At 56.1% G+C, this 54,703-nt stretch carries 55 protein-coding genes and 2 tRNA genes (1 of these 57 cut by a window edge); 31 read left to right on the forward strand and 26 right to left on the reverse strand.

The window, feature by feature from the left end; all coding sequences use genetic code 11:
- Positions 1-958: the 5' portion of a bifunctional diguanylate cyclase/phosphodiesterase gene (locus K9U38_RS01645; RefSeq protein WP_224492589.1), read on the reverse strand. Its footprint begins 1,259 nt before the window's first position; the window shows 958 of its 2,217 coding nt (coding positions 1-958); its start codon is at positions 956-958; the stop codon falls past the left edge of the window.
- Between the two features lie 271 nt (positions 959-1,229).
- Between K9U38_RS01645 and K9U38_RS01650 the strand changes: the two genes are divergently transcribed.
- From K9U38_RS01650 to K9U38_RS01675, 6 genes are all read left to right on the forward strand, one after another.
- Positions 1,230-1,616 carry a DUF6152 family protein gene (locus K9U38_RS01650; RefSeq protein ID WP_224492590.1) on the forward strand — a complete coding sequence of 129 codons (387 nt, stop codon included), beginning with the start codon at positions 1,230-1,232 and terminating at the stop codon, positions 1,614-1,616.
- A complete protein-coding gene (locus K9U38_RS01655) occupies positions 1,613-2,098 on the forward strand; it encodes a DUF2214 domain-containing protein (protein ID WP_224492591.1) in 486 nt (161 codons plus the stop codon). The genes K9U38_RS01650 and K9U38_RS01655 overlap by 4 nt, the downstream gene beginning before the upstream one ends.
- Positions 2,099-2,219: 121 nt before the next feature.
- Complete coding sequence (locus K9U38_RS01660) at positions 2,220-2,609, forward strand: nuclear transport factor 2 family protein (protein WP_224492592.1); 390 nt, start codon at positions 2,220-2,222, stop codon at positions 2,607-2,609.
- A gap of 183 nt (positions 2,610-2,792) precedes the next feature.
- Positions 2,793-3,224 carry a CAP domain-containing protein gene (locus K9U38_RS01665; protein WP_224492593.1) on the forward strand — a complete coding sequence of 144 codons (432 nt, stop codon included), beginning with the start codon at positions 2,793-2,795 and terminating at the stop codon, positions 3,222-3,224.
- A gap of 42 nt (positions 3,225-3,266) precedes the next feature.
- On the forward strand, positions 3,267-4,046 hold the full coding sequence (locus K9U38_RS01670) for an SDR family NAD(P)-dependent oxidoreductase (RefSeq protein ID WP_224492594.1): 780 nt from the start codon (positions 3,267-3,269) through the stop codon (positions 4,044-4,046).
- 152 nt (positions 4,047-4,198) lie between these two features.
- Positions 4,199-5,125 (forward strand): Gfo/Idh/MocA family protein, encoded by a 927-nt coding sequence (locus K9U38_RS01675; RefSeq protein ID WP_224492595.1) that lies wholly within the window; start codon positions 4,199-4,201, stop codon positions 5,123-5,125.
- Positions 5,126-5,284: 159 nt separating this feature from the next.
- Here K9U38_RS01675 and K9U38_RS01680 read toward each other — a convergent pair whose 3' ends face one another.
- From K9U38_RS01680 to K9U38_RS01705, 6 genes are all read right to left on the reverse strand, one after another.
- Complete coding sequence (locus K9U38_RS01680; RefSeq protein WP_224492596.1) at positions 5,285-6,307, reverse strand: bestrophin family protein; 1,023 nt, start codon at positions 6,305-6,307, stop codon at positions 5,285-5,287.
- Positions 6,308-6,550: 243 nt separating this feature from the next.
- Positions 6,551-7,447, reverse strand: coding sequence for an intradiol ring-cleavage dioxygenase (locus K9U38_RS01685; protein WP_224492597.1), 897 nt, complete (start codon positions 7,445-7,447; stop codon positions 6,551-6,553).
- Entirely contained in the window at positions 7,428-8,534 is a 1,107-nt protein-coding gene (locus tag K9U38_RS01690) for a maleylacetate reductase (RefSeq protein ID WP_224492598.1), read from the reverse strand. Before K9U38_RS01690 ends, K9U38_RS01685 begins: the two co-directional genes overlap by 20 nt.
- A 62-nt stretch (positions 8,535-8,596) precedes the next feature.
- The gene (locus K9U38_RS01695) at positions 8,597-10,198 is read right to left on the reverse strand and encodes a 4-hydroxyphenylacetate 3-hydroxylase N-terminal domain-containing protein (RefSeq protein WP_224492599.1); all 1,602 of its coding nucleotides are present in this window, start codon (positions 10,196-10,198) and stop codon (positions 8,597-8,599) included.
- Positions 10,195-10,629 (reverse strand): nuclear transport factor 2 family protein, encoded by a 435-nt coding sequence (locus tag K9U38_RS01700; RefSeq protein ID WP_224492600.1) that lies wholly within the window; start codon positions 10,627-10,629, stop codon positions 10,195-10,197. Before K9U38_RS01700 ends, K9U38_RS01695 begins: the two co-directional genes overlap by 4 nt.
- On the reverse strand, positions 10,626-11,213 hold the full coding sequence (locus K9U38_RS01705) for a flavin reductase family protein (RefSeq protein WP_224492601.1): 588 nt from the start codon (positions 11,211-11,213) through the stop codon (positions 10,626-10,628). Before K9U38_RS01705 ends, K9U38_RS01700 begins: the two co-directional genes overlap by 4 nt.
- Positions 11,214-11,433: 220 nt before the next feature.
- Here K9U38_RS01705 and K9U38_RS01710 point away from each other — a divergent pair, with 220 nt between their 5' ends.
- Entirely contained in the window at positions 11,434-12,351 is a 918-nt protein-coding gene (locus tag K9U38_RS01710) for a LysR family transcriptional regulator (RefSeq protein WP_224492602.1), read from the forward strand.
- A gap of 242 nt (positions 12,352-12,593) precedes the next feature.
- Here K9U38_RS01710 and K9U38_RS01715 read toward each other — a convergent pair whose 3' ends face one another.
- Both K9U38_RS01715 and K9U38_RS01720 read right to left on the reverse strand, forming a co-directional pair.
- Positions 12,594-16,394: a vitamin B12-dependent ribonucleotide reductase gene (locus K9U38_RS01715; RefSeq protein WP_224492603.1), complete on the reverse strand. Its 3,801-nt coding sequence runs from the start codon at positions 16,392-16,394 to the stop codon at positions 12,594-12,596.
- A 635-nt stretch (positions 16,395-17,029) separates the two neighbouring features.
- Positions 17,030-17,470 (reverse strand): NUDIX hydrolase, encoded by a 441-nt coding sequence (locus K9U38_RS01720; protein WP_370631812.1) that lies wholly within the window; start codon positions 17,468-17,470, stop codon positions 17,030-17,032.
- A 298-nt stretch (positions 17,471-17,768) separates the two neighbouring features.
- On the opposite strand from K9U38_RS01720, the gene K9U38_RS01725 reads away from it, so the two are divergent.
- Positions 17,769-18,812 (forward strand): magnesium and cobalt transport protein CorA, encoded by a 1,044-nt coding sequence (locus K9U38_RS01725; RefSeq protein ID WP_224492605.1) that lies wholly within the window; start codon positions 17,769-17,771, stop codon positions 18,810-18,812.
- Between the two features lie 28 nt (positions 18,813-18,840).
- Here the strand turns inward: K9U38_RS01725 and gpt are convergent, their stop codons facing one another.
- The 3 genes from gpt to K9U38_RS01740 all read right to left on the reverse strand — a co-directional run bounded on the left by gpt (position 18,841) and on the right by K9U38_RS01740 (position 21,219).
- Entirely contained in the window at positions 18,841-19,338 is a 498-nt protein-coding gene (gene gpt, locus K9U38_RS01730; RefSeq protein WP_224492606.1) for a xanthine phosphoribosyltransferase, read from the reverse strand.
- Between the two features lie 178 nt (positions 19,339-19,516).
- On the reverse strand, positions 19,517-20,359 hold the full coding sequence (locus tag K9U38_RS01735; protein WP_224492607.1) for a universal stress protein: 843 nt from the start codon (positions 20,357-20,359) through the stop codon (positions 19,517-19,519).
- 107 nt (positions 20,360-20,466) lie between these two features.
- Positions 20,467-21,219: a competence/damage-inducible protein A gene (locus K9U38_RS01740; RefSeq protein WP_224492608.1), complete on the reverse strand. Its 753-nt coding sequence runs from the start codon at positions 21,217-21,219 to the stop codon at positions 20,467-20,469.
- Positions 21,220-21,524: 305 nt separating this feature from the next.
- Here K9U38_RS01740 and K9U38_RS01745 point away from each other — a divergent pair.
- Both K9U38_RS01745 and K9U38_RS01750 read left to right on the forward strand, forming a co-directional pair.
- Positions 21,525-21,610 (forward strand) — tRNA-Leu (locus tag K9U38_RS01745).
- Between the two features lie 110 nt (positions 21,611-21,720).
- Positions 21,721-23,220, forward strand: coding sequence for an ArnT family glycosyltransferase (locus K9U38_RS01750; protein ID WP_224492609.1), 1,500 nt, complete (start codon positions 21,721-21,723; stop codon positions 23,218-23,220).
- Positions 23,221-23,246: 26 nt separating this feature from the next.
- On the opposite strand, the gene K9U38_RS01755 is transcribed toward K9U38_RS01750, so the two are convergent.
- The 3 genes from K9U38_RS01755 to K9U38_RS01765 form a co-directional block, all read right to left on the reverse strand.
- A complete protein-coding gene (locus tag K9U38_RS01755) occupies positions 23,247-24,749 on the reverse strand; it encodes a tripartite tricarboxylate transporter permease (protein WP_224492610.1) in 1,503 nt (500 codons plus the stop codon).
- Between the two features lie 9 nt (positions 24,750-24,758).
- Positions 24,759-25,220, reverse strand: a complete 462-nt coding sequence (locus K9U38_RS01760; protein WP_224492611.1) for a tripartite tricarboxylate transporter TctB family protein — start codon at positions 25,218-25,220, stop codon at positions 24,759-24,761.
- Positions 25,221-25,293: 73 nt separating this feature from the next.
- The gene (locus K9U38_RS01765) at positions 25,294-26,268 is read right to left on the reverse strand and encodes a tripartite tricarboxylate transporter substrate binding protein BugD (protein ID WP_224492612.1); all 975 of its coding nucleotides are present in this window, start codon (positions 26,266-26,268) and stop codon (positions 25,294-25,296) included.
- Positions 26,269-26,513: 245 nt separating this feature from the next.
- Between K9U38_RS01765 and ade the strand changes: the two genes are divergently transcribed.
- Genes ade through K9U38_RS01790 form a run of 5 tightly spaced genes read left to right on the forward strand, consistent with a single transcriptional unit; the run spans position 26,514 to position 30,974 of the window.
- Positions 26,514-28,328 carry an adenine deaminase gene (gene ade / locus K9U38_RS01770; protein WP_224492613.1) on the forward strand — a complete coding sequence of 605 codons (1,815 nt, stop codon included), beginning with the start codon at positions 26,514-26,516 and terminating at the stop codon, positions 28,326-28,328.
- Complete coding sequence (gene ilvA / locus K9U38_RS01775; protein WP_224492614.1) at positions 28,325-29,584, forward strand: threonine ammonia-lyase IlvA; 1,260 nt, start codon at positions 28,325-28,327, stop codon at positions 29,582-29,584. Before ade ends, ilvA begins: the two co-directional genes overlap by 4 nt.
- Positions 29,585-29,631: 47 nt before the next feature.
- Positions 29,632-29,877, forward strand: coding sequence for a hypothetical protein (locus K9U38_RS01780; RefSeq protein WP_224492615.1), 246 nt, complete (start codon positions 29,632-29,634; stop codon positions 29,875-29,877).
- A 6-nt stretch (positions 29,878-29,883) separates the two neighbouring features.
- Positions 29,884-30,441 carry a DUF1697 domain-containing protein gene (locus tag K9U38_RS01785; protein WP_224492616.1) on the forward strand — a complete coding sequence of 186 codons (558 nt, stop codon included), beginning with the start codon at positions 29,884-29,886 and terminating at the stop codon, positions 30,439-30,441.
- Positions 30,438-30,974, forward strand: coding sequence for a DUF1697 domain-containing protein (locus tag K9U38_RS01790; protein ID WP_224492617.1), 537 nt, complete (start codon positions 30,438-30,440; stop codon positions 30,972-30,974). The genes K9U38_RS01785 and K9U38_RS01790 overlap by 4 nt, the downstream gene beginning before the upstream one ends.
- On the opposite strand, the gene K9U38_RS01795 is transcribed toward K9U38_RS01790, so the two are convergent.
- Entirely contained in the window at positions 30,971-32,377 is a 1,407-nt protein-coding gene (locus tag K9U38_RS01795; protein WP_224492618.1) for an aminotransferase-like domain-containing protein, read from the reverse strand. The two genes, K9U38_RS01790 and K9U38_RS01795, sit on opposite strands and share 4 nt — an antisense overlap.
- 115 nt (positions 32,378-32,492) lie before the next feature.
- Here K9U38_RS01795 and K9U38_RS01800 point away from each other — a divergent pair, with 115 nt between their 5' ends.
- The 8 genes from K9U38_RS01800 (at position 32,493) to K9U38_RS01835 (ending at position 39,477) form a co-directional block, all read left to right on the forward strand.
- Positions 32,493-33,356, forward strand: coding sequence for a DMT family transporter (locus K9U38_RS01800; RefSeq protein WP_224492619.1), 864 nt, complete (start codon positions 32,493-32,495; stop codon positions 33,354-33,356).
- Between the two features lie 328 nt (positions 33,357-33,684).
- Entirely contained in the window at positions 33,685-35,013 is a 1,329-nt protein-coding gene (locus K9U38_RS01805) for a DEAD/DEAH box helicase (RefSeq protein WP_224492857.1), read from the forward strand.
- Between the two features lie 192 nt (positions 35,014-35,205).
- The gene (locus tag K9U38_RS01810) at positions 35,206-36,240 is read left to right on the forward strand and encodes a cysteine synthase A (protein WP_224492620.1); all 1,035 of its coding nucleotides are present in this window, start codon (positions 35,206-35,208) and stop codon (positions 36,238-36,240) included.
- Complete coding sequence (locus tag K9U38_RS01815; protein WP_224492621.1) at positions 36,240-36,986, forward strand: alanyl-tRNA editing protein; 747 nt, start codon at positions 36,240-36,242, stop codon at positions 36,984-36,986. The genes K9U38_RS01810 and K9U38_RS01815 overlap by 1 nt, the downstream gene beginning before the upstream one ends.
- Positions 36,987-36,988: 2 nt before the next feature.
- Entirely contained in the window at positions 36,989-37,840 is an 852-nt protein-coding gene (gene sseA / locus K9U38_RS01820) for a 3-mercaptopyruvate sulfurtransferase (protein ID WP_224492622.1), read from the forward strand.
- A gap of 3 nt (positions 37,841-37,843) precedes the next feature.
- Positions 37,844-38,380, forward strand: coding sequence for a GNAT family N-acetyltransferase (locus K9U38_RS01825; RefSeq protein ID WP_224492623.1), 537 nt, complete (start codon positions 37,844-37,846; stop codon positions 38,378-38,380).
- Between the two features lie 240 nt (positions 38,381-38,620).
- A complete protein-coding gene (locus K9U38_RS01830) occupies positions 38,621-38,911 on the forward strand; it encodes a hypothetical protein (RefSeq protein WP_224492624.1) in 291 nt (96 codons plus the stop codon).
- A gap of 92 nt (positions 38,912-39,003) precedes the next feature.
- On the forward strand, positions 39,004-39,477 hold the full coding sequence (locus tag K9U38_RS01835; protein WP_224492625.1) for a DUF1203 domain-containing protein: 474 nt from the start codon (positions 39,004-39,006) through the stop codon (positions 39,475-39,477).
- 46 nt (positions 39,478-39,523) lie between these two features.
- On the opposite strand, the gene ald is transcribed toward K9U38_RS01835, so the two are convergent.
- The gene (gene ald / locus K9U38_RS01840) at positions 39,524-40,639 is read right to left on the reverse strand and encodes an alanine dehydrogenase (RefSeq protein WP_224492626.1); all 1,116 of its coding nucleotides are present in this window, start codon (positions 40,637-40,639) and stop codon (positions 39,524-39,526) included.
- 152 nt (positions 40,640-40,791) lie between these two features.
- Here ald and K9U38_RS01845 point away from each other — a divergent pair, with 152 nt between their 5' ends.
- Complete coding sequence (locus tag K9U38_RS01845; protein ID WP_224492627.1) at positions 40,792-41,277, forward strand: Lrp/AsnC family transcriptional regulator; 486 nt, start codon at positions 40,792-40,794, stop codon at positions 41,275-41,277.
- 162 nt (positions 41,278-41,439) lie between these two features.
- On the opposite strand, the gene K9U38_RS01850 is transcribed toward K9U38_RS01845, so the two are convergent.
- On the reverse strand, positions 41,440-41,799 hold the full coding sequence (locus K9U38_RS01850; RefSeq protein WP_224492628.1) for an MmcQ/YjbR family DNA-binding protein: 360 nt from the start codon (positions 41,797-41,799) through the stop codon (positions 41,440-41,442).
- On the reverse strand, positions 41,796-43,058 hold the full coding sequence (locus tag K9U38_RS01855) for an SAM-dependent methyltransferase (protein ID WP_224492629.1): 1,263 nt from the start codon (positions 43,056-43,058) through the stop codon (positions 41,796-41,798). The genes K9U38_RS01850 and K9U38_RS01855 overlap by 4 nt, the downstream gene beginning before the upstream one ends.
- Positions 43,059-43,626: 568 nt before the next feature.
- Between K9U38_RS01855 and K9U38_RS01860 the strand changes: the two genes are divergently transcribed.
- From K9U38_RS01860 to K9U38_RS01875, 4 genes are read left to right on the forward strand one after another with little or no spacing between them, the layout of a single operon-like run.
- A complete protein-coding gene (locus K9U38_RS01860; protein ID WP_224492630.1) occupies positions 43,627-44,163 on the forward strand; it encodes a Csu type fimbrial protein in 537 nt (178 codons plus the stop codon).
- Positions 44,164-44,190: 27 nt separating this feature from the next.
- Entirely contained in the window at positions 44,191-44,907 is a 717-nt protein-coding gene (locus tag K9U38_RS01865) for a fimbrial biogenesis chaperone (RefSeq protein WP_224492631.1), read from the forward strand.
- A complete protein-coding gene (locus K9U38_RS01870; RefSeq protein ID WP_224492632.1) occupies positions 44,888-47,320 on the forward strand; it encodes a fimbria/pilus outer membrane usher protein in 2,433 nt (810 codons plus the stop codon). Before K9U38_RS01865 ends, K9U38_RS01870 begins: the two co-directional genes overlap by 20 nt.
- Before the next feature lie 20 nt (positions 47,321-47,340).
- Complete coding sequence (locus tag K9U38_RS01875; RefSeq protein ID WP_224492858.1) at positions 47,341-48,306, forward strand: Csu type fimbrial protein; 966 nt, start codon at positions 47,341-47,343, stop codon at positions 48,304-48,306.
- Positions 48,307-48,328: 22 nt separating this feature from the next.
- Here K9U38_RS01875 and K9U38_RS01880 read toward each other — a convergent pair whose 3' ends face one another.
- The 3 genes from K9U38_RS01880 to K9U38_RS01890 all read right to left on the reverse strand — a co-directional run bounded on the left by K9U38_RS01880 (position 48,329) and on the right by K9U38_RS01890 (position 51,946).
- Positions 48,329-49,570: a GGDEF domain-containing protein gene (locus K9U38_RS01880; protein ID WP_224492633.1), complete on the reverse strand. Its 1,242-nt coding sequence runs from the start codon at positions 49,568-49,570 to the stop codon at positions 48,329-48,331.
- A 372-nt stretch (positions 49,571-49,942) separates the two neighbouring features.
- On the reverse strand, positions 49,943-50,356 hold the full coding sequence (locus tag K9U38_RS01885) for a hypothetical protein (protein ID WP_224492634.1): 414 nt from the start codon (positions 50,354-50,356) through the stop codon (positions 49,943-49,945).
- Between the two features lie 84 nt (positions 50,357-50,440).
- On the reverse strand, positions 50,441-51,946 hold the full coding sequence (locus tag K9U38_RS01890) for an NAD(P)H-hydrate dehydratase (protein WP_224492635.1): 1,506 nt from the start codon (positions 51,944-51,946) through the stop codon (positions 50,441-50,443).
- Positions 51,947-52,081: 135 nt separating this feature from the next.
- On the opposite strand from K9U38_RS01890, the gene K9U38_RS01895 reads away from it, so the two are divergent.
- A complete protein-coding gene (locus K9U38_RS01895; protein WP_224492636.1) occupies positions 52,082-52,339 on the forward strand; it encodes a DUF2171 domain-containing protein in 258 nt (85 codons plus the stop codon).
- On the opposite strand, the gene K9U38_RS01900 is transcribed toward K9U38_RS01895, so the two are convergent.
- On the reverse strand, positions 52,336-52,644 hold the full coding sequence (locus K9U38_RS01900) for a DUF6665 family protein (RefSeq protein WP_224492637.1): 309 nt from the start codon (positions 52,642-52,644) through the stop codon (positions 52,336-52,338). The genes K9U38_RS01895 and K9U38_RS01900 overlap by 4 nt on opposite strands.
- 131 nt (positions 52,645-52,775) lie before the next feature.
- On the opposite strand from K9U38_RS01900, the gene K9U38_RS01905 reads away from it, so the two are divergent.
- Positions 52,776-52,985: a hypothetical protein gene (locus K9U38_RS01905; RefSeq protein WP_370631802.1), complete on the forward strand. Its 210-nt coding sequence runs from the start codon at positions 52,776-52,778 to the stop codon at positions 52,983-52,985.
- 91 nt (positions 52,986-53,076) lie between these two features.
- On the opposite strand, the gene K9U38_RS01910 is transcribed toward K9U38_RS01905, so the two are convergent.
- The 3 genes from K9U38_RS01910 to K9U38_RS01920 all read right to left on the reverse strand — a co-directional run bounded on the left by K9U38_RS01910 (position 53,077) and on the right by K9U38_RS01920 (position 54,149).
- The gene (locus K9U38_RS01910) at positions 53,077-53,223 is read right to left on the reverse strand and encodes a hypothetical protein (RefSeq protein WP_224492638.1); all 147 of its coding nucleotides are present in this window, start codon (positions 53,221-53,223) and stop codon (positions 53,077-53,079) included.
- Positions 53,224-53,314: 91 nt separating this feature from the next.
- Complete coding sequence (locus tag K9U38_RS01915) at positions 53,315-53,452, reverse strand: hypothetical protein (RefSeq protein ID WP_224492639.1); 138 nt, start codon at positions 53,450-53,452, stop codon at positions 53,315-53,317.
- A gap of 622 nt (positions 53,453-54,074) precedes the next feature.
- Positions 54,075-54,149 (reverse strand) — tRNA-Asn (locus K9U38_RS01920).
- 246 nt (positions 54,150-54,395) lie between these two features.
- Between K9U38_RS01920 and K9U38_RS01925 the strand changes: the two genes are divergently transcribed.
- Entirely contained in the window at positions 54,396-54,650 is a 255-nt protein-coding gene (locus tag K9U38_RS01925) for a hypothetical protein (RefSeq protein WP_224492860.1), read from the forward strand.
- Positions 54,651-54,703: the final 53 nt, after the last annotated feature.

The following is a 54,703-nucleotide window of genomic DNA, read 5'->3' on the forward strand; positions in this document are numbered from 1 at the left end:
GGTTGGGCAGGCCGGTCAGCGAATCGTGCAGGGCAAGAAAGTTCATGCGCTCTTCGCTGGAGTGCAGTTTCTGCGATCTGAAGCGCAGCACGACGAGCAGCGCCGCCATTATTCCCGTCATCAGTGCCACAATCCCGGCAAAGGCTGGGGCAATCTGCGATATGACAGTGGAACCCGGGCGATAGGGTTGCCAGATGTAATAGCCGATTGTTTGACCCAGTGATGACTGGAGGGGAAAGCCATGTTCACCTGTTTCCAAATTGCTCTGAGGTGAGAACCGCAAACCTGTGAACAGATAATCCCGCTCCAAATCTGTCTTGAAACTCTCGTCCAGATAGCGCACCGCCACGTGCAGGTAGGTTTCTTCCGCCGTCTGTTCCAAAGCGCCGGTGTCGGACACGATGGGCTTGACACTGACAATCGCCGGACGTCCACCGAGGGTCAGGACTTCTGATGCTCCCGGGCTCAAGACACGATCGCCATAACCGTTCGGATCGGGATTTCGCAGCATTGCGCGAAGTTTCGCGGCAAGTGGTTCTACGGCCGGTCGCAATGTTTCATAGACGGAGTTTTCTGCAATTTTGCCGTCGGAAAATGCAAAAATCGGATCGTCTTTCGTATCGAGGACATAAGCGCCGTCGTGGCCGAAATAAGTGCTCATCCAAGCGCCTAGATTATTGTTCAGCCAATCCACGTTGTCAGGCATCTTGACGTGCTGGACGGCATCATCCCAGACGGTCGAACTTTCCTGATCATGTGCGATCAGAAACTGCGCTTGCGATACCACCAGAGCGAGCAGGCTTTCCTGTCGCGAGACGGCGACCTTGTCGGTTTCACGACTTGACCAGACCACCAGTACCGATACGGCGATGCAAATTGCCAGGACCGCTGCCAGAACTGGCAAGGCAGTCCTCAGCAAGAACCTTTGGGTTGTGAACGACGGTCTGATATCAGACATGCGGCAGCCTCGCTTTTGGCCGTTATAGACCGAAACAGTTAAAGATAGACGTTGGTACCCTGAAAGTTCCGCTGGCGTGATCCTAGGGAAAGCCGCCTCGGCGGTAAACCTGGCATTCATTTTGGCCACAACTACTACTCGTGGCTAGGTTGTGCATTCTTGCAACAAGCGCATCGGCTGCCGCTCGCGGATCAAGATAGTTTGACTGGTCGGCAATTGACGGGGAAGTGCGACGTTTCTACCTTGGGATGCATAGCCACGGGAGGCGAACATGACGAGGATTTTGTTCAAGCGATTCCTGAGCTCTGCCTTTTTGATCCTGTTGATTGCATCGGGAGCTGCGGCGCATCACGGCTGGTCCTGGGCCGAGGCCGATCAGATAGAATTGAAAGGTGTGATCCGCGATATCTTTATTGGTCCGCCACATCCCACTCTCGATGTGGAAACGGCCAATGACGGGATGTGGCACATAGAACTTGCCAATCCGAGCCAGACCAGGCGCGCTGGCTTTGTTGAAGGTTCGGCAAAGGTTGGCGATGAAATTGTGGCTCTGGGCAATCGATCCACCGATCCGAAGGAGAAGCGTATGAAGGCTGTGCGGATATCGGTGAGTGGAAAGACCTTTGATCTTTATCCTGAACGTATAAAGACAAATTGATCGACACCTTGACGCAGCTCTTGCAGGCGCTGTCTGAATGGCCGGGCGCTATCGCGCTCAGGCGGTCTGAGGTTGCATACTTGCTCATCAATGCGGCGCATATCGTATCCATCGGTCTCATCATCGGCGCGATTTTGACCCTGGACTTCACAATCCTCGGCCTGTTGCGTCAAGCGCCCCTTCAACCCCTCGGGCGCCCGCTCTCGCGAGTCGCCGCGTTGGGTGTTACCTGTGCCATTCTTACCGGTGCGGTTCTATTCACCGTGCGGCCTTTGGCCTATGTCCAGAATACCGCATTCCTTGTCAAAGTCGCCCTGATTGGACTGGCCGTTGCCAACGCATTGATCCTGCGACGCAATCGCCATTGGCACAGTGCTTTGACAGGCGGGAGGGTACATCCTTCCGTGCGCGTAGCGGCCCTCTTTTCCGCGCTGCTTTGGATCGCAGCAATTGTCGCCGGACGCTGGATCGGGTTTCTCTGAACGTTGTGACCATAACTGGCGGCCGCTTTTATCAGGACCGCGTCGCGGCTGCCATGCCAGTTTTCTGGGAACTGAGGCGGATATAGAGCGTTTTGCGACGATACAACATTCGGAGGACGTCATGAACGCTCGAGCCAAGCCAACAAAGGATGACATCGTCAATCTGGAAAAATCCTACTGGGATGCACTCAAAGCGAAGGACGGCACCCGAACATCAGAGCTCTCCGGTGCGCCAGCTCTCGTGACCGGCGCTCGGGGTATTATGAGAATCGACAAAGACAAAATGGGCAAGATGACCGAGGAGGGAGACTGGAGCCTCGATTCCTATGCCTTCGAAGATGTGGAAGTGTCTACACCTACGCCGGACGTCGCACTCATTGCCTATACCGTTCGGCAAAGCGTTACCATGGATGGCAAATCGCAAGAAATGCGAGCGGCTGACAGTTCGGTATGGATTCGCGGCTCGAAAGGATGGGAGTGTCACGCCCACAGCGAGACGTTCCTGAAGTAACGGTAAGTCGTGTGTCAGGATTTTCCGCTCAATGATTTATGTGTGACCGGCGAAGGTCACCGGCCGCGAATTGTGCTATTCAAGGACGATGATCATCCTTGTTACGAGTTAAACTGATGGAACGCACGAGCATTGGTGCATCCGCTTGCGAGCGCAATGAGGGGAACTGGGAGGGGCACGGTAATGAAAATTCTGCACACCATCAGCATTGCCGTGCTGATTTCGGCCTGTGGTTCGACACAGCCGGTAGCGAGGACCGCCGATTTTGGACCCGAGACATTAAAGCTCATCAATTCCTACAGGGCCAGTCGCGGCCTGTCTCCTTTGATTGCAAATGAAATGCTGACGGCCTTGGCACGGCAACACAGCCGTTACCAGGCAGTCCGGGGAAACATAAACCACGATGGCTTCCGCCAGCGATCGGCCAAAGCAAAAGCTGCTGGATTCAGTGGTGTATGTACGGAGAACGTCGGAGTCAGGTATAAGAGTGCGCAGCAACTTTTTTCCGGATGGAGAAATTCCGCGGGCCATAATACGAACTTGCTTCGACCAAACATGCGATACGCCGGGGTTGCTGTCGTTGGGGCCTACTCGACATTTTTCGCGTGTGGATGATCAAGCTGGCGCCGCGGGTTCGACGATTGGTGGAGGATTGTCGTGGAAAAGCAGCGAAAACATGCACCCGATTTTGGACTTGGCGGAAAGGTGACGCTTGTGACAGGCGCGTCGCGTGGGATAGGTCGTGCTTGCGCCCTCGCATGCGCAGCGGCGGGGTCTGATATCATCCTTGGTGTGCGAGACGTTGCGGTGTCTGCGGACGTAATCAAGGAAATAAGGGGAATGGGAAGAAAAGTCCTTCCCGTCAAACTGGATATATCGAAGCGTGCCGAGATCGAATCTGCCGTCGCCGAAGCAGTCGAGACATTTGGGAGGATCGATATCCTGGTGAACAATGTCGGTGTCGCTCCCGGCGATCTTGCCGAGCTTGTCGCAGAAGCGGACGTAGACGAGATATTGCAAGTCAATATCAAGGGCACGTTTCTGGTTACCCAGACCGTGGCCCGGCATATGATTGCGCAAAGGGCAGGCCGCATCATCAGCATCAGCTCCCAGGCCGGCACGGTGACGCTGAGGGGCGAGGCGATCTATTGCATGAGCAAGGCAGCCATCAATCATCTCATGCGCTGTCTTGCCGCCGAGTGGGCGCAATACGGCATCACCGTCAATACTGTTGCCCCGACTTTCATATGGACTGACGGAACGAGACCCGCGCTGGCGGATCAAGACTTTCACGACTGGACACTCGGACACATACCGTTGGGCCGGATAGGGGAGACTGACGATGTCGTCGGTGCTGTCGTGTTTCTCGCTTCGCCTGCAGCATCCCTCGTTACCGGACTGAATTTACTGGTCGATGGCGGATGGTCGTTGTCTTAACGCCACTGAAAACGCGAACGCGACCTTCCGCAAGAAAGTGCTCTTGCAACTTTGCATTGCGCAGAAGATACAAACACTGCACCAATAGCATGCTTCATAGACGGGCTGAGACTGGTCCAGCTTCCAGCCGAACATCAAAGTGAGTTTACAACATGTTTCCTATCAACCTCGGCATAGTCGGTGTCGGCAAAATCGTTCGCGACCAACACCTGCCGTCAATCGCCAAAAGTGCCGAATTCAATCTTGTCGCCACTGCCAGCCGTCAAGGCACCGTCGAAGGCGTACCGGCCTACAAAACCATTGAGGAAATGCTGGATGCAGTGCCATCGCTCCAGGCCGTTTCCCTGTGCATGCCGCCACAGTATCGCTATGACGCTGCGCATAAGGCACTGTCGGCCGGCAAGCATGTCTTCTTGGAAAAGCCGCCAGGAGCGACGCTTTCCGAAGTAGCGGATCTGGAAGCGACGGCTGCGGCCAAGAGCGTCTCCCTCTTTGCCAGCTGGCATTCGCGCTATGCGCCGGCCGTAGAGCCGGCAAGGGCCTTCCTGGCTTCAACAAGCATCAAGAGTGTAGAGGTCATCTGGAAGGAAGACGTGCGTCACTGGCACCCGAATCAGGCCTGGATTTGGCAGGCTGGAGGGCTCGGTGTTTTTGATCCGGGCATCAACGCGCTTTCGATCGTCACGCACATATTGCCGAGAGCCGCTTTCATCACGTCGGCAACACTTGAATTTCCGGAGAACTGCGACGCACCCATTGCGGCTGAGTTGCACTTCAAGGATGCCAACGATCTATCGGTCCACGCCGTTTTCGACTGGCGGCAAACCGGAAAGCAGACCTGGGACATCATTGCCGAGACAGAGGCAGGGACCATGATTCTCTCGGAAGGCGGCGCGAAACTGTCGATTAATGGCGAACTCAAATTCTCCGAGCCGGAGCAGGAATACGCTTCGCTCTACAGCCGGTTCGCGCAGGTCATAGCGGCGGGCAGGTCCGATGTCGACCTGGCACCGCTTCGTCATGTTGCCGACGCGTTCTTGCTTGGCAAGCGGAAGGTCGTGGCCGCGTTTTTCGATTGACGACACGCTGATCACTCGTGGGCGGCTTTCGCCCGAACGACACCGCAAGGATCGCGGGCGCATCGAGATTGGTCATAATCGCTAAAAGAAAAGGCCCGGCACTGCGCGCCGGGCCTTTTTCACAAATGGTCAACTCCGACCGATCCTGAATCTTTCAATTCAGAAGAGGATGTTGTTCTTTGCCTCTATGGGTTTCAGGTCGTTTGAATTGCCTATCATCCCCCGCATCAAGATCTCAATTTTCCGGGTGATGGATGAGATAGGGACATCATTCGCGTTTCCTTCAAAGGGGTTTGACGAATTCTCTCCAACCTTTTCCAACGAAACAAAAACCCAGGAGACAAGAACGCTAAACGGGACGTTCAACCAAGCCGTCCATTCTGCGACGCCAGCAGATGCACCCAACTCGTAGGCATACGTATACAGGCCGAACGGTACAATCGCCACGAACATTTTGTTCAAAATGACGGCAATGGAATAGTAATTGCGAGCATATGGGTAGTTCTTGATGAGTTTTAATCCGCCCTGGAGCCGAGACAGTTCATCAAATGCGCCTGTGAGCACCGTATATCTGTATTCAGTAACAACATTCTCCTTATGGAGTTTGCCAGCGGCTTCATACTGCCAATCCATGATGAGAGATGCCTTGTCATCCGGATGGGCCATTACTTTCCGCACCTCGTCATCGGACAGGTAGACTTTCAATTCGTCCTCGAGTGAAGTGCTGCTTTCGGGACTGGGAATTTGAGCAAGGTACCGAACGTTCCCAGGATCAAACCTATTTTCCCAGGATCGCTTTTCTCGCAAGGAGAAACGCAGAGCGGTGAGCCAGGCGAAATGGCGATTGAACATCTGCTCTAGTGTCACGCCCGATCGGACAGTCTCTGGATTGCCCAACACCGAGATCAACCTGTGGGCCAGGATAAAGCTGTTTGTGTTAAGTTGCCCCGACAGTGTCAGAGCCTGGTTGAACCGAGCAAAACATTGCTGGTTCTTGAACGCCAGACTGATCGCGAGCGCCGAGCCGACAATGGTCAGGATGGGCGCCGGCACAGTGAGGTATTTCCAACCCGAGAGTTGAAGTAAAATAGTGGCGCACAACGACCAACCAAGGATCCATCTGGATTCTTTTCGCGTCCACGCCAGAAACTCTGGGATGCTATACTGTCGACCTACATGCATGGCTCAACCATTCGTACGCTTTCAACTACCTAAGCGCCGAGATTGCCAAAGCGCGACCGCAATCTGCACCCTCCCAAGCGATATTTTCTCCAGACCTTCGCATCAGAGAAGGCGCGAAGCGAGATGGATAGGGACGAGAATAATTTGACGAATGTCTTCCGTCGACTGAATTAAGGGGTAGGGAATGCCATACCATCGAATAGGGCCCGGGCCCCCAAAGGTAAGCGGCCGCTGCGAAGACCGTTATCCTTGGCTTGCCAAGACGAAATCCCAGTTCAAAGACCAGAAGGGACACGAAAACTCGAGCGATTCCGCGCGATTCTCATCCTCCATCTTCTGAAAATCCGCGATAAGGGAATGCTTGACGCCAAAAACCGCGTCTTCGTCCAGGTAAGGGCAATCTGGAGTGAAGACGTGCGTGACGATCGGCGCATAGCCAGGCGCAGTGACAATGTAGTGGATATGCGCGGCTCGGTTCGGATGCCTGCCTAAAACGCCAAGCAGTTTGCCAACCGGTCCGTCGTCAGGGATCGGATAAAAATGCGGCTTGGCCGAGCGGTACCAATACTTCCCATCTGCGTCAGCCGTAAATACGCCTCTCAGATTCCAGTCAGGCTGAACGCCCTTCTGCTGAACATCATAAAATCCGTCGTCATTGGTTTGCCAAACGTCAATTGTCGCGCCTGGAATGGGCTCGCCCGCAGTATTCAGGACACGTCCGCTTACGACCAATGGTTCGCCTTTGCCGTCGAGGCAAATATTGGCTCCGTTTGCGTAGCGGGGTGCATTGGGCACGTAGAAGGGTCCGAGGATCGTGTTTTCGGTTGCCCCGGTCGGGCGGCGGTTATTGATCGAATCGACAAGCGTGGAAACACCGAGAATGTCAGAGAGAAGAATGAATTCCTGTCTCCAATCCGTGCATATGTGTCCGACGTCCGTGAGAAACTGAATTGCCTGCTTCCATTCCTCGTGGGTAGGCTCGACCTCTTTGATAGCCTGATGCAGGTGGATTACCAGCGAACTCATAACTTCGCGCAGACGCGGACTTGCTTCGCTTCCCATGCGGGCGTTGACAATCTCAGCTGAGGTGTTTTCCTCAAAGTATGCATACTTGTTGGATTCAACCTTTTGCATGTCCATGAGAGAGATCCTTGTTGGTTACAGTTTTGCCGGCAAGCGGTGACTCGCCGTTGAAGGCGCGGCAAAGAAGAGCTTCGATTTCCATCCTCTCAAGCGGTCGCGGATTCCAGTAGGGATTGGCGAACGCTTCGTCCACGGCCACACTCACTCCGCTTTCATCCATTCCCAAGGAATGCAGCGAACGATCCGCACCAATACGGCCGGCTAGTTCGTAGAAAAAAAGCGGGACATTGTTTGTACCAAGCGCTTCTCCCAGACTGGACATCACGTCCGGTACAGCAGCAGCATTGTATGCAAGTGCGTGGGGCAAGATGACCGCATGTGTCTCGGCGTGCGGGAGGTTGAACGTGCCGCCCAGCGTGTGGCACAATTTATGGTGCAGTGCCATTCCCACAGAGCCAAGACAGATGCCCGATAACCAGGCACCTTGAAGCGCGTCAGCCCTGGCCTCACCATGGAGCGGATTCTCCGCGATCAGGGGCAGGGATTTCGCCAGCAGCTTGATGGCTGCCAATGCCATGAGACTGACAACGGGATTTCGGTCTTTAGCGTACAACGCCTCGACGGCATGGGCGATTGCATTGATACCGCTTGTTCCGGATAACTTTGTCGGCAGTGTCATTGTCAGGTCAACGTCGTAAAGCACGGTTTCGGGAAGAACCCTGGGACTACTTTGGGTTACCTTCTTTCCGTTCGACGTTTCTCCAATAATAGGTGTCATTTCCGAGCCGGCGTAGGTCGTTGGTACGACCACCTGGGGAAGGTCGGTCCTCAACGCGATCGCCTTGGACAGGCCTGTGGTCGAGCCACCACCGATAGCGACCAGGCCGTCAATGCGAAGCTCATTCGCCAGCGCAATGGCATCGTCGGTAACTTCCACTGGGGTATGCATCACCGCGCCGCCAAAAACTCCAGCCGTTCTTGCGGACAGAAGTTGAGCAATTCTCTGCGCCCCAACTCCTTGATGGGACGTCGTCAAGATGAGCGCGCGGGCAATGCCCAGCCGGTCGACTTCGGCTGGCAACTCGCTTAGGGTTCCAGAGCCGAATATGACCCGTGTTGGTAGCGCATTGTAGGTGAAGTTCATGATCTGACGCTCCTTGGAACACGTCGGCTTTGGAGGTGCCGACGTGTCCGTTTCGTAACCAATTATGCGGCAGGCGCTCGCTCCCGGTCTACGCCGGCGCCGATGTAGCCTTCGTGGACATCTTGAGCGCGCGCGTACTCCGGTTGGAACCGGACGTTGGCGTAGTGAGACGCTTTCTCCGCTTCCTGCGCACGCTTGCCCAGTTCCGCTGTGTCGCCAAAGCCAAGGACTTCTCGCGCCAATTGCGTCAAAGGACCATCGACATGGTATTCCGTACGTTGCAGCGTGAGAAGATTAATAAGGTACAGAGGCGTGCCATTGAACTTCTCGAACATTTCATGGCGAGTACCCCACTCGGTAAGGAACCGTTCGCTGATCTGGCGGAAGATCTTGATGCGGTCATGAGCGCTTATCTCCGCGCCGCGCAGAACTTCAGCAAGTTTTGGCCCGATGTACGGATCGTCCATTTCGCGCTTGTTGGGCTGTAGAACGATCCCTCGTCCGCAGAACTCTACAAGCATATTGACCATGGCAGGCTGATGTTCGAGATAGTGTGCGCGCCCGAAATCGATGTAGATGTTGTTGGGTTTGAACAGTCCTCCGGGAGTGGCGAACCCAGTCTCTTCGGCTGCGAGCATGAAGGCTGTGCACGTCTCGCGGAACCTGATCAGTTCGGCGAGTTGCGACTGGACTACTGGGCTTGAACTGGTGCCAAGGGATTGCGTCAACAACAATGCCAGACCGACCATCAATTCGGCATGCACGCAGTGCCGCACCTGCGTTTCCAGATGCACCCAGTCAAACTGGCGCTGAGGATACCACTTCGCGTGGTCCGGGTTTCCTATGTGCTGAATTTGCGACCAGGGAATAAGGACGTCATCGAAGTAGACCATGGCGTCCAGTTCGTCACCGATCGTGGCGAGGGGACGATCATAGGGGTCGGCATCCGGAACCGCGCGCGATTCACGGGCAACGACAGTAATCCCCGGCGTTGCGATAGGCACAAGGGCATAGATTGTTTGCTCGGCTGTTTGACCTGGTCGCCACAGATTGCCGATCAGCAGATGGTTGACGAATGGTACGGAGGTCCCGATGGCCTTCCATCCACGGACGAGGACGCCGTCATCTCTTTCTTCGACAACTGTCAGCATCGGCGTTTCGCCGAGCGCTTCAACACGTCCACGGTCGAACTGGACGTCCACGAACATTGGTGAGATCGCCAGGTCTTTTGACGTCACTTCCTCCCATTGGCGGCGGATATTGCCGGAAAGATCGCGGTGGCCTTTCTTGAATCGCGAGTTTGCTGCCCATGGCTCCGGGTCGTCAACCTGGGTGAACATGACACAATTCATTCCGGCAGGAGGACGCGTAAAAATGCCGCCTTTGAAATGCCTGAACAAGAAGTCGGCATACTTCCGCCGACGGACAGTGTCCTCCTTGGATTTGGGCAGGAACCAATGCATCGATTGACGCTTGCCATTCTCATCGATGAAGGTCGCGATATCCTGATTCTTCGGATCCAGATGCAGATCGTAGTAGTCTGCGATCGCCTGCGCATATCCGCGCGTTTTCGGATGCGTGGTCACGTCTTCAATGATTTCGCCACCGACATAGACCTTGCGGCCATCCCGAAGCGATTCCAGATATTCCTTACCAGTTCTCATTTCTCTTCCTCTCCATTGTTGGCTAACTGTTTCTGGAACGTCGCACTGTCCCAGTAATCCTCGCTGCGCTGGATCCGGCCGTCATTGAGGTGCAGGACAAGAACGCCTCGTAGAAGAATCCTTTGACCCTTCGGTTCAATCCGACCCATTTGGTTCTGGAGTGACGCGGTCAGGAGATATGGAACCGCAGTCAGGCCATTGTGGTCGACGACTGCAGTACCTGTCTGCCATTGCGCATCGGGGAACCAGCTCAGGAAGCGCTGCAAACCGTCGACGATGGCTTTGACGCCATACTTCGGGGATCCATGAGCGACATCCTCGTGTGTTGCATCCGATGCATAGAGTTCTGCTACGGATGGCAGATCATGGCTGTTGTAGGCGGCGTAGAGGCGATCATGCAGCCGTGTACCGATGACGTCTCGTTGGGTCATTGAACAGCGCCTTCAAATTTGACGCTGTGCATGTAGCAACCGCCGCCATACAGGAGAGGGGGTTTGGCAGCTGGCGCCAGGACCGACTCCACAGACGCGATGAAAACCAGGTGGCTGTTGACCAGCAGTGTGGCGGTTACACGGCAATCGAATGCAGTCAAGGAATTGCAAAGGATGGGCATTGCTACCCGTGACGGAAGGTGCTCGGGCGCAACCACGAATTCTTCAATGAATTTGTCTGCCCCCTGCTGCGAGCAATGCTGAGAGATAGCAAGTTGCTCCTGGCTCAAAACATTGACGGCGAACGTTCCGTCTCGGGTTATTTCGGCCGCTGTGATAGTGTTTCTGTTTACGCTAACGAGTAGCTTGGGCGGTTCCATGCAAACCGGGATGAAGGCACTGACCGTCATCCCCCAAGGGCGATTTTCGTGCAGTGTCGTGATAATGGTCACGCCCCCAACGAAGCGTCTCATGGCCGTCTTGAATGCTAGCGTTTCGGGACCACTATTCAACTCCCATGAAAAACTGTTTTTTATTTCAGTATTATTATCTGTCGCGGAAGTATGTTCGCCAATACAAGACATAAAATCCTCCTCCGCATTGACAAAGTCGATGCGTTATCTTGCTTCTCGCCAAAATATTCATATATCGCTCCAGCTTGCGTCGCCAGAACGCGTTGCGATGCTTCAGTTCCACAGTTGATTTTTATTTTTTGTTGACAGCAGTGTTATGTTTCTATCGTAATCTGTCCAATCGATATTTTGGAATTCACCTATCGATGTGGTGGATGGATGGGATAGCGCAATGAACCTGAGAAGTATCGATCTGAACCTGTTGGTCGTGCTGGACGCGCTTCTCGAAGAACGCAGCGTAAGCCGGGCTGGCGAAAGGGTGGGCCTTAGCCAATCAGCCACGAGTGCAGCCCTGGGCCGTCTGCGCGAAATCTTGCATGATCCCATATTGGTCCGCGTCGGCCGCGAGTTGGCGCTGACGCCAAACGCTGAACGGCTTGTCGACCCACTTCGCGACGCCTTGTCTCGAGTGGAAAGGACCTTGACCCTGCAGTCCGATTTTGACCCGCTCGTGAATTCACAGAGCTTCACCATCAGCGCATCCGACTATGTGGTGCTGGTCTTGCTCGTGCCGTTCATCAATACGCTTACTGCGGAGGCGCCGAATGTAACGATTCATCTGGTACCGCGGTCTCGCGACGCCGAGCGTGTGTTGCAGACTGACCAAGTGGATATTGTCATCGAGCCGAGCGAACTCATTGCCAACAACGGCTACCCATCAGTTCCACTTTTTTCCGATCGCTGGCTTTGCGCGGTTGATGCCAATCACCCGCTTGTAAGGACTTCCAGCATCTCCATTGATCAGTTCTTGACACTGCCGCATCTGGCGTATGGCATCGGTCATGATCGGCAATCCAATCTTGCGGACCAACATTTGACGCGCCTGAAAGTGAAACGCAGGATTCAAGTTACAGTCGAGAGCTTTCTGCTCGTGCCATTTTTACTGCAGGGTTCGCAATTGATAAGTCTCGTATTGGAAAGGACAATCGAGCGATTGGCCGGCGCGACCACTGTCCGGGGGCTGGCGCCGCCCATTGAGCTCCCCGATATCCATGAGACAATGTACTGGCATCCTCGGCATACCAGTGACCCTGGACATCGCTGGCTCCGAGAGCGGCTCCATGTGATGGCGCAGGCGCTGCAACGTTAGGGTGCAAACGTGGAGGATGAGGCCTTGCCGGGGCGTTCTGTTCTGTGTGGGCTGTTACAGGCATCGATCTCCGCCGTTATGACACCTGAACCCTGTTTGTTTCCCTCAAACAATTCCGGGCGCCCTTGGCGCCCGGAATTTATTGGTGGTTGAACGTCGCCGACGCTGGGACATTCCGATCTGCTTTGCCGACACTTTCGCTGCGCTGGGCCTGCTCATGTCAACAAATCAGGGGCTCCCGCTTACGAACAGCCGCTCGTAGCACCGCACGTGTCACACTTCAGGCATGTGCCATTGCGCACCATCGTGAAGTTTGAACATTCGGAACAACTGTCACCTGTGTAACCCTGCATCATCGACTTGATGCGACGGTCGGACAGCACCTTCTTTGCTTCCGCCTTGGCCTCTTCAGCTGCAGCCTCGGCGTCGGTGTCGTCGAACAGGGCAGCGGCTGGGTTAGCGCCGATTTGGGTCTGGTCCTTGGCACGCTCCTCATAATCCCGCTTGAAGGCAGTGGATTCCTGGGGCATGGCAATTGCCGGCTTGGCGGCGACTGCCACGGTGGAGCGGCTGGCGAGGGTCATGACATTTGATGACGCAGTTGCCTTTGGCGCGCTTACGACGCCTGTTCCCCCTGCGTTGCTAAAACCCTTGGGGTCAGCCTTGTTGGGTGACACAACCTTTAGCGACGCACCGCGTGTCAGGCCCTTGGAAACCGGCTCTGCCTTGCCTTCCGATATGCCGCGACCAAGGGAGGTGTTGGAAAAATCCGACTGGTCAACATGGGCGAGGTCGTGGCGGTCGAGATAGGAGACCGCCAGTTCACGGAACAGGTAGTCGAGGATCGACGTCGCGTTCTTGATTGCATCATTGCCCTGAACCATGCCGGCTGGCTCGAATTTGGTGAAGGTGAAGGCCTCCACGTATTCCTCCAGCGGCACGCCATATTGCAGGCCAAGCGATATCGCGATCGCAAAATTGTTCATCATGGCGCGGAAGGCAGCGCCTTCCTTGTGCATGTCGATGAAGATCTCACCGAGACGGCCGTCATCGAATTCACCGGTGCGCAGATAGATCTTGTGCCCGCCAACCGTTGCTTTTTGGGTGTAACCCTTGCGGCGGTTCGGCAGTTTCTCGCGATCGTGGATGTATTTCTCCACGATGCGCTCGACGATCTTTTCGGTAACCTGTACCGCGCGAGCAGCTGCAGGAGCTTCGATCAGCGTCTCCACTGCATCGTCCTCGTCGTCATCCTCATCGGCAAGAAGCGAGGAGTTCAGCGGCTGCGACAGTTTGGAACCATCGCGATACAGCGCGTTGGCCTTCAACGCCAATTTCCACGACAACATATAGGCGGACTTGCAATCGTCGACCGTTGCCTCGTTCGGCATGTTGATCGTCTTGGAGATCGCACCGGAGATGAAGGGCTGTGCTGCCGCCATCATGCGGATGTGACTATCGACCGACAGATAACGCTTTCCGATCTTGCCACATGGGTTGGCGCAATCGAAGACCGGATAGTGCTCTTCCTTGAGGAAAGGCGCACCCTCTAGGGTCATTGCACCACAAATGTGGATGTTGGCAGCTTCGATTTCCTTTTTCGAGAAGCCGAGGGCCGGCAGGATCTCAAAGGAGATGTCATTGAGCTGCTCATCGGTAAAGCCGAGCACGTTCTTGGCGAAGTCTTCGCCAATCGTCCACTTGTTGACGGCAAATTTGATATCGAAGGCAGATTTCAACGCCGTATTGAGGGTGGCGATGATCTCATCGGTAAAGCCCTTGGCCTTCAGCGAGCCGGGATTGATGCCAGGTGCCTGATTGAGGTTGCCATGGCCGACCGCATAGGCTTCGATCTCGGCGATCTGGCTTTCGGTGTAGCCGAGGGTCCGCAGCGCCTCCGGGACAGCACGATTGATGATCTTGAAGTAGCCGCCACCCGCGAGCTTCTTGAATTTGACCAGGGCAAAGTCAGGCTCGATGCCCGTCGTATCGCAATCCATGACAAGGCCGATCGTGCCGGTCGGAGCAATCACAGTTGCCTGTGCGTTGCGGTAACCATGCTTTTCGCCAAGCGCCAGTGCCTTGTCCCAGGCCAGCTTCGCATGTGTTATCAATTCCTGGTCGGGACAATCGTTGGCAATCAAGGCAACCGGATTGACGGCAAGGCCTTCATAACCTTGGCTCTCGCCGTGGGCGGCGCGACGATGATTGCGAATAACGCGCAGCATGCTGGCTGCATTGGGTGCATAGCCCGGGAATGTTCCAAGCTCCTTCGCCATTTCGGCGGAGGTGGCATAGGCAATACCGGTCATGATCGCAGTGAGCGCACCGCCAATGGCACGGCCCTCATCGCTGTCATAGGGTATTCCCGACGTCATCAGCAGCCCGCCAATATTGGCGTAGCCGAGACCGAGCGTGCGATATTCATAGGACAAGCGTGCAATTTCCTTGGACGGGAACTGCGCCATCATCACCGAGATTTCGAGAACGATGGTCCAAAGGCGCGCAGTGTGTTCGTAACCGGTAACGTCGAACTTGCCGTCCTTGCCTCGATAGGTGAGGAGGTTGATCGAAGCGAGGTTGCAGGCCGTGTCGTCGAGGAACATATATTCCGAGCACGGATTGGAGGCACGAATTGGACCCGCAGCAGGGCAGGTGTGCCAATCGTTCATTGTGGTGTTGAAGTGAAGACCCGGATCAGCTGAGGCCCAGGCTGCGTAGCCGATCTTTTCCCAAAGGTCGCGGGCTTTCAACGTTTTCATGACCTTGCCGTCCTTGCGGGCGGTCAGGTTCCAGGTGCCGTCGCTTTCCACGGCACGCAGGAATTCATCCTTCAGAGAAACAGAATTGTTGGAGTTCTGGCCGGCGACGGTCAGATAGGCTTCCGAATCCCAGTCGGTGTCATAGGTCTTGAAATCGATATCCGTATAACCCTGCCTCGCGAACTGGATGACGCGCTGGATATAGTTCTCCGGAACCTGATTCTTCTTGGCCGCCTTGATCTCGCGCTTGAGCGCCGGATTCTTGGTTGGCTCGAAGCAATCCCCATTGTCGGCTTCGCAGTTGACGCAAGCCTTCATGATTGCGGTCAGATGTTGCCGGACAATCTTGGAACCGGTGACTAGGGCCGCAACCTTCTGCTCTTCCTTCACCTTCCAGTCGATATACTCTTCAATATCCGGATGATCGACGTCGACGACCACCATCTTGGCAGCACGGCGGGTGGTTCCCCCAGACTTGATGGCTCCAGCAGCGCGATCGCCGATCTTGAGGAACGACATCAGGCCCGATGAGCGGCCGCCCCCGGACAGCTTTTCGCCTTCGCCACGCAGATAGGAAAAATTGGAACCGGTGCCCGAACCGTATTTGAACAGGCGTGCCTCGCGCACCCACAAATCCATGATGCCGCCATCATTGACCAGATCGTCAGCGACAGACTGGATGAAGCAGGCGTGCGGCTGCGGGTGTTCGTAGGATGACTTGGACTTTGTAAGTTTGCCGGTGTCAGGGTCGACATAGTAATGGCCCTGTCCGGGACCATCGATACCATAGGCCCAGTGCAAGCCTGTGTTGAACCATTGCGGCGAGTTCGGCGCAACCCGCTGGGTTGCGAGCATGTAGGCAAGTTCGTCACGGAAGGCGAGGGCATCTGCTTCGCTATCGAAATACTTGCCCTTCCATCCCCAATAAGTCCAGGTACCAGCAAGACGATCAAACACCTGGCGCGCATCCATCTCGGAACCATAACGCTCGTCAACGGGCAGCGCAGCCAGGGCGTCTTCATCGGGAACAGAACGCCAGAGCCAGGAAGGCACCGAATTTTCCTCGACCTTCTTCAGTCGGGCGGGCACGCCGGCCTTGCGGAAATACTTCTGGGCCAGAATATCGGCGGCAACCTGACTGAACTGGGCCGGAACATCGATATTCTCCAGGCGGAACACGACAGATCCGTCCGGATTTTTGATCTCACTCGTCGCTATGCGAAATTCGATCTCCGCATAGGCTGACTGGTTCTCTTTGGTAAAACGCCGTTCGATCCGCATCTGTCTCGTCCTTGTCCCTATATATAGTGTCCCTCGGGCGCCATGTGAAGTGCTGCGCACCTCAGGACGCAAACCCGCCTGTCCGGTCTCAAATGCTTGAAACCAGTCGCTTCACCCTGACCCGTCGCCGAAACGGTCTCCCGTCTCATTTTCGGGCTGGCGGCCCTTATTTTCTGACGCCTGTCGTGTGATTCATCGTTGATGAGAGTGTCACACTATCTGGTACTCAACTTAAGTGTAAACACTAAATATTGCGTTAAAGTCTCATTTACCCAACAAATATTTACATGTGCACACTTAGGTTTCTTTTCTCCAGACGTGAATATCCTGCGCTTGCACCCACAAAGGGACAAGCTTCAGAAAATGCTGCACAAACTGGAAAAGAACCGACTACTGACGCTCCGGTCACGCTACTAATGCAACGCCGCAGATCATAAAAAATGACTCGCGAGCGAGCGTCAAGAAATAGTTTGTTACTAATTTGTGACCGCAATATCTTGTGTGTCACACATGTGGATAACGGGGAGAAACTTAGAGAGGTTTGGCGAGCCGATCACTGGAACAGCCGCAAAGCTGCTTCGTTCGCAAAACTTTGGGAGAACGGCAATGACGGCCGTCAAAAGTCAGGTAGTGGTTTAGCGAATTTCTACAAGCGCTGGATCGAAGCCGGCAAGCAGCGCTTTCAATTCGGGTTCTTCGACTCGCCGCGCTGATTCCTCAACGCTGAGCCATTCGACGCGCCGAACACCCCGTTCCGGCCAATTCTTCTGCTGATGCGAGAAGTGCATTGGGAAGACATCGACGATGAAATCGCCGATCTCTCCATCGTCCATGTCGCTCTTTGTGTAGGTGTATGTGCCTATCGAGAAGGGCGCTATATCTCCGCGCACGCCAGCTTCCTCAAAGGCTTCGGTCCGTGCCGATTGAGCCAGGGTCTTGCCTATCTGCGGCCAGCCCTTCGGCAACACCCATCGTCCCGTTCCACGGCTCGTGATCAGGAGAACTTCTGGTCTGTTCTTTTTGACACGATAGACGAGCGCTGCGACCTGGCGAATCCTGCCATCGGGCATTTCCATCCGCTTGTCGACCACAATCTCATCCTGATAGGTTACGTTCAATGCTCCACTCGTCTTCTTTTTGTTTAATGCAATTGTGAACCGATTCGTTCAAACAACAATGATTCATCAAGACTGTTCCGTGCTTAAATGCGACTTGTGACATTTTTTTGAACAGCAGTGCAAAAAAATCACATAACTCCATAAGGCTTTGAGAAACAGTCGGTTAGCGCCATGGCCAAGCATAGACTAAAGGATTGCTGGAAAGCGTTGGTCACAAAAGATAGTCTTGTGATGAAAAGTAGCGTTGGGAGGTTGAATGACATCTGCTCGATCCTCTTTCGAACATGTTCGCTCACCGTCTGCCGATGCTGGGCCTTCGGGGGATGAGACCGCCAGCGTTATTGCGTCATGTGCTTATGCCAACGGCAAACGTGTGGCGGATATTCTGATCGACGAGGCGGGAGAATGGGCCCGCAAGGACGGACATGTTGTCTGGATAGGATTGCTGGAGCCCGACGGCGAACTATTACACCGGGTGCAGAAGCAATTCGGCCTGCACAGCCTGGCCATTGAGGATGCCGAGCATGCTCATCAGCGGCCAAAGTTGGAGCAATATGGTGATGCGATCTTCGTCGTTGCCCGGACGGCTCAACTCATAGACGGAAGGGTGGCTTTTGGGGAAACCCATGTATTTCTGGGCAAGGGCTATATCGTCAGCGTGCGGCATGGAGCCTCCACCTCATACACAGCGGTTCGCCAGCATTGGGAAACTGCCCCTTACGCATTGGCGAAAGGAGAGGATTTCGTTCTCTATGCGATCCTGGATTTCATCGTCGATAATTACATGCCGGTGCTGGAGGCAATTCACGACGAGGTGGAATCGATCGAGGACCGCGTTCTGGCGAAGCCAATGACAAGTGCCGACATCGAACGCCTCTACATGCTGCGCCGGGATCTGCTCCGTCTGCGCAATGCCATCGGTCCGCTTGTCGATGTCTGCGGACGCCTCAGCAACACGGATTTACCGCAGATCCAGACGGCGATGCAGCCACTGTTCAGGGATGTGACCGATCATGTCCGTACGGTCCAGGAGAAGATCGACGGTTTGAGGGAGGTGCTCGCATTCGCCTTTGAAGCAAGCTTGCTCGTCGGCCAAAGCCAGGAAACCGTCATCTCAAAACGGCTAGCCTCCTGGGCGGCCATCCTGGCAGTGCCAACAGCCATCGCTGGCATCTACGGCATGAATTTCAAGCACATGCCGGAGCTTGATTCTCCCAATGGATATTACTGGGTTCTGGGAGTGATCATTCTCGTGTGCCTGACCTTGTTCTGGCGCTTTCGAAAAAGCGGCTGGCTATAAGATCTGAACCCGCAATATTATTCCACGCTTAGCCGCGATGCCCTTTGGTAATCGGCTCCTGGTACGTCAGACCCATGTCCCACGGGAAGTAGATCCAGGTGTCTTGGGATACTTCGGTCACAAAGGTATCGATGAGGGGGCGTCCCTTCGGCTTGGCGTATACCGTTGCAAAATGGGCCTTCGGCATCATCGCCCGGACAATTGCCGCCGTCTTGCCGGTATCGGTAAGGTCATCGACGACCAGTATGCCATCGCCGCCATTTTCAAGGAGCTTTGGATCCACATCCTTGAGCACCTTGAGCTCACCTTGCTCATCATATTCATGATAGGAGGCAATGCAGACTGTCTCGATCATGCGGATACCAAGCTCGCGGCAGATGATCGCTGCGGGTACCAGGCCACCGCGGGTGATTGCGACCATCGCACGCCAGTCGCGCTGCATGCCGGCAACCCGCCAGGCAAGGGCGCGGGCATCCCGATGGAATTGATCCCAGGAGACAGGAAAAGCTTTGTCGGGAAGGGACATGGTGCGCACTCCATCAAATGAATACAAACAGCGGAAAATCCGCGCGGAATGCATTTCGCAATAGCGGGAAATGCAAGTCGATGGCAAGCCGCTTGCATGGCCTTCGGGCTCTCAGGACAAGAAAGGTGTGATTTCTGCCTGTTTAGAGCAGATTTCGCCCGACCGGTCGACGCATTGTTCAGCGCGACATCAATGTCAAACATGGCATGTCAGCCATGATCGAACTGGTGACGCCACCGAACACCCACTCCTTGAGGCGGGACTGGCTATAGGCCCCCATAACGAATAGCGAGGCATGGTTCTCGGCAATTCGACGCCGCAATATTTTGTCCGCGGACTCCCCATGCGACTCGATTGCGTGGGGCGTAACATTGACGCCATGCCGGCGGAGGGCATCGGAAAGCGGTGTTCCAGGGATGTCCATGCTCGGATCAATGGATTTCTTCGGGTCAACCCAAACCGTATCGACGCTCTCTGCCTTGAGCAACAACGGCAGGGAGTCAAAGGCTGCTCGCGAAGCTTCGCGCTTGCCATTGAAGGCCACGACAACGCGGTTAATCCTCTCCGGTATTGGGAACTTGTACGGTACGAACAGCACCGGTCTTCCGCTTTCCATAACCAACGGATCAGTCACGTCATTGACGCTGTCGGGATCGTCAGGGTCAGGTTGCCCGGCGATGATGATGTCGGCGCGCAGGGCACTCTGTGTGACGCCCGCCGATGGACTGCTGCTCTCCGAACGGACGATGCGAAACTCATGAGAAATGGTTCCCTTGGCCATTTCCGCCTTGAACATTGCGGCGATTGCTTCGGAGTTTTCCTTGTGGCGCTGCTCGTGCGCCTCGAACAGGGTCGTATCGGCAAAACCTGTCGGATCGGCATAAACGATGGGTGAGGGGATCGTATAAAGGCCGATGATATGCGTACGGTCGCTCGATGAGGCAATCAATTTTGCGGCGCCGATAACTCGCTTGGCCTCCCGCTCACTGCGAATGAATGCGATGATCGTGCGAAATGCCATACTGGCCTCCATGTTTGCTGCGTCGCCAAATGCATCAGGCACCATTATAGCCCCTTATTGCAACAATTGCTTTGTGTTTTCGGTAACTTGTATCGCTTCGACGAGTGTCAGGGCGTGTTGGTCGTGGCCGCAATATGCTCGACCATGTTCCTGACAGCAGTTTCGGCCGCGATGAGTTTATCGGCGTCGCGGGCGCGAATAACCAATTCAGTCGAGAATCGGCCGCTTTCATATTTTGGATAGGAGCCGATGATCGTATCCGGATGGGCTGCCTGGATTTCCCGCAATGGCACGGCAATCGTGCCCTCGCCGAATGGACAGTTCACCGATCGGGACAACAACTGCATTCCGACCCGGAGGGTCGGAATGACATTATCAAGCATCGCCTGAAAAACCGATGGCACCCCGGCCATGACATAGACATTACCGATGTTGAATCCGGGCGCCGTCGAGACAGGGTTATCGATATGCACGGAGCCGCGCGGCATGCGTGCCATGCGCTGGCGGCTTTCGGTAAACTCGATGCCACGCGCAGCGTAGTTATCACCCATGAGCTTCATTGCTTTGGCGTCGTGCTCGCAGGGCACGCCGAAGGCCTTTGCAATGGCGTCGGCGGTAATGTCGTCGTGCGTAGGACCTATCCCCCCTGAGGTAAAGATATAGTCATAACGATCGCGCAGCGCGTTGAGTGCTTCAACGATCCGGTCTTCCTCGTCCGGAACGATGCGAACCTCTTCAAGGTCGATGCCGACGGCGGTCAGGATATCGGCGAGATGGCCGATATTTTTGTCCTTGGTTCTCCCGGACAGCAATTCGTCGCCGATCGCAAGCATGGCAGCGGTCACTACTTCATTCGTCATCAGATTCTCCATAGCGGTATGCGACCGTAATTCTGCAAACGGAACGTCGCAAGTCGTTTGCCCATCCCAATAGTGGTGGGTTCAGAACGACTCCGATCTGGATCCGGTTCGAAATATGCCCCGGAAGGCACTTATGATTTCGCTGCAGGCGGAACCATAGTCCTCATTGCACGGCCAAAAGCCTCACTTAGCGGCTCTCCCTTTCATGGCTGTGAAAAGGAGCGGCGCAAGATTCAGCGCGGCGAGGAATTTATGTCGTGTCACCTTGCTTTCCGCGAGTCTCGCCAGTAATTGCAATCTGCAGTGCGGACGTGGCGAAACTGGTAGACGCAAGGGACTTAAAATCCCTCGGCCATAGGTCATGCGGGTTCGACCCCCGCCGTCCGCACCATTTACAGACACTCCTGATAATTTGGCATCTCAAACCACCCTGACCCCGTACGGGTGGATTTGGAATTCAACTTCGCCTACAAGCGGCGCACCATCATGTGTGAGAAAGCAATGGCTGCAATTTCTATTCAATCTCCTGGCGACAGGATCAAAGAGTTTGCCTCCAAGAATTCGGCGCTACTGATTGTATTATTATATTTTGCATTCCAGATATTTTTTCTGACGACCATTTCCAATGGGGCGGGTGTCGACGATGCTGAACAACTCGCCTATGTAGGGGCCTTGCAGTGGGGTTATGGCGGGTCACAACCACCGCTTTACACCTGGATAAACAGCATAGCCGGCAGCATTCTCGGAATCAGCCTGTTCACAATCTATCTGGTCAAATTCTGTATGCTGGCCAGCCTGTTTGTCAGTGTTTATTTTGGCGCACGGTTGCTTGGTCTTTCCCGTGCCGTTGCTGCCGCGGGGATGGTTGGAATGTTCATGCTTCCGCAAATCGCCTGGGAGTCCCAACGCACGCTGACGCATTCCGTGGGGGCGACCACCGCCTGTGCATGGTCGTTTCTGGCGTTTGCCTGGCATATGAAATCAAGATCGTGGCATTCGGCGGTACTTTTGGGTCTTGGGTTTGCCTGTGCTTTGCTGGGAAAATTCAATGCCAGCTTCTTCATTCTGGCGCTCATCCTGGCTGGGCTTTCCATCCCGGTCTACCGTAGTGTCCTGCTGTCACGCACGAGTATCCTGGCGGTACTAACGTTCGTCCTGGCCGTTGCGCCAACAGGGCTTTGGGCGCTGGTGCACACGGAGAGCCTTCTGGCGCGCACGCGCAAGTTTGAGATGAACCCTGGTGGCCAGTTTTTTATCAGCAGGCTGCACGGCGAATGGAAGCTGTTTCTCAACAGCGTCCTGTTTGCGGGCGTGGCGCTGGCGTTCTTTGCAATTGACCGGTGGCGAAGCCGCGCCGATGCGCTGCCCGAACAGCCTGCATGGGCAGATGCCGAGAAGCTTGTTGCCAGAATTCTGATTTTTGCACTGGCCGGTGTCTTCGTCGCAGTGCTCGTGAGCGGCGCAGCGGAAGTCAAGGATCGCTGGCTGCAACCCATACTCTTTCTGACCCCGTTGTTTCTAGCTGTTGTCCTGGCGCGTTCCATCAATGGGGATCTTCCGCTGAAGCGCTTCGTTCTGGTCGGCACCGCCTGTGGTCTGATTGTCATACCAGGACTCGCGATAAACATGATGTACGCCCGATACGGCAAGGCGCCTTCGATCGCCCAGTTGGATTATGCCAGATTGTTTGCCACCACGCGGACGGAAGGCGCCTTTGGCACAGTTGTCTCCGACCGTCCGCAATTGCCCGGAAACCTGCGACTGATGGACCCGACCATCACGCCGGTGCATGCGGAGATGCCAAATGCCGCATCACGCATCAAATTGCCGGCCCTGTTCGTTTGGTTTGGCGAGGGGATGAACCCTTCAGTGCTGGAACTGATGAACGATGCAGGCATCCCGGCGCCGCCGCCCGCCAACATCAAGCATATCGAGCTCACATACAAATACTATCCGGACGTCTCGGAGAAAGTGAGTTATGTCATCATCCCTGCCGAATAAGGTTCAGTCCGGTTTACCCGACATCGTCAATCCTCGACGAACACTTCGTCGCGCTTCTTGCGAATGCTCGGCAGCAGCACAACAACGAGGACTGCGGCGGCGAGCAGCAGGAGAATGAGGCTGATCGGCCGCGTCACGAAGGTCGACGGATCCCCGCGCGACATGATCATGGCCCGGCGAAGATGTTCCTCTAGCAGGGGACCGAGAACGAACCCGAGCAGCAATGGTGCCGGTTCGCAGCGCAATTTCGCGAGCCCATAGCCAAGGAGTCCAAAGAACGCGACGGCATAGAGATCGAATACATTGGAATTGACGCTGTAAACGCCGATCGAGCAAAAGGCGATGATGGCCGGGAAAAGCATGTAGTACGGTATTGTCAGAAGTTTTACCCACAGGCCGATCAAGGGCAGATTGAGCAATATGAGCATCAGATTGCCAATCCACATCGAGGCAATAATTCCCCAGAACAAGGCTGGCTGCTCGGTGGCGACGTTGGGCCCGGGAACGATGCCCTGGATGATCATGGCCCCGATCATCAGCGCCATGACGGGATTGGCGGGAATGCCAAGCGTGAGCATCGGAATGAAGGATGTCTGGGCGCCGGCATTGTTGGCTGATTCAGGACCTGCTACACCGGCAATTGCCCCCTTGCCAAATTCTCCAGGCGTGTTCGAGATGCGCTTCTCGACCGTGTAGGAGGCAAAGGATGCGAGAATTGCACCACCGCCAGGCAGAATGCCGAGCGCCGAACCAATAACCGTACCCCGCAGGATCGGAGCCGTCATGGCTTTCCAATCCTCCCGTGTCGGCCAAAGATTGGTGACCTTCTTGATCACCACATCGCGCTCATGCTCATTTTCGAGATTGCGCAGGATTTCGGCAATACCAAATACGCCGACCGCAAGTGCGACGAAGTTCAGTCCGTCCGAAAGTTCGAGGATTCCAAGGTTGAAGCGAGGTGTTCCGGTATAGATGTCGGTGCCCACCAGGCCGAGGAGTAGGCCGAGCACGACCATGCCCAGTGCCTTGACGACCGAACCATGGGCCAGTGCGATCGAGGAAACGAGCCCGACAATCATCAGCGAGAAATACTCGGCCGAGCCGAATTGCAGGGCGATGGCAGTCAATGGTGGGGCAAACACCGCCACCAGAACTGTCGATACCGTTCCCGCGAAGAACGAGCCGATGGCGGCGATGGCCAGCGCCGCGCCGGCTCTGCCTCTGCGCGCCATCTGATATCCGTCGATGGCCGTAACTGCGGACGAGGATTCGCCCGGCATGTTGATGAGGATTGCGGTGGTCGAGCCGCCATACTGTGCACCGTAATAGATGCCCGCTAGCATGATCAGCGACGAGACCGGTTCGAGCTGAAACGTAATTGGAAGGAGCATGGCAATGGTCGCCGTTGCACCAATGCCAGGAAGCACGCCGATGAGCGTGCCAAGTAGAACACCGGTCAAGCAGAACAGCAGGTTCCAGGGGGAGGCGGCGGTGGCGAAGCCGAGTGCGAGATTATTGAGAAGATCCATGTTTCGCCCTCACATTCCAAGCCACGGGCCGAAGCGCCGGAACGGCAGTCCGAGGGCATAACTAAAGACGATGACGGAAAACAGCGTCAGCCCGCCGACCAGCAAGAGCGCGGTTCCGGGCCGCATTTTCGTGCTCGCAAAAGCCGCGAGCAGACCGGTGAAAAACAGGGAAGGGACAAATCCCAGACCGCGGACCGTCAAGCCAAAAAAAATGGGGGCGGGCAGAATGAACAGCAGGCCGCGCCAGGCGATTGGACCCATGGGTTCATGCTCGAGCTGCGTGCTTTGAACGATAACGATAATACCGAGCAAAACGAGGATTGCTGCCAGAACCAGGGGGAAGTATCCGGGACCCATGCGGAACGCCGTTCCGATTTCGAGTCCATAGGCTTGAATGCCAAAGAACAAGCCGACCGCAATGAAAAGCAATCCACATATCAAGTCGCGCGCACTGAAGCTCAACGATTTCATGCGTTTCCCCCTGCCGCTCTGTTTGTTTCTTTAAAAAGACCAGGAGCGGGTACCCGCTCCTGATCCGCATTGGTCAATCGGCGTACTGACCGGCAGCTTCGATGACCGGCTTCCAGCGTGTTACTTCGCTTTCAAGCCTTGATTTGAGCCCTTCGGGGGTTGCTTCCGCCTCCGAAGAGGGGACGGTGCCGAGTTCGGCAAATCGAGCGACCACGTTGGGGTCCTTCAACGCCTTCTGCAATGAAGCCGACAACTTTTGTGTGACCTCTGCCGGCGTTCCCTTGGGCGCATAAATGCCGTGCCAGATGCCCACCTGCATGCCTGGCAATCCTCCTTCCGCAACTGTTGGCAGATCAGGAAGCGCATCCAGACGCTTGGGTGACGTTACCGCATAGGCTTTGATCGTGCCGCCCTTGATCTGCTTCGTCGTGTTGGTTGTCTGGTCGCACATCAAATCGACCTGCCCACCAAGCAAATCGGTCATGGCCGGGCCAGTGCCCTTGTAGGGAACCGTAACCAGCGGGGTCTTGATCTCGCTCATGAACAACATGCCGCACAGGTGCGAGGCTGCACCGATACCGGCATTTGCAAGGCTGACCTTGTCGGCATTTGCCTTGACGTATTCGATCAGGCCCTTGAGATCAGTGGGTTCAAAGTCCTTCTTGGCTACAATCGTCATCGGAACGTCGGTGACGAGGCCGACATACTCGAAGGCGTTCAGCGTATCGTAGGGCAACTTGCGGTAAAGCGTGGCGCTGGTTGCCATGCCGATATGGTGCAGCAAGAGCGTATAGCCATCCGGGTCCGCCTTGGCCACCTGAGACGCTCCAAGCGTGCCTCCAGCGCCGCCGACATTTTCCACGATGATCTGCTGACCGAGATCTTTCGACATCGATTCGGCGACAAGGCGGGTTACCGTGTCGGTCGGGCCGCCTGCAGCGAAAGGCACAACCATAGTTATGCTGCGCTCGGGATATCCCTGGGCGCCAGCCGAACCAGTGAAGGCGAGGGCGGCGGTCGCAGCAAGATAAATAGCGAGTTTATGCATTTATGTTCCTCCCAGACATGCATTTCAACTTCAACGCCACCTTGCCCGTGGTGCCGCCAACGTCTTTCTCCTCACGGATTGGCAGCAACGTGCTCAGCGCGTAGCATTGTCCCTATCGGAGGCAACGATGATGGGTCTGTCAAGCAATTCATGGGCTTCTCAGATTTTTTTGACAATTCTACTGTGAGCAGGGCCACGACGTTCATTTTCGTATATGAGGGTTTCTGGACCTGGAGGTAAGTGCGATGAGCAAGCAGGCAAAAGCCCCCAACCGACCTGGGGCATGGTCGGAATCGGCTCCATTGCTGGTGGACGTGGCCATGGGGCGCAAACATGCGGATCTCGTCGTACGCAATGGCCGGCTGGTCAGCGTCTACTCGGGAGAAATCATTGCGGGCATGGACCTTGCAGTCGTGGCCGGGCGCTTTGCATTCGTCGGTCACGGTGTGGAACATTGCATCGGTCCAAAAACCAAGGTGGTGGATGCGGGCGGCCGCTATCTGGTGCCCGGACTCTGCGACGCACACATGCATGTCGAAAGCGGCATGGTCACGGTGACCGAGTTTACCCGCGCTGTGATTCCACACGGCACGACATCCATGTTCATCGATCCGCACGAGATTGCCAATGTCCTCGGGCTGGAGGGCGTACGCTTGATGCACGATGAGGCACTCGCCATGCCGATTAACGTGCACGTCCAGATGCCGAGCTGCGTGCCTTCGGCTCCCGGTTTGGAGCACGCCGGGGCCGCCATCACCCCAACTGATATCGCCGAGGCCATGACCTGGCCGAATATTGTCGGGCTGGGAGAGGTGATGAACTTTCCGGGCGTCGCAAACAATGATCCCACCATGCGCGGCGGGATTGAGGCGACCGTAAGGTCTGGCAAGACCGTTGGCGGCCATTTTGCATCACCGGACCTCGGCAGGGCCTTCCATGGCTATGTGGCGGGTGGCCCCGAGGACGACCATGAAGGTACGCGGATGGAGGATGCCATTGCGCGAGTGCGGCAGGGCATGCGAGCCATGTTGCGTCTTGGTTCAGCCTGGTACGATGTTGCCAGTCAAATCAAGGCGGTGACGGAGCAGGGGGTCGACCCGCGCAATTTCATCTTGTGCACGGACGACAGCCACTCCGGTACGTTGGTCAATGAAGGCCACATGGATCGTGTCGTTCGACATGCGATTGCCCAAGGTTTGAAACCGGTGACCGCAATCCAGATGGCTACGCTCAACACGGCGCAGCATTTCCGGTTGGAGCGGGAAATCGGGTCCATCACCCCGGGACGCCTTGCAGACTTCCTGATTGTCTCGGATCTGCCAAATCTTACTATCGACCGCGTTTATGCGAGAGGCGCGCATGTGGCGGAAAAAGGCAAGCTGGTCACTGATATTCCGGCTTACAACTATCCATCCTTCGCCAAGAACACGATCAAGCTTGGCAAGAAATTGAATGCCAGGGACTTTGATATCAAAGCTCCCAAGCCCGCCAGGCAGATCACCGCGCGGGTTATCGGCGTCATTGAAAATCAGGCGCCAACGAAGGCGCTGGAAGCAGATCTTGCGGTTTCGGACGGTATTGTGCAGATGGATCGGCGCAACGACGTTTGCCAGATCGCGCTTGTCGAACGTCATCGGGGAACTGGAGCGGTGGTCAACGGTTTCGTTTCCGGTTTTGGCTATACGCTTGACTGTGCGATGGCCTCGACTGTTGCCCATGACAGCCATCACATGATTGTTGTCGGTACCAACAAGGAGGATATGGCGAAGGCTGCCAACCGGCTTGGCCAGGTTGGTGGCGGCGTGGTGCTGTTTTCCAAGGGGCGTGAGCTGGCGCTGGTGGAAATGCCGATTGCAGGCTTAATGTCCGATCAGCGCGCCGAAATCGTGGCGGAAAAAGCTGACAAGCTTGTCAATGCCATGCGCGCGATGGGTTGTAGTCTGAACAATGCCTATATGCAGCATTCTCTCCTGGCCCTCGTGGTCATACCTGAATTGCGCATTTCCGATGTCGGTATTATCGATGTCAGAAAATTCGAAAAGGTTGACCTGTTCCTATGACTGCATTCATCAAGGCCGTGGACCGCGCTACGGAAAAGATGCGCGCGCTTTTCCCGGAAACGCCGCTTCAACTCAATCACTACCTTTCGCAAAAATATGGTGCACAGGTCTGGCTGAAACGCGAGGACCTGTCGCCGGTCCGTTCATACAAGATCCGGGGCGCGTTCAACTTCATTTCCCACTATCTGAACGAGCACAAATCTGAAGCGTCCAGCTTTGTCTGTGCGTCGGCCGGTAATCATGCGCAGGGTTTTGCATATATATGCCGGCATTTTGCCAGGAAGGGTGTGGTTTTCATGCCCGTCACGACCCCTCAGCAAAAGATCGACAAGACGCGCAGCTTCGGTGGTGATTTCATCGAGATTCGCCTGGTTGGCGATATTTTCGACCAATGCTATTCCGCCGCCCAGGACTATGCGGCCGAAACCGGGGCCGTCATGGTGCCTCCCTTCGATCACATGGACATCATTACCGGGCAGGCGACTGTTGCGCACGAGATCGCAGTGCAACTGCCGGACAAGCGCAAACCGGACCTGATGATATTGCCGGTTGGCGGTGGTGGACTGTCCGGGGGTGTCACACGTTATCTTTCCGACCTTGGCTGGGAAACCCGGTTTCGTTTCGTTGAACCTGCCGGCGCTCCAAGTCTGAAGCGCAGTCTTGAGGCGGGCAAACGTGTCAAGCTCGACACTGTCGACAATTTCGTCGATGGCGCAGCAGTGGCAGAAATAGGGCGAGAAAACTTCAAACTTCTCAAGGGGTTCACGTCGGATGCTGTCACTTTGATTCCGGAAAACCGCCTGAGTTCGACCATCCTTGAAATGCTCAATGTCGAGGGAATCGTCGTGGAACCGGCAGGCGCACTTGCGATTGACGCGCTCAAGGACATGAAGAAGAGCGACATCAAGGGCAAGCGTATCATACTGGTGGTTTCGGGGAGTAATTTCGACTTTGAGCGGTTGCCGGAGCTGAAGGAAAGATCGCTGCGTTATGAAGGGCTGAAGAAATATTTCATCTTCCGCTTCCCGCAGAGGCCGGGCGCCTTGCGCTCATTTCTCGATTTGCTTGGGCCAGAGGATGACGTTGCCCGCTTCGAATATCTCAAGAAATCCGCACGGAATTTTGGTTCGGTCCTCATCGGCATTGAAACCAAGAACAAGGTCAACTTCGATATCCTGTTCAAGCGCTTTGACGAAGCCGGCTGGGCATACCAGGATATCACCGAGAATGAAGCAATTGCGGGCTTGATCATCTGAGTGCGGCCAAGCCATCGTCTGGAGAATGAGCGTGACGAGGAGGGTCTGTGAGCGACATACAACAACCAACGGCACATTGGCGTATCATTCTCGCTTTTGTCCTTGATCTCATCACGGCGTTCTTTGTTTTTGGCTACCTTGTAGCAACATTGCTTGGGGGAAGAACCGGAGACGGATTTGCTCTCAGCGGCTGGCCTGCGCTTGTCGCGCTGATGTTGATCATCGCGTACTTTGTGATTGGCAACCGGCTTGGCGGGACCCTCTGGAAGCGAATTCTCGGTGTCAGAATCTGAGCGGTCATGGGGCATAGAGCGACCTATATCATCCTGTTCCGGGGCGTGGGCGGTGCGACGTTACTCCCAGTGCAGCCCTTGAAGGCTGCCCTGCTCGAGGAGGGTTTTGAGCGTGTCGAAACCTATATCAACACCGGAAATGCGGTTCTTGGATCGAATGCAACGCCGGTGGATATCGTCGACCGGATAGCAGCGATTGTTTTGCAGAAGTTTGCGTTTTCCAAAGCTATCATGATCGTCAGCAAGGACGATTGGATGGACCTCATCGCCAGCAATCCGTTCGCGGAACGTGCGGTGGAGGGGAACAAGCTGCACGCCTTCGTGCTGGATAGACAGCCGGACGCCGAGGCTGTCGAGGCCTTGAAGCGCAAGGCGTTGGGATTGCCGGAACAGTTCGAAATCATAGGTAAGGTGCTCTATTACTACCCTCCGCAAGGGGCATCGAAATCCAAACTGCACCGAGCAATCGAACCGACGCTGAAAGTTGCTGCCACAGCGCGCAACTGGAATACAGTTCTGAATCTTGGGCGATTGGCAGACAGGCTGGATGAGGAAACACGATGACGACCTACATTGTGCTGTTTCGCGGTATCAATGTCGGAGGCAATAAGCTCGTGAAAATGGAGACGCTTCGAAAGGTGCTGAGCCATGCGGGATTCTCCGATGTGAAGACCTACATTCAAAGCGGCAATCTTGTTCTGACATCCAATCAGACAGCCCGACAGGTCCGCGAAACCATTTCGCCTTCATTTTCAGCTGCATTCGGCTTCGAGTCGCGCATTTCCATTCGCAATGTCGATGAGTGGAACTGCATGATCGCCAAAAACCCTTATCCGGAAGCAATCGACAATCCGAAAGCCCTTCACGCGGTCATTCTTGACGCCGATCCCACCGACGCTGCTTTGTCGGAATTCGCCGCAAAGGCCGAAAAGTCAGAAAGCTTTACGTTGCGGAACCGCGTTCTCTATCTCCATACGCCGGATGGCTTCGGCATATCGAAGCTTGCCCTTGCACTCGACAAGGTATTGAAGGTGCCTTTGACGGCGCGCAACTGGCGCACGGTCCTGGCACTTCAGGCAATGGCCGCAGCAATCTAGTCCGATGCAAGTCCAACCTCTAGAACCTCGAAGATGCGCGGGTCCGAGCACTGGGCGATGTTGAATCGCATGTAGGAATTTGCGGATTGCGATTGGCTGAAGACATTGCCCGGTGCGAGTACGACGCCCTCCGCGAGTGCACGCCGTGCCACGCGCGCCGCGTCCGCGTCGCCGGGCAGCTTGCACCACAGGAACATACCCCCACCCGGTTCGATCCAGGGCGTGATGCCAAGCGATTTCAATCTTGTGCTGGTTTCACCCATGCTGCGGGCAAGCCGCGCCCGCAAAGCATCCATGTGCTTGCGATATGTGCCATCCGTCAGCATGCCGAGAACGACTTCCGCAGCCAATCGACCGCCACCAAAGGAAGTGGCAATTCGCAAGTCCACCAATCCATCGATCCAATCCCGTCGGGCAGCGATAAATCCGCAACGTATCGAGGCAGATAATGACTTCGAAAAGCTTCCGATGTGCACAACTCTCTCAAGACCGTCGAATGCCGCAAGGCGTGGCGCAGGTTCATGTTCGAAGTCTGCAAAGATGTCGTCTTCGATGATCGTGACATTGTGCTGCTCGGCGAGCTTGAGCAGCCGATGGGCAGTGACTGGCGACAGGACGGCGCCGGTCGGATTATGAAGCGCTGAGTTGGTAATGTAGAGGCTCGGACGGTGTTCGGTGAGCGCTTTGGCAAAGCTCTCGAGATCCGGGCCGGATGGAGTGTAGGGCACGCCAATCACTTTGGCGCGATGCGCCTTGAGCAGGGCATGGAAGTTGAAATAGCAGGGGTCATCGACGATCACAGTATCGCCCGGTTCGATCAGGAACCTGCAGAGCAGGTCAATGGATTGCGTTCCAGACTCGGTCAGCATGATCTGGTCGGATGCGGCTTCGATTCCATGCTCCGCCATGCGACGTGAAAGATATTGCCGCAAGGCGGTCATGCCGAGCGGAGAAGCATAGTCGGCCAGCGAAGTGCTTTTCCCACGCGCCAATGCGCGTAGTGCCCTACGAATGCCTTCTTCCGGCATCCATGAGGAAGGCAGCCACCCACAACCCGGTTTCGCGACATTCTCGCCAGCATCAAGGGATGTACGAGAAACCCAGAGCGGATCGATCGCCAGATCAAGTCGCGGCCCGATTTCGGCCAATGTCAACGGCGGCAGATGACCGGCCACGTAGAAGCCGGATCCACGTCGCGATTGGATAACGCCTTCGGCTGCCAGCCGGTCATAGGCTTCGACGACGGTCGACTTTGAAACGCCCATCGTTTCCGCAGAACTCCGGATCGACGGCAATTTGGCACCCGGAACAAGTGTTCGTGCAGCGATACGCTGACTGACAGACTGCATGACGCGTTCGACAAGCGTGCCATTGTCGCGACCTCGACCGACACTTTCTTCCATCTGTACTGCTCTCTGTATGATGACAGTTTCAAGGAATTGTACTGTACCGTATCTGGAAAATCCACCGGTAATAGCCGATAGAAGTCGAATGAGTTTGGCGATCGGAAGAACAAGCATGGACAAGTCTACCACCGGATGGATCAATGGTTTTGTGGGTGTGTTGATATTTAGCGGATCATTGCCGGCGACCCGTGCTGCCGTTGCAGACTTCGATCCCATATTCGTTACCAGTGCCCGTGCCACCATTGCGGCGCTGCTGGGCGTTGCACTGCTATCGCTTTTCCGCGAGAAACGGCCCGAAAAGGCAGATCTTTGGCCCCTGTTCGTAACTGCGATGGGCGTAGTGGTCGGATTTCCACTTTTGACGGCACTGGCGCTGCGCCACGTGACTTCCGCGCATTCCATTGTCTTCATAGGATTGCTGCCATTGGCGACGGCAATCTTCGGCGTCATCCGTGGCGGCGAAAGGATGCGACCGCTGTTCTGGCTCTTTTCAGTTCTTGGCAGCTTGATCGTGGCAGGCTTTGCCCTTACCCAGAATCTGTCTGCGTCGATGACCGGTGATCTCCTGATGTTCGCGGCTGTCGTCGTCTGTGGGCTCGGTTATGCGGAGGGAGCCCAACTCTCTCGCAAACTTGGCGGATGGCAGGTCATCTGCTGGGCTCTTGTGCTCTCGTTGCCGGTCATGCTGCCGTTGACCGTCTATATCATGCCTGGGAACTGGAGCCATGTTGGCGAACCCGCCTGGATCGGACTCGTCTATGTCTCGCTGTTCTCAATGCTGATCGGTTTTGTGTTCTGGTATCGCGGCTTGGCCCAGGGCGGTATCGCCGCCGTGGGACAACTCCAGTTGTTGCAGCCATTCTTTGGCCTTATGTTGGCAGCCACACTCCTGCACGAACCGGTTGGGTGGCCGATGATCGCTGTTACCGTTGCGGTCATTCTGTGCGTCGCCGGCGCCAAACGCTTCGCCAGGTAAAACCCGAATTTTGCGTCGCACAATAAAATCGTTTGCTTTTTGGCATGAGAAGGCCCATATGCCGTTCAGGCGCTTGGACCGGGCAATCCGGTCTTCCGATTGAGGACTTCGTGGCGTCTGAGACCCATCCGCATGATGCGATGGGCACGGCTGCGCAAGTCGCATGAACCCAAGCCATTGGCACAGGGTTCCTCGCGTCTCGTCGTTTATCCCCAAATTGTTGCACGCAGGTTGCGCCCTGTGATGCGTTGTGTGGCCCGCGATCATTCGCGCCGGCCAATGAAAGAAGATTGAATTGGACACTATTGAAAAAACTGGCTTTGCCGCCATGGGCCTGAACGCCGTCCTGCTCAAGGCAGTGGAGGCAGCCGGCATGGACACTCCCAAGCCGATCCAGGAGCAGGCTATTCCCGCACAGCTCGCTGGACAGGATATACTTGGCATCGCACAGACAGGTTCTGGTAAGACAGCAGCATTCAGCCTGCCGATCCTGCAGAAAATCATCACCATCGGTGACAAGCGCAAAGGCAAGACGGCCCGTGCGTTGATCCTCGCTCCGACCCGCGAGCTCGCCGTGCAGATTGAAGAGACGATCCGCAAGCTCTCCAAGGGTGCTCATATCTCCACTGCGCTTGTGCTTGGTGGCGTATCACGTGGGGCGCAGATCAACAAAATGCAGGCGGGCGTCGACGTGCTGATCGCGACGCCGGGCCGGTTGACCGACCTTGTTCGGGACAACCGCATCGATCTCTCGGAGACGCGCTGGCTGGTGCTTGATGAAGCGGACCGCATGCTCGACATGGGCTTCATCAACGATGTCAAGCGCATTGCCAAAGGCACCCATCGCGACCGTCAGACAGCGTTGTTCTCTGCAACGATGCCAAAGGAAGTGGCTGCGTTGGCAGCTGGCTTGCTGCGGGATCCCATTCGCGTGGAAGTTGCGCCGCAAGGCACGACAGCCGCTGAGATCAAGCAGGTCGTGCATATGATTCCGACCAAGCAGAAGAAGCAGGTGCTTTCTGCCATGTTGAAGGATGAGACACTGGCCTCGGTCATCGTCTTCACCCGGACCAAGCATGGGGCTGATGCCGTAACGCGTGTTCTGGAAAAGGATGGCTATGACGTTGCCGCCATTCATGGCAACAAGTCGCAGAATGCGCGCCAGCGCGCCCTCAACGGTTTCAAGGATGGTTCGGTTCGCGTTCTTGTCGCAACCGACATCGCTGCCCGCGGCATCGACGTTGTCGGCATCAGCCACGTGATCAACTTCGATCTGCCGGATGAGCCAGAAAGCTATGTCCACCGCATTGGTCGGACCGGGCGCAACGGAGCTTCGGGTTCTGCGATCACGCTGTATGATCCGGCAGAGGAAAGCGTAAAGCTGAAGGCGGTTGAACGCGTCACACGCATGCGCTTGCCCATGGCGGATTCGCCGGTCGATCTTTCCAGCCTGCCGGCCCGTGCCGCCAACAGCGATCAACGGCCACCACGGCGCGAAGGCGGTAGCGGCGCCCCTGCGAAAAAGCCGCATCGCGGCCAATCTGCAGGCAAGCCGCGTGAAGCGCGCGGCGAAAAGGTCTGGAGCAATGATGGCTCCACGGCGGAGAAGCGTCCCTTCCGCCGCAACAAGCGCAAGAGCTTCGGCAAGGCTGCCTGACCGGCATAGAAGCAAATCATTTCAGCCGCCGGCATCACTTGCCGGCGGCTTTCTTATGTGATGTCCAAGGCTCTCTGATTTGTACGGGTGCCGACAAATGTCGGCATATCATCTGGTTTGCGAAATTCTACGCTTGAACGCTTAAGCCGGGGCAAATAGGTTCAGTTCCAGCAGAATGAAGGACCGGGCCTCATGTTTGATTCAGTGATCGATACCATCGGAAACACGCCGCTTATTCGCATGAAGAAAGCGTCCGACCTCACCGGTTGCGAGATTTACGGCAAGGCCGAATTCCTGAATCCTGGCCAATCGGTGAAAGATCGAGCAGCTCTCTACATTATTCGCGATGCTGAAAAACAGGGACTGCTGCGGCCGGGCGGGGTGATTGTCGAAGGCACTGCCGGCAATACCGGCATTGGCCTCACCATGGTCGCCAAGGCATTGGGTTATCGCACCGTGATTGTCATTCCTGAAACCCAGAGCCAGGAAAAGAAAGATGCCCTGCGCCTGCTGGGTGCGGAATTGGTCGAAGTGCCGGCTGTCCCTTACAAAAATCCGGACAATTATGTGAAGGTCTCCGGGCGTCTGGCCGAGCAAATGGCGATGACCGAGCCGAATGGTGCAATCTGGGCAAACCAATTCGACAATGTCATCAACCGCCAGGCGCATGTGGAGACTACCGCGCAGGAAATCTGGCGCGATACGAATGGCAAGGTGGACGGTTTCATTTGCGCCGTGGGTTCGGGAGGGACGCTGGCGGGTGTGTCTCAGGGGCTCAAGGCGCGAGATTCGTCGATCAAGATCGGGATCGCGGATCCGCTGGGCGCCGCGCTCTATTCCTATTACACGACCGGCGAATTCAAAGCCGAAGGCAGCTCAATAACCGAGGGCATCGGACAGGGCCGCGTGACGGCGAATCTTGAAGGTTTCACGCCGGACTTTTCCTACCAGATTCCCGATGCGGAAGCGCTGGAAGTCGTTTTCGACCTCGTCACGGAGGAGGGGCTTTGCCTTGGCGGCTCTTCCGGCATCAATGTTGCCGGAGCAATCCGCATGGCGCGAGAAATGGGGCCAGACCACATCATCGTGACGGTCCTTTGCGACTACGGCAATCGCTATCAGTCAAAGATGTTCAATCCAGAGTTTCTGCGCTCGAAGAATCTTCCCGTCCCGCATTGGATGGAAGCGACAACCGACATCTCCGTTCCATACGAGAACAAATCCTGATGGCCTATGACACGGCAATTCTGTTTCGTGATGATTCCTACCTCAGGGAAACTGAAGGGACCGTGCTTGCGATCAATGCACGTGGTGGCATCCTGACCGACCGGACCGTTTTCTATGCCACGTCAGGGGGGCAGCCGGGTGATACTGGCGTTTTCGTTCGTGCGGATGGATCAATCATTTCGATTGCCGTCACAGTGACCGGCGAAAGCAAGGATGAAATCATCCACGTACCGGCATCAGGGCAGGTGGTTCCGGCAGTGGGTGAGAAACTAATCCTGCGCATCGATTGGGGTCGACGTTTCAAGCTGATGCGCATGCATGCTGCCTGTCATCTGTTGAGCGTCGTCTGCCCCTATCCGATTACCGGTGCCGCCGTTGGAGAGGATGACAGCCGGGTGGATTTCGACCTTCCCGATGCAGGCGTGACCAAGGAAGGAGTGACGGCGAAGCTCATGGAACTGGTCCAGGCCAATCATCCGATCTTCACACGGTGGATCACGGATGAACAGTTGGCTGCCAATCCGGGCCTGATCAAATCCAAGAATGTTCGCCCGCCTGCTGGGACGGGTCGCATCAGGCTTGTGTGCATCGGGGAGAACGCCTCCGTGGATTCTCAACCATGCGGTGGAACGCATGTGGCGACGACGGGCGAGGTTGGCGCAGTACACATCGGAAAAATTGAAAAGAAAGGCAAGGAGAACCGGCGGTTCCGCATCCGTTTCGGACCCTTGCCGGAGGGAGAATGAACATGACGGACAAGAGCGCTTATGTGGTTTCGCCGGATTGGCTCCAGGAAAGGCTTGGTCAACCGGGGCTGAGCATTCTTGATGCATCATGGTATCTCCCGGCTCAAAATCGTGATGCCAAGGCAGAGTATGACGCCGCCCACATTCCCGGAGCAATTTTCTTCGATCACGAGGAACTGTCGGATCCTCAGTCCCCGTTGCCGCACACACTGCTGAAACCCGAAGTGTTCGCGGCGGCCGTGAGCAGCATGGGCATTACGAGTGATGATACGATTGTCGTGTATGATGGCCCCGGCATGAGCACTTCGCCGCGAGTCTGGTGGATGCTCCGAACCATGGGCGCAAAAAACGTTCTTGTACTCGATGGCGGATTCGACAATTGGAAGAAGGATGGCAGACCGGTCACTGACGCCGTCACCAAGGTCGCTCCGTCGGCATTCGTGCCAAAATTCGATGCCGGGAAGATTGCGAGTTTCGCGGATATGCGGACAATTGTTGACAGTGGTTCGCGGCAGATAGCCGATGCGCGGTCTGCGGGCCGATTCAAGGGGGTCGATCCAGAGCCACGTCAGGGGCTGCGCTCGGGTCACATGCCGGGCGCCCGCAATGTTCCGTCTTCGAGCCTCTCTGAAAATGGATATCTTAAAAATATCAATGGTTTGAGGAGAGTTTTTGATGAGGCGGGTGTTGACCTTTCGAGGCCGGTCGTAACGAGCTGTGGGTCAGGGATCACCGCGGCTGTGATAACGCTCGCATTGGAATCTCTCGGGCATAAGGACAATTTGCTTTATGATGGCTCCTGGACCGAGTGGGGTGGGGCCAAGGATACCCCGGTTGCCACCAGGGAAGCATAGGTCATGAGCGGTACCACCAAACCACGCATACTCAGAACGCGTGTGACGCATCTCGAAATGACGGAACGGCCGACGCTGTCCATTCCGACACCGGTAGCTTTCAAGCTGGCTTTGATGCGGGCGACGAAAATCTCCCTCCCTTTCTACAGGTTTCTGTACGAACAGGTTGGGAAGCCGCATCACTGGTCAGTGCACCGTCATCTGAACGACCGCGATTTGGCGGCTATCGTCCATCGAGCCAATGTGGACATACACGTGCTCTATGCCGACGGTTCACCCGCCGGCTTCTTCGAGCTGGTGCTTGATGAGCGCGAGGGGGTGACCGAAATTTTGTATTTTGGCCTGGTTCCAGAATTTCAGGGGCGCGGACTTGCAAAATTCTTTCTGAACGAGGCGATAGCAACCGCATGGATGAGCGGTCCCCAAAAAATCATAATCGAGACCAACACGCTCGACAGCCCTCGGGCGCTGCAGATGTATCAACAGATGGGCTTCAAGCCCGTCAGTTTTGCAGAGGCAGAAATAGAAGCATGGAATTGACGACCACTTCTTCTTCGTTCTACCTATAGCTGTATAGCCGAATGCTGCGAATCTCCTTATGAGCCCGTTATCAAATGGTATCGGGGGAATTAAATGCATTCGAAGAATGTATTGTTTGGCGTCGCAGTTGTTTTGTCAGTTTTGTCGATTGCTGGGTGTCAAACATCGGATTTGACGACAACGCGTAGCGGTTCATCCATCTACACCATCACGGCGCGATCCGGGCAAAGGACCGGGCTCATGAGCAATTACATGGTCAATCCCGACTGCTCGAGCGGCAAAGTTCCCGACTTTAAAGTCGCAACCGCCCCAGCAAACGGATCCGTTGAAATCATGCGCGGTTCGGTTTCTCCTTCATTTGGGCAAGGCCATGCGCTGCAAAAGTGCAATTCGCGCAAAGTGTCGGCTGTTGGTGCTGTCTACACGTCCAAGGTGGGCTTTATAGGAAACGATAAAGTGGTCGTATCAAGCAAGGCACCGGGCAGCGATGTTTACAGCTACGTGACGGTCAACATTGCCGTGACGAAGTAGGTTCAAGCGTCGGGAACACCTGTGTTCGGCAGGAATCGGGTGGATAAAAGTTAGACCAGGATGTTTTCTTTGCTCTGACAAAGGAGGCACCCATGAGCGCTATTCGATTCATTGCAATGACGACGACGCTAGCACGTCACTATCAGGCGGGCGGGGCAGATGCCAATGGCCAGAAGCCGGAGGTCCAGATCTCGGACGGTGACGGCGTTCCCTGCCGCCATTGCCTGCAGAACGTGAAGGCAGGCGATAAATATCTCGTCCTTTCGCACAGGCCGTTCCCGGCCCCGCAGCCATATGCCGAGACGGGACCAATCTTCCTGCACGCCGATCATTGTGAACGCTACGAAGAGACGGCAACAATGCCTGTGATGTTTGGGGAGAGCAGCGACTATATTCTGCGCGGCTATTCTTGCCAGGACCGGATCGTCTATGGTACGGGCGGGGTGATCAAGACCAGTGACATTCCTGACCGTGCGGCGGAGCTTCTCAAACGAGATGATGTAGCCTATGTGCATATGCGATCGGCAAGGAACAATTGTTTCCAGTGCCGTATCGATCTTGAATGAAAAAGGCCCGGAGAAAACTCCAGGCCTTTAAATTTATATAATTGAATCAAGCAGCCAAGACAGTTTTTGCCTCGACCATTTCAAGGCCGAGCGCTTCGGCGACGGCCTGGTTGGTCACCCTGCCCTTGTGGACATTGAGACCGTTGCGCAGGTGCGGATTGTCAACCAGAGCCTTGACGCCGCGATCCGCCAGCTGCAGGCCATACTGCAGGGTGGCATTGTTCAGGGCATGGGCCGATGTGACGGGGACCGCGCCAGGCATGTTGGCGACGCAATAGTGGATGACGCCATCAACTTCATAGGTTGGCTCGGAATGGGTCGTGGGATGGGAGGTCTCGAAGCACCCGCCCTGGTCGATCGCCACGTCGACAATGACGGCGCCCTTCTTCATGCCGGAAAGCATTTCGCGGGTGACGAGTTTCGGCGCCGCTGCGCCGGGGATGAGGACTGCTCCCACGACGATGTCGGCGGAAAACACTTCTTCATCAAGGGCTTCGATGGTGGAGTAACGCGTATGGATGCGGCCGCGGAAAAGATCGTCGAGCTGGCGCAGACGGGGGATCGAGCGATCCAGCACCGTGACGTCCGCACCGAGACCGGTGGCCATCATTGCCGCATTGATGCCGACGACGCCGCCGCCGATAATGGTAACCTTGCCAGGAAGAACACCGGGCACGCCGCCGAGCAGCACGCCGCGCCCGCCATTGGCCTTCTGGAGCGCAGTCGCACCTGCCTGGATTGCAAGCCGGCCGGCGACTTCTGACATCGGAGCAAGCAATGGCAGGCCGCCGCGCTCGTCAGTGACGGTTTCGTAGGCGACTGCCGTGACACCGGAAGCCAGGAGACCTTTGGTCTGCTCGGGGTCCGGAGCAAGGTGTAGATAAGTATAAAGAATTTGACCTTCGCGAAGCTGCGCCCATTCCGATGGCTGCGGCTCTTTTACTTTAACGATCATGTCTGATTGAGCGAAGACTTCTTCGGCAGTCTTGACGACCTTGGCGCCTGCTGCCTGGTAGGCTCCGTCATCGGCGCCTATTCCAATGCCAGCTCCGGACTGGACGATGACCGTATGGCCGTGGGCAATGTATTCGCGTACGGCCCCCGGAGTGAGACCGACGCGATATTCATGGTTTTTGATTTCCTTCGGGCAGCCAACGCGCATATCGCCTCCTGATAGTGTTTTTTGAGTTCCCGTTTGAGGCAGATATCACATCATGAATCGCGTCGCATGTCCTTGCCAAGAGAGCTCGACGGCATCCATTTTTTCGAATAATCTTGCGCAAGATCGCCAATTCATCGAAGAAAGTTCGAGCAATGTCATTGGACAGGATTGATATCGCTATTCTGGACAGCCTGCAGAAGGATGGTCGCATGTCGAATGCGACGCTCGCCGAGACCGTTGGCCTGTCGCAATCGGCATGTTCGCGACGTCTGGACATACTGGAAAAGTCGGGGGTGATCCGAGGCTATCACGCCCGGCTCTCCAACAAGATGCTTGGCCATCCTGTCATTGTAATCGTCAATATCTCTCTTTCCGGACAGGCGGACAAGCAGCTTCGTGAATTCGAGACGGCAGTAAAGCGCTGCCCGAATGTTCTCGTTTGCTATCTCATGTCAGGAGAATATGATTATTTGCTTCGGATTGCAGCAAAAGATCTGGAAGATTACGAACGAATACATAAATTCTGGCTTTCTGCCATGCCGCATGTCACGAAAATCAACTCGTCTTTCGCTCTGCGGGAGGTCGCGGACCGAACCGGTCTCGGGGTTGAGACCGCGCTGATCGACATTGCCGGGTGAGCGGATTGGTTCGCGTCACCACAGCATTTTTTCACGTCGTGGTTGAAATTCTTGGGCCAGATTCGCCGAATCTTGAGTCAAATACGTCAAAAGTCCGCTGGAAAATTGCGTGATCCTTCAGAAATGATCCGGATCCCCCAATATTTGCGCCAAGACCGACAGTCAGTCCGCGGCGAGGGTCTTCCTGACCTTGGCAGGCGCCTTGGCATGCCAGGCCAGTTTGATGCGATGGGCAAGCTCAGCATCGGAAATGGCGTCGAGGTGTATCAGGATGTAGGGCCACCCCTTGTAATGGTCGGTCTCGAAATAGATGTTCGGGACATTGTCCATCAGCAGCGGTTTTTCCTCGAGCGGGCAGTAGATTGCAAATGTGTCCTTGTCCTTCAACCGGCCGATGAAGGATGTCTTCACTTTCAACGACGGCGTGCCGTGGGTCGTACTGCGTACCAGTTCAGGCAGATTGAGCGCATCGGCGATCCTCCAGATGCGTTCGAAGGCGTCGTCGTGTGTATCGGTGGTCATGACTTGTAGAACACCTGGCGGACGTCGATGTATTCGGACCGGAAGCCTGCCTCGCAATAGAAGAGGTAGAACTCCCACAGCTTCTTGAAGCGGCCATCGAAGCCGAGGTGCCGCAGCCGGTCCCACGAACCCCAGAAGCGCTGGCGCCATTCGGCGAGAGTGCGGGCGTAATCCTGCGGAAAGACGTTTTCGCGATAGATGCGGAGGCCGAAATCCTTGCCGAGGCTCTTCAGCTTCTCCGGTGTCGGCAGCATGCCGCCGGGAAAAACATACCGCTGGATGAAATCCGGTCGCCTGCGATAGCGATCGAAGGATTTGTCGTTGATGGTGATGATCTGCATGCCGGCGCTACCGCCCGGATTGAGACAGTCCTTCACCTTGCCGAAAAAGACCGGCCAATACTTCTCGCCAACGGCCTCGAACATTTCGATCGAGGCGATGTGATCGTATTTGCCGGTTTCATCGCGATAGTCCTGAAACTTGATCTCGACCTTGTCGGAAAGGCCGGCCTTTTGCATGCGCTGGGTTGCGTAGTCATATTGCTCGCGGCTGATGGTAAGCCCGGTGACATGGGCGCCAACCTCACGCGCTGCATATTCGGCAAAGCCGCCCCAGCCGCAGCCAATCTCCAAGACCTTGCTGCCGGCCGTAATGCCGATATTGCGCGCGAGGGAGCGGTATTTTGCCGTCTGCGCGCTTTCGAGATCATTGGCACCATCGCCGAACAGAGCCGAGGAATAGGTCATCGTCGGATCGAGCCATTCGCGGTAGAACGCATTCCCGAGATCATAGTGCGCGGAGATGTTCTTTCGCGAACGGGTTCGCGTATTTTCGTTCAGCCAGTGGCGCATCCGCTGCACGGTGTTGATGACCCAGTTGGAGCCCCCGGCCAAATCTTCGCCGACCTGCTCGTTTACGACAAAAAGCTCAAGGAACGTTGCAACATCGGGGCTGTCCCAGTCACCGTCCATGTAGGATTCGGCAACGCCGATCGTTCCTCCCGCAAATGCGCGCCGGGGCAGGTTCCAGTTGTGCAGGACAAGCGCGGCGTCCGGGCCGGTTTGCTTGCCACCCACTTTGAAGACCTTCCTGTCGGGCGTCGTGATGGTCAGGGTACCGCGGGGCAGGTGAGCCGCGGCGCGCAAGGCAGTCTGGGCCTTGAGCGGGAGGCCCTTCAGCACTTCGCCGACATTCTCGGGCGTCAGCCATTTGAACTGCGCCGGCGTTTCGGAAGATGTGGAGTCTGCCCGGTTCGTCATGTGCTCGATCTTTCAATCTGTCGGCTCAATATTTGCCGCCAAAAGACAAATGTTCAAGATGGATTCAATCATAGGCTGTGTACGGCCTGCATCCCACACCGCAATTGTGGTCAAGTAAACATGCGGATTGAACAAACATTGTTTTCATACGCGACGAGCCGTACCTGCAATCTTGAATATTAACCTCGCTGGACACTTTGCGTAGAGTGGCATTGGGTGGACGTGAGAGCTGTCGGGCGAATTGAAATTGTATTCTCAGCGGTCTCGAACCGTCGTCGAGCCTGCCTTGACGAGTTGGCACCAACTCAGAACCGCTGGTTGTAAACAAGTGCAAGACGATTGATATATTCGGCGAAACATAGACGAAAGTATAATGTAGATTGCGCGCATTAGTTGTTATGTGACCAATAAGTGACAGAGGATGGATAAGTTATAACTCTGAACGTTGTTTGCTATTTTTTAGTATAGGAAGGTCTTGACCTTGGTCGCGATCTGAAGGCATTGTAACTGCAGCCTCCCAATTTATTGGGGGTTTTTTTATGTAGGCAATTTTTCAAGGACGTTTTTCATGAGATCCAATTTTTCCATGCGCATCGCCTGCGCTGCAGTGATTGCGGCTTCATTCGGGTTCGGCGGTTCTGCGTTTGCAGCTTCCAAGACCGGTACGCTCAACGTCAAGCTGACGATCGAATCCGGCTGCAGCGTCTTTACCGATAATGCCAATGGTACGCTGAATTTCGGTACCTGGACCACTTTGAGCGACCCTATCGAGCAATCGACGACGTTCAATGTGTCGTGCAGTGATGCCACCAAGACATTTGACGTAGGACTTGATGGTGGCTTGAATGGCACTGTTGCTGCTCGCAAGCTGGCTCTCGTAGGCGGCACCGGCTCGCAAACGATAAACTACAATCTTTTTACCGACGGTTCCTACACCAAGGTTTGGGGCGTTACTACAGGGTCGGATACGGTCAGGAAGACGTCGACGACCGCGGGAAGCAACGTCGCTTTCACCGTCTATGGCAGGGTGCCAGCGGTGCCAAATTTTGTTCCGGCTGCCGGTCAATACTCTGACACCGTCAAGATCACAGTTACCACGAACTAATCAATCCGCACAGTACAGGAGGACGTTATGCGATCCTTGTTATACGGCATGGGCCTTTTTGTCCTGTGCGCGTTGCAAACCAGTATTGCCGGGGCGTCCTCCCTGCAGATTTCACCTACCCGTCTGGACAAGGTGCTGCCGGAAGCGGCGGGCGTCATCACGCTCAGGAACGGGAACACACGGCCCGTCCAGATACAGGTGCGCGTGTTTCGCTGGAGTCAGGTCATGGGCATCGAAAGGTTCGATCCGACCACCGATGTGGTTGCCAGTCCGCCGGTAGCAAAGGTTGGTGCCAACAATCAGTATGTTTTGCGGGTGGTACGTGTGAGCAAAAGGCCAGCTGCCACTGAAGAAAGCTACCGTGTCCTTGTCGATGAACTGCCGGATCCCACTCAGATGAAGGCAGGGAATGTCAATTTTACGGTCAGATTCTCCATGCCTGTGTTCTTCCGGGATGCGGCGACACCGCCGGCGCGGGTGAACTGGCGTATCCGGCGCGGCAATGGCGGCTATCTCCTGTCGGGGACCAATACCGGCTCTACCAAGCTGCGTCTCAAAAGTGTCCAGCTTCTGCAAAATGGCAGGAACATCGCTATCAAGAACGACATTGCGGGCCATGTGATCGCCGGAGGAACTGCACAGTTTCAGCTTGGCAGCGCAAAGGGGCTCGCTTCGGGTCCCGCCCTACTGAAACTGGAGACAGACAACGGGCCGCTGGAAGCCAATGTCGACGTCGGCAATTAAGCTTTTCGGGCTTGCGTCCTGTTTGCTGACCTGTCTGGCTGGCGCAGTGCACGGGCAGGACATGCCTGTCGATCCGATGGTTACGGACGTCACGGAGGCCGCAGGCCCGCAAGCGTTGCAGCTTGCTGTCTTCATCAACGATGCCAACACCGATTTTATCGGGGCATTCATGCAATTGCCGGATGGCAGTCTGACAGCCAAACCGGATGAACTGGAAGAGGTTGGTATCAAGCCGGTCAAGGCGGCGATCAGGCCGGACGGGTCGGTCCACCTCAATGATTTGCCCGGCATCGAATATCGCGTCGTGCCGGAATTGCAGAGCATCTATGTGACGGCAACCGATGAAGCGCGCGTGCCGCGCAAGATCGATCTTGATGCCGACCGTAACGAACGGGAAGACCAGAAACCCACATCCAGCACTGGCGCGGTGTTGAACTATTCGCTTTACTCCAGTTCGAACGATCTGACCGATGAGGATGTCAAGCCGTTTCAGGGCATTTCCGGCGGTTTCGATGCGCGGTTCTTCAGCCCGCTTGGGACACTCAATCAGTCCTTCACCACCAATCTTTCCAACGGCGGGCTGCAAGGTTTCAAGCGCTTGAACACGACTTGGAATTATTCGGATTCGGAGCGGCTGATCACCTACAATGCCGGCGATTTCGTCAGCCGCAGCCTGCCCTGGACACGCTCGGTTTTTCTCGGCGGCATGCAGGTGGAACGCAATTTCTCGCTGTGCTCCGATCTGATGACGCTGCCCATGCCCGCGGTTTCGGGCACCGCGGCTGTGCCCTCAACCCTCGAAGTCTATTCGCAGAATGTGAAGACCTACAGTTCCGACATACCGGCCGGGCCGTTCGAACTCGCAAACCTGCCTGTCATAAGCGGGGCGGGCGAGGCGCAAGTCGTCATCCGCGACACACTTGGTCGCGAAACCAGGACCACATTGCCGTTCTACACGTCGAGCGAACAGCTCGCGAAGGGGCTCCTCGACTTTTCGGCGGAGATCGGTTTCCCGCGCCGCAACTACGGCACCGAGTCCAATGATTATGCCAGTGACGTTTTCGGCAGCGCGACGATGCGCTACGGTCTGACCAACTGGCTGACCCTGGAAGGGCATGCGGAAGGCGGTGCCGATCTTGTCAATGGCGGCATTGGCGCTTCCTTCCCGCTAGGGCACTGGGGTGCCACATCGCTTGCCGTCGCGGGCAGCCAGCACGATGGCGAGACGGGCGTGCTGCTCAATGGTTCGCTGGAACTGCGCCACGACAATTTTTCGCTTTATGGCCGCATGCAGCGCAGCTTCGGCGATTATGACGACATTGCATCGGTGAGCGCCGACAACGAATTCGAACGCAATCAGTACTATCTGTATTATCCAGGGTCGCGGACTTATTCAGCGCGCGTGCCGCGGTCCGTGGATCAGGTGAGCCTGAGCATGCCGGCACTGTTCGATCGTTCCAGCATCAACCTTTCGTTCACCCAGATCGAAACGGATGACAGCGACAGAAGCCGAACCGCCAGTACATCTTTCAGCCAGTCGTTGTGGAAGAATGCTTCATTCTATGCAACCGCCTTCAAGGATCTCGACGACAGCGATAATTTCGGCGTCTATGCCGGCCTCTCAATATCCTTTGACAATGACATCTATGGCTCGACCGGCGTGGACCAGAATGGCGGCGACATAGCCGGTTTTGCTGAAGTGTCGAAATCGGCAAGCCGCGAAGAAGGAAGCTATGGCTGGAACGTGCGAACCAGCGAAGGCAAGACCCCGAACCGGTCGGCTTCCGGCAATTATCGCGGCAAATATGCCCGCGTCGACGGCTGGGTCCAGCAATATGGCGATGCCGTGCGGGCCAGCGCTGCAGTGGATGGCGCGATTGCCGTCGCGGGAGGAGGCGTCTTTGCCACCAATCGCATCGACGATGCGTTTGCCGTTGTCGATGTCGGCACGCCCAATGTGGAAGTCAGGTTACGGAACAATGTGGTTGGACGTACCAATGGCAGCGGCAAGCTGATTGTGCCGGACCTCGACTCCTGGAACCCCAGCGAGATTGATATCGATCCGCAAAATCTGCCTGTCGATGCTGCCGTGCGCGACACACGTGCCGTCGTGGTGCCGGCCAACAGCGGCGGGGTGGTCGTCGATTTCCACGTGAAGGACGGGGCCGCTGCGGCGCTGGTCGGGCTGATCGATCGCAGCGGCAAGCCGCTCGATGCCGGGCTTGCCGGCCGCGTGGACGGATCCGACGCAACATTCGTCGTCGGCTATGATGGCCAGGCCTATATCGAGAATCTGTCGCGAAACAACGGTGTCACTGTGGAACTCGCCGACGGCCAGACCTGTCATGCGGCCTTTGCCTTTGCGCCGCAGCCAGGCACCCAGGTCACAATAGGGAATGTGGTGTGCCGATGAGACGTATTCTGTTGCCGCTTATGTGTTTATTCGTTCTGTTTCTGGCATCGGATGAGGCATCGGCGGACACGAGATGCGTGTTCAGAATGTCCGACGGCGATTTCGATTTTGGAGCACTGGATCCGTTGGCAGCACGCCAGTTTGATCAAGCCGCGAAGATTAACGCCGAGTGCGTCACAATGGTGCCGTTCAGCGTTCTGGGTTTGTTTACACAGCCGGTTCGCGCCTGCATGAAAATTGGGTCTGGCAGCGGCGGTGCGGATACCAACTGGCGTTACATGGTCGGCCCAAACGGCAAAAAAATCAGATATCAGCTTTATGGATCGCCCAAGCATGTCGATCCTTACGAAGTAGGTAACTATGTCGGCAACAACTTTAGCCTAGCGTTCAGAATCTTATCCCTGTTCGAATGGGTGCCTAGCAGCACAAGCTTCGATATTCATGGTTGGATACCCGATCAAGCGGGTCTTGAGGAGGGGTACTACATCGATATGGTCCAAGCGGAGCTGATTTATACTGAGGTGTCAATATTTACTGCGTCGGGCTGTAACCTGAACGGTGCGAAATCGGCAAAAGTAACTTTTCCTGTCCGTGTCCAGGTTAAGCCATATTGTGCCTTGGAGGTCAGCCAGCATATCGACTTTGGCACGTGGCAGGATCTTGACCAGCCCCGCGACCAGGAGGGGCGGGTGAAGGTGAACTGCGACACGAAAACGCCCTATTCGCTCAAGCTCGGATGGGGCGATCAGGGTGAGGCAGGCAAGAGCCGGAACATGATCAGCGGCAAGGAAAAGATCAGCTACAATCTCTTCCGGGACAGGCAGCGAACGCAGCTTTGGGGCGATCAGGCCGGCAACATGCTGGCAAATCGGACGGGAACGGGCTCGCCAGTCGAAATACCGGTCTATGCACGCGTGCCGAAACAGCCGACGCCGTCCTCGGGCACCTATATGGATCATGTGGTCGTGACGCTGGAATATCAGTGACGCATGACCTTCGGCCCCGGTGTCAGCCGGCGACGACGCGGTTCTTGCCGGTCCGCTTGGCGCGGTAGAGCCGCTCGTCGGCCCGCGCGAACAACTGCTCGAAACTGTCGCCATCGCCGGGATAGTTGGCGATGCCGATGCTGACCGTAACACGCTGGACGTTCTGGTGCGGCGATGCCTCGACGGCGACGCGCAGGCGGTCGGCGAGGGCTGTTGAACCATCCGCCGACAGGCCCTGGCAAAGGCCGATGAATTCCTCGCCGCCATAGCGGTAGAAATGATCGCCCACGCGCATATGCGTCATCATCTTGCGGGCGGCCGACTGCAGCACCGAGTCGCCGGTCTGATGACCATAGGTGTCATTGATGCTCTTGAAATCATCAAGATCGATGGCGATCAGGCTGAAGGTCGTGCCTTCCTTCCTTGCACGCGCAAACAGTTGCGGCCCGTCCGTGTCGAGGCTGCGCCGGTCGAGGACGCCGGTCAGGCTGTCACGGCCGGATTCCTCAAGCAGCCGTTCATAGCGCTCGCGGTAGGTCAATGTCTCGAACACGCCACGGACACTCAGCGCGCGCCCGCCGGTCGACTGCTGGTCGAACCGCAAATAGGCTTCGATCATGAAACTGTAGACGAAAGCCGCGGCGATCTTGGCGACCCAGCCGCCAATCAGGGCGGACATCGGCGTATCGCTGACCACGCGCAGTGCCGCGAAAAAGCCGATCTGATCGAACGTGAGCGTGAGGGCCGAGGCTACGAAAATGCGGATGATCCTGCATCTGGCGAGAAAACGGCCAAGCTTCTCGTAAAGGAGGATGACCGCAATGGAATCGATGAAGAGCAGGATTGTGCCCCAGATCATCAGCGAGCCCATCTCGTCGACGAATTGCATGTCGGGCTGGCGGCCCGGCATGGCCTGGACCGTTTCGTGGTTGCGGGCGATCATGATGAGGGCGACAAGCAGGAAATTGCCGATGAGGAGGCCGTAGATCGGCTGGCGCACGACCAGAGCATCCTCCTTGATGTAGAGCAAAAGGATCATCATGAGCTTGCCGCTGAACAGGACGGTCGAGCCCGGCGATATGATGCCGAAGGGCAGCTGGATGTAGAAAACCGCTGCCAGATAGGTCTCAAGGAAGTGCATGACGCCGAGGGCGCAAACGAAGATGCCGAGGCCGTAGCGATTGCGTCCGTGCAAAAGGGCCGCCATGACCCCGAAATAGACGACAGCTTCCGATAGCAGAAGTATTATATTGGACGTGATCATCGACACTTTTACGTATGAAACAGACGTCTGCAATATCATCGAATTGCTAACGCCCAGTATCGATTTGCGACAAGATGGAGCGTTGACGATAAAACTGGCCGGAAAAAGCAAAAGGCCGGGAGCTACCCGACCTTCCTAAGCTTACCTCGACATCAGTGCCAGTACATCCGTGGTCAAAAATGGAAATAAGCTATTCGCTATGTTTCATCATTAGCCTGACATTGCGACAGATTGATGACGCTCTGTAAAACAGTTGGAAGCGCGTACGCCGTACAAATCGCGCTTGAGAACAGGGTGAACGATCATGGTAAAAACAGGGTTAACAGGATCGGGTTCATTTGAGGAAATCAAACCAGGTTGCGCCGGGGCATATCAGGCCGGTCCCAGCATCGTGTCCTGATTGGTCCTTCCGCCGATGCACTGATAGCGGACTTCATAGCGGGGATCCATGATGGCCGTCACGTCCTGAGCGGTGCAATTGCGTCCCGTACTGCGCAAAAACTGTTCGGCGGCATCCCGGTACACCACCGGAGGCGTTGCCACGATGCTGTTGGCCACGCCCATTCCCAGATTCTTGACGAAGCCTTCGGTGGCAACGGCGGCACCCGGTCCGATCATCAGCCGACCACGCGATGGATTGTCGATGATCTCGAAGGTCTGTCCGTTTGCGGCCTTGAACTGTTGCTGCGGATAGCCGCCATAGTTCGTTTTTGCATAGTCGATGCCGGCGCACCCGCTGAAGGCCAGAATCAGAAGGGGGGCTGCCAGCCGCGTAGACAGTTTCATATTCACTCCGTTCGTGACCCGTTCTTCGGGCAAGATGTGCAATCAACGGTCGATCACGTGGATGGTTCCGCTTGATCCTGGGTCCTAATGCTCAACTATAGCCCCAATGAGGCCTGCCATGATTTTAGCAGCCGCGGCCGGCATATCCTCGGCGATGAGGCCATGGCCCAGCTGACGGGCTGCAGCCGCGTGGATAAAAACGGCGGCGCAAGCTGCTTCGAATGGCGGCATGCCCTGCGCCATCAGGCCGGCGGCAAGGCCGGCGAGAACGTCGCCGGAACCGGCGGTTGCCAGAAGCGGCGTTCCGTTGGTGTTGATTGCTGCACGGCCATCGGGTGTAGCAATGACCGTATCGGCGCCCTTGTAGATGATGACCGCATTGGCGCGCTTGGCGGCGGCACGGGCGCGTTCAAGCTTGGAGGGCGCGGCAGCCTCGCTCAGATCCGGGAAAAGCCGGCTGAATTCGCCCTCATGGGGCGTAAGCATCAGCCGCACCTCTTCATGGCCGTGGGCGGCGCTGAAGAGCTCGTCGGCGTGGTCGCGAAACGACGTGATAGCATCGGCGTCGAGCACAAGTTTGGCTGTCGTGGCGTTGCACAGGGCGAGGGCGAAGGCCCGGGTCTTGTCACCAATGCCAAAACCTGGTCCGAGCACAAAGCTGGATGGCCGGCGCTTTTCGATGAACGATTCGAGGTGCACAATATGATCGCACTGGCCAAGCATGATCGACGTAAGGTGGGCGGCGTTGACCGCAAGGGACTCTTCCGGCGACAACAGCGTGACAGCGCCGGCGCCACTGCGTGCCGCGGCAAGTGCAGAGAGCCTGGCTGCTCCGGTCGAAGTCCGGCCACCGGAGAACACCGCCGCATGGCCACGCTTGTATTTGTGGGTAGAGGCATCCGGCGCGGGCAGAAGCGTGCGCCAAAGGCAGGGCGTGTTCTCGAAACAACGGGACTTCAGGGCGTCGAGAACATTTGCCCTGATCCCGATATCGGCAACGACAAGCTCGCCGCACAATTTTCGCCCGGGATAGAGCAAGTGGCCCGGTTTCTTGCGGAAAAACGTAACGGTGCAATGTGCATTGAAGACCGTGCCGAGTACCTGGCCGCTTGCGCCGTCGAGACCCGACGGAACATCGGTTGCCACCCTTGTAACGGCCGCCTCATTGGCGATTCCTATGGCGGCTGCAGCCTTGCCGGTGACCGGCCTGTCCAGGCCCGCGCCAAACAGGGCGTCGAGGACAAGGGCGCCCGCTGCCGGTAGAAATTCATCGATGGGGCGCGGACGAACGGGGCAATCCCGCTGTGCCTGCGCCGCGTCCGTGCCTGCCTTCGGGGAACCGGCAGACCAGACATCCACGCTTGCGCCGCTTTCTGCCAGAATCCGGGCGACGACATAGCCATCGCCGCCATTATTGCCGGGGCCGCACAGAATATGGAATTCGGTCGCATCGCCATGATTGGCGAGGAGGTGACTGGCTACGGCCGTGCCGGCATTGAGCATCAGGGCGTAACCGTCCCCCGGGCCGGCGGCAATCGTCAGCCGGTCTGCTTCGCCCATTTCGGCGGGTGTCAAAATCTCGTCTGCCATGCCGGAACAATGCTTTCCCTGGAATGATACGCATCAGCGTAGAGGTTTCACGTTGCTCGTGAAAGCCTCCAATGCCGCCATGCATCCAAAGCTCAAGTTGTGCGTTTCTTGTTGGTCATCGCCGGAGGTAAAATCATGACTGCAATGCGTATCGAGGAACATATGGAAGTCATAGGGGCAGATGGTGTCCATGTGGGAACCGTGGACTGTATTGAGGGCGGTCGGATCAAGCTCACCAAGAAGGATAGCGGAGAAGGCTCGCACGAGGGCCATCACCATTATATTTCAATCTCTTTGGTCGCCGATGTGGAAGGCAACAAGGTTCGCCTCTCGGCCAATTCCGACGTGGCAGTCATGTTCGAGGAAGAGGCGTCGACGAAGGACGTACACTAGGCCGCACCGAGCCGGACGAGGACGGCACGCGGAATGCCGTAGTGCCGGATTGGATCATCGTGATTGCGCAAGCCGCACAGTTCGCGCTGAATGAAATAGGCATGGACCGCTTGCGCGGCTGCTTTGAGACATGATTGCCGCTCGTCTTCAGTGGCTCTCCGCAATTGCTCCAGAGTTTGCTCGACCTTCTGACCAGCGCGGCCAAGGGCAGCGGCGGTTTCGGCAAGGATTTCCAGATCGATGGCGCTCGGCGGGCTGTTCCTGTCGAAACTGGCGGAAATGCTGCGTGGGGATCGAAGCGACATGGGAATTCGGCAAATCGATTGGTTTCAGAGTGCGCAATGATGATTCGACCATAAAGTCAGCGGCTTCGCAAGAACTGCAGGGAACATCGCGGGCGTAAACGAGTTGGAAACCCATGAAAGGAGCAATTTTCATGGGTGATCCCAAACCAATGCCTGATCCCGGGCCGGATACGAACCGGCCGGTCGATCCCGGTCCAACGCCACGGCCGGATGAACTGCCGCCGGAGCCCAATCCGATGCCGGGACCAATTCCCGTGGAGGAACCCCCACCTGAGCAACTGCCTGATGAATTGCCCCTGCCTAATCCTGATGAGGTGCGCGAACCGCCGAAACACGTTTGAATTAAGCTCGCGGCGATCGGATTGATGCCGTTGCACCACTGCGAGTCGGGTGCAACTCGCCTCTCAGGATCAATGAACGATACGAAAGCTGTCAGTTTTCTTCGATCGAAACGCCGCCCTCGCCAATCTTGAGTTCGATTCCGGCAGGTTTGGTTTCTTCGCGGTAGACATAAATCCCCAGGCCGATGACAGCGACGAGAAGGGCTCCGACAATCAGATACAGTCCGTTACGGTTCAATGTTTTAATCCTGTTGTGAGGGGAAGACCGGGCAGTAACGCTGCAATGCACAATAGGTTCCAGAGTACGTGAAACCCAAGTGCCGCAGAAATCAAGATCCTGGTGGAGCCTCTACGGCAGGCATGGGAGCCAGGTTGGCGAACGGATCGTCTTGACCGAAATATGCCACAGCGCCCAGCAGGCCGAACAAGATCAGGAACGCGGCAATCATGACGCATTGGTGGATCATCATAGACCTCCGTTTCCTAGTCTTTCAGGCATAGGGACCAAGGGTTACCCGTTCTTTAACCTGCCAGAGAATAGCTGTCGGCCCAGAGGCAGTACAGGATGCATTGGGGTGTCCGTTGTATGCGTTTGTCGCCGGGCCGGCCATTGAACCGGACGATAGTTGCTGCTGGATTGGCCAGGAATACGACACGGGCCGCCAGCCACTATGGGGCTGCGTACATTCATGGGCCAAAACATGTTCGCAGCCTGGCTGCTGGCTTGCGTATCGGCCAATTCCCCCGATTCAGGCGCTTGTGGCTTCGACTGGAGGATCTAGTTCACTTCCGGTGGTGATCCCACCGATTAACCAGGTAGACGAGCGTGCCTGTCCATGCGACCGCTGCAAGCATCGCCAAGATCAATGCAAAGTGACTGTACATGAATTCAATCGTCCCTTTTGAGTGAGGTGCTGCGGCTCTCCACTTAGGAAGCCAGGACCTCTCGCCGGATCTTGAACCCGACTCATACAAAATTGTCTCGCCATGCGGCGCAGTAGTCAAACGCATTCTGGCAAGATTGGTTCATGGTACGTTGAAGAAATTTTGGGAGATCAGGCCAATGACAATTGCAACGTACCAGAATAGTGGCTCCCCGGGCCGGATTCGAACCAGCGACCAACCGGTTAACAGCCGGTTGCTCTACCACTGAGCTACCGGGGAATAGCTATTCAGTCATCAGCGAAGTGGCCTATAGCAAAAGGGTTTGGCTTTTGCAAAGGACCATTTCATTTTTTTTCGACGAATGTGCACAACAGAATGATGACATGAGGCCATGCACTTCTTACATCCCGGCTTGAGAAACGCACTTTAACGCAAGGGCAGACTTTGTCGGAAGGCCACGAAGACAACGAAAAGCAGCCGCACGCGGCGCATCGTCCACATGGTGCGCGTCACAGGCGCAAGCACATGCGCATTTTTGGCAGGCACGTTCCCGTACCCCAGTCGGTGGCAATGCGTCGCACGCTGGGCGGCCTGCTGATCGCAGGCGGCACGCTCGGTTTTCTGCCCGTGCTCGGATTCTGGATGGTGCCGCTGGGACTCGTGGTCCTGTCCCACGATTCGGCAATCGTGCGGCGCAAGCGGCGCCAGATCGAGGTAAAACTCGGCCGACGCTGGAAAGGCGGCTGGTTTGGCTCGGACAAGCCCGAGGACCAGGGCTAAAGACCAGGCGCGCGCTGCTGAGTATCCGTAGAGAACTGCATCAGCATTGGCGG

Origin of the sequence: Phyllobacterium lublinensis (assembly GCF_020164435.1) — a bacterium.
GTDB classification, from domain to species: domain Bacteria; phylum Pseudomonadota; class Alphaproteobacteria; order Rhizobiales; family Rhizobiaceae; genus Phyllobacterium; species Phyllobacterium lublinensis.

What these genes read in the sequence shown, in the direction of transcription:
- K9U38_RS01700 (WP_224492600.1), bottom strand. Translation starts at nt 10,629, where the DNA reads ATGACCCAACGAGACGTCATCGGTACACGGCTGCATGATCGCCTCTAC.
- K9U38_RS01905 (WP_370631802.1), top strand. Translation starts at nt 52,776, where the DNA reads ATGGGTGATCCCAAACCAATGCCTGATCCCGGGCCGGATACGAACCGG.
- ald (WP_224492626.1), bottom strand. Translation starts at nt 40,639, where the DNA reads ATGCGCGTTGGCTGCCCGAAGGAAATCAAAAACCATGAATATCGCGTC.
- K9U38_RS01880 (WP_224492633.1), bottom strand. Translation starts at nt 49,570, where the DNA reads ATGATCACGTCCAATATAATACTTCTGCTATCGGAAGCTGTCGTCTAT.
- K9U38_RS01800 (WP_224492619.1), top strand. Translation starts at nt 32,493, where the DNA reads ATGGACAAGTCTACCACCGGATGGATCAATGGTTTTGTGGGTGTGTTG.
- K9U38_RS01885 (WP_224492634.1), bottom strand. Translation starts at nt 50,356, where the DNA reads ATGAAACTGTCTACGCGGCTGGCAGCCCCCCTTCTGATTCTGGCCTTC.
- K9U38_RS01860 (WP_224492630.1), top strand. Translation starts at nt 43,627, where the DNA reads ATGAGATCCAATTTTTCCATGCGCATCGCCTGCGCTGCAGTGATTGCG.
- K9U38_RS01855 (WP_224492629.1), bottom strand. Translation starts at nt 43,058, where the DNA reads ATGACGAACCGGGCAGACTCCACATCTTCCGAAACGCCGGCGCAGTTC.
- K9U38_RS01680 (WP_224492596.1), bottom strand. Translation starts at nt 6,307, where the DNA reads ATGCATGTAGGTCGACAGTATAGCATCCCAGAGTTTCTGGCGTGGACG.
- K9U38_RS01805 (WP_224492857.1), top strand. Translation starts at nt 33,685, where the DNA reads ATGGGCCTGAACGCCGTCCTGCTCAAGGCAGTGGAGGCAGCCGGCATG.
- K9U38_RS01850 (WP_224492628.1), bottom strand. Translation starts at nt 41,799, where the DNA reads ATGACCACCGATACACACGACGACGCCTTCGAACGCATCTGGAGGATC.
- ade (WP_224492613.1), top strand. Translation starts at nt 26,514, where the DNA reads ATGAGCAAGCAGGCAAAAGCCCCCAACCGACCTGGGGCATGGTCGGAA.
- K9U38_RS01705 (WP_224492601.1), bottom strand. Translation starts at nt 11,213, where the DNA reads ATGTCTTGTATTGGCGAACATACTTCCGCGACAGATAATAATACTGAA.
- K9U38_RS01695 (WP_224492599.1), bottom strand. Translation starts at nt 10,198, where the DNA reads ATGAGAACTGGTAAGGAATATCTGGAATCGCTTCGGGATGGCCGCAAG.
- K9U38_RS01890 (WP_224492635.1), bottom strand. Translation starts at nt 51,946, where the DNA reads ATGGCAGACGAGATTTTGACACCCGCCGAAATGGGCGAAGCAGACCGG.
- K9U38_RS01870 (WP_224492632.1), top strand. Translation starts at nt 44,888, where the DNA reads ATGTCGACGTCGGCAATTAAGCTTTTCGGGCTTGCGTCCTGTTTGCTG.
- K9U38_RS01865 (WP_224492631.1), top strand. Translation starts at nt 44,191, where the DNA reads ATGCGATCCTTGTTATACGGCATGGGCCTTTTTGTCCTGTGCGCGTTG.
- K9U38_RS01765 (WP_224492612.1), bottom strand. Translation starts at nt 26,268, where the DNA reads ATGCATAAACTCGCTATTTATCTTGCTGCGACCGCCGCCCTCGCCTTC.
- K9U38_RS01715 (WP_224492603.1), bottom strand. Translation starts at nt 16,394, where the DNA reads ATGCGGATCGAACGGCGTTTTACCAAAGAGAACCAGTCAGCCTATGCG.
- K9U38_RS01710 (WP_224492602.1), top strand. Translation starts at nt 11,434, where the DNA reads ATGAACCTGAGAAGTATCGATCTGAACCTGTTGGTCGTGCTGGACGCG.
- K9U38_RS01845 (WP_224492627.1), top strand. Translation starts at nt 40,792, where the DNA reads ATGTCATTGGACAGGATTGATATCGCTATTCTGGACAGCCTGCAGAAG.
- K9U38_RS01725 (WP_224492605.1), top strand. Translation starts at nt 17,769, where the DNA reads ATGACATCTGCTCGATCCTCTTTCGAACATGTTCGCTCACCGTCTGCC.
- K9U38_RS01690 (WP_224492598.1), bottom strand. Translation starts at nt 8,534, where the DNA reads ATGAACTTCACCTACAATGCGCTACCAACACGGGTCATATTCGGCTCT.
- K9U38_RS01750 (WP_224492609.1), top strand. Translation starts at nt 21,721, where the DNA reads ATGGCTGCAATTTCTATTCAATCTCCTGGCGACAGGATCAAAGAGTTT.
- K9U38_RS01925 (WP_224492860.1), top strand. Translation starts at nt 54,396, where the DNA reads ATGCGCATTTTTGGCAGGCACGTTCCCGTACCCCAGTCGGTGGCAATG.
- K9U38_RS01900 (WP_224492637.1), bottom strand. Translation starts at nt 52,644, where the DNA reads ATGTCGCTTCGATCCCCACGCAGCATTTCCGCCAGTTTCGACAGGAAC.
- K9U38_RS01830 (WP_224492624.1), top strand. Translation starts at nt 38,621, where the DNA reads ATGAGCAATTACATGGTCAATCCCGACTGCTCGAGCGGCAAAGTTCCC.
- K9U38_RS01835 (WP_224492625.1), top strand. Translation starts at nt 39,004, where the DNA reads ATGAGCGCTATTCGATTCATTGCAATGACGACGACGCTAGCACGTCAC.
- K9U38_RS01815 (WP_224492621.1), top strand. Translation starts at nt 36,240, where the DNA reads ATGGCCTATGACACGGCAATTCTGTTTCGTGATGATTCCTACCTCAGG.
- K9U38_RS01755 (WP_224492610.1), bottom strand. Translation starts at nt 24,749, where the DNA reads ATGGATCTTCTCAATAATCTCGCACTCGGCTTCGCCACCGCCGCCTCC.
- K9U38_RS01825 (WP_224492623.1), top strand. Translation starts at nt 37,844, where the DNA reads ATGAGCGGTACCACCAAACCACGCATACTCAGAACGCGTGTGACGCAT.
- ilvA (WP_224492614.1), top strand. Translation starts at nt 28,325, where the DNA reads ATGACTGCATTCATCAAGGCCGTGGACCGCGCTACGGAAAAGATGCGC.
- gpt (WP_224492606.1), bottom strand. Translation starts at nt 19,338, where the DNA reads ATGTCCCTTCCCGACAAAGCTTTTCCTGTCTCCTGGGATCAATTCCAT.
- K9U38_RS01720 (WP_370631812.1), bottom strand. Translation starts at nt 17,470, where the DNA reads ATGGAAATGCCCGATGGCAGGATTCGCCAGGTCGCAGCGCTCGTCTAT.
- K9U38_RS01760 (WP_224492611.1), bottom strand. Translation starts at nt 25,220, where the DNA reads ATGAAATCGTTGAGCTTCAGTGCGCGCGACTTGATATGTGGATTGCTT.
- K9U38_RS01735 (WP_224492607.1), bottom strand. Translation starts at nt 20,359, where the DNA reads ATGGCATTTCGCACGATCATCGCATTCATTCGCAGTGAGCGGGAGGCC.
- K9U38_RS01785 (WP_224492616.1), top strand. Translation starts at nt 29,884, where the DNA reads ATGGGGCATAGAGCGACCTATATCATCCTGTTCCGGGGCGTGGGCGGT.
- K9U38_RS01875 (WP_224492858.1), top strand. Translation starts at nt 47,341, where the DNA reads ATGTGTTTATTCGTTCTGTTTCTGGCATCGGATGAGGCATCGGCGGAC.
- K9U38_RS01790 (WP_224492617.1), top strand. Translation starts at nt 30,438, where the DNA reads ATGACGACCTACATTGTGCTGTTTCGCGGTATCAATGTCGGAGGCAAT.
- K9U38_RS01740 (WP_224492608.1), bottom strand. Translation starts at nt 21,219, where the DNA reads ATGACGAATGAAGTAGTGACCGCTGCCATGCTTGCGATCGGCGACGAA.
- K9U38_RS01665 (WP_224492593.1), top strand. Translation starts at nt 2,793, where the DNA reads ATGAAAATTCTGCACACCATCAGCATTGCCGTGCTGATTTCGGCCTGT.
- K9U38_RS01650 (WP_224492590.1), top strand. Translation starts at nt 1,230, where the DNA reads ATGACGAGGATTTTGTTCAAGCGATTCCTGAGCTCTGCCTTTTTGATC.
- K9U38_RS01795 (WP_224492618.1), bottom strand. Translation starts at nt 32,377, where the DNA reads ATGGAAGAAAGTGTCGGTCGAGGTCGCGACAATGGCACGCTTGTCGAA.
- K9U38_RS01660 (WP_224492592.1), top strand. Translation starts at nt 2,220, where the DNA reads ATGAACGCTCGAGCCAAGCCAACAAAGGATGACATCGTCAATCTGGAA.
- K9U38_RS01675 (WP_224492595.1), top strand. Translation starts at nt 4,199, where the DNA reads ATGTTTCCTATCAACCTCGGCATAGTCGGTGTCGGCAAAATCGTTCGC.
- K9U38_RS01810 (WP_224492620.1), top strand. Translation starts at nt 35,206, where the DNA reads ATGTTTGATTCAGTGATCGATACCATCGGAAACACGCCGCTTATTCGC.
- K9U38_RS01685 (WP_224492597.1), bottom strand. Translation starts at nt 7,447, where the DNA reads ATGGACATGCAAAAGGTTGAATCCAACAAGTATGCATACTTTGAGGAA.
- K9U38_RS01915 (WP_224492639.1), bottom strand. Translation starts at nt 53,452, where the DNA reads ATGATCCACCAATGCGTCATGATTGCCGCGTTCCTGATCTTGTTCGGC.
- K9U38_RS01895 (WP_224492636.1), top strand. Translation starts at nt 52,082, where the DNA reads ATGACTGCAATGCGTATCGAGGAACATATGGAAGTCATAGGGGCAGAT.
- sseA (WP_224492622.1), top strand. Translation starts at nt 36,989, where the DNA reads ATGACGGACAAGAGCGCTTATGTGGTTTCGCCGGATTGGCTCCAGGAA.